Here is a 57,317-nt window from a genome sequence, read left to right as displayed (position 1 = left end):
GTTTCATGACTTAAATGCTCCACTTGAATTCCCCCAGGCTGTTCGATTGGCCTGGTTGAGAACGTCCTGCGCCAATTTCACGATCTCGCCCTTCGCTACGCGAGTGCGAATAGCGGGATCGTCAAAGATGAGGGTCTTGAACACCAGCCGGCTTACGTTGCCAACCTTTTCGAGATCCTGCCAAATGACCGCGGCCAGGCCTTGCGCCAGGATCTCGTATGCGTTGGCCAGCTTTCCTGAACACATGGCGTGCAAGCGCTCAATCGCCTGTTCAACGCTTCCACCGTGCTGCGTCGCCACGATCAAGTTCCCATTGATGCCGGCCTTCACGACTTCGACGGCTGTGTCCTCATCCCGAATCTCACCGATCAGCATGAAGTTGACCCCAGAACGCATTCCTCGCGTCATGTGCTCCTTATAGCCGCCCGATTTTCTGGACGCCGGCACCTGAATGCATCGGCCTCCGCCGTGCACTCCATTCAGCAAGGTCTCCGGTGGATCCTCGATCGCCATCGCCACCCCGCCGTGCACCTCCAACCGCGATACTAGGAGAGACGCTGCCGTTGAAGTCTTGCCCGTTGCCATGTCACCGGCCACCAGGACAAGGCCGCTCAGCTCTTTGCTCAGCAGATGCCGCATCACCGCCGCCGAGAATCCTAGCGACGCAAACGGTCTCAACTGCGCCGAAGAGCGCCGGACAATGAAGACGCTTTCCGCGTTCACGTCGCTGTACTGCGTAATCCGAAAAACCGTCGCACCAATGGTCAATGCAAATTCTGGATCGCCATGACCTTGGTACATCTCAAGACATTTTTCGCGTAGTGCTGTAAATGCTGCCCTCAATTCTTCAGGGGCTGGGACGCGCGCCTCGTGCGTCCCAGCCAGACCTTTGATGTCGGAATAGTCCTTTCCAAGATAGAGATCAACGAATTCAACACCATTGATCTCCTGCAGCGCATCGCTCATGTGACAGCTACCCTTTTCCGTTAACGCAGGGTGGTATAGGTCACCGAGTTGGTCGGCGTGCTGGCGCAGTCCGTAGCGGCCTGGTCGGAGGTGTATTCGCCCGTTACCGGCGTGCCACTGTTCACGCGCACGCTGCCGAACGCGCCCCGGTTCACCTTCACCGCGAGCGTGATGCATGCATCTTGCGGCACGCTTCCATAAGAGATAGCAAAGGTGGGGCCGTTCGAGGTCACGTTCACGGTACCGCCCCACGTGTTGTAGATCTGGCCGCCGGTGACCGTCATGTTCGACGGGATACCTTTGGTTGCTATCAACTGAGACGTCAGATTTGTGTTGGCGGCCCCGTAGCCAGAGATAGTCTTCAGCTGCTTGGTATTCACGTTGAGCAAATTGATGTTGCTCGTCTCTTCCGCTACGTCGTTGCTCCCAAACAGGCGGTCGATGGCGGCGGCTGCAAGTCCCAATACCACAACGCCAACGATGATCACCACGATCGCCTCCAGCGCTGTGATACCACGCTGCTTCTGACGGGAATCGTGGTTAAAGAGAGAGGTCTGCTGCTGGGGCAAATTGATGTTTTCCATTTCTACTCCGTTTGTTGTCAATGATGATGTGAGTCACCGGGATATTTGAATTGCGTTCTGGATATCGCCCATTCCGGACACAATCAGGAGCATCATCAGCCCCACCAGAACCACGCCTGAGCCGAGGGCCAAACGGGAAAACCGCTGCACGTTCTTGATGCTCTTGGTCAACCAACGATCACCGAAGCGACTGATGGCTTCATCGAATCCGTCACGGCTCGCCAAGATCATCAGGAACTCGACAGCACGCTGGTCTGGGAATTGGTATCCAGCTTTGTACAGCGCAACCCCCAGATTTCCACCAATCCGGGTGCCATATAACGCTGTTTCAATTCGCTCTTTTAACCATGGATTTGCATGGGCCGCCAACATCTCAAGCGCCTCCTGCAGCTTGATGCCCGCCCGGATCATGACTGCAACATTGAGCAGGAATGTTGCGCCGTGCAGCATCCGATAGATCGACCACGGGGGCAATCTGTCCAGTTGGATCCTCACCGGGCCACGCAGATAGGGCATAGAAATCGCGATCAGAATAATCAGCGTGACCAGGATCACGGCCGCAGCGGTTCCGTATTTCGTGACGAACAATGAAATCTGGTAGAGCAGCTGCGCCGCCCCCTCCCAAGTTTCTGGCTTCGTCGATTTCGCCAGTTTCGGGATCAACGAGGTGGAGATCAGTTTCAGCAGAAAGAAAAGCAGGCCGATAAGAATCGTCGGGTAGATCGTTGCGCTTAGCGCAGCGCCGAGAATTTGCTGCTTGGCCGTGATGATTTTGATTGCATCCTGAAAGGCCTCGATGAGATTGTCCGACCGCTCGCCGGCCTCGATGAGCGAAACCTCCTGATAAGTCGCCCACTTTCGCAATGCATGCGATAGCGGATAGCCTTCACCCACAGCCAGCATGCATTCGTAGATGACCACAGCACGCGGCACGCGCGGGTTCGCACCCTCCTTACTCGCAATGGTGTACATCTCCTTGAGCGCATCGCTAAGAAGCACGCGATTTTCCAGCAGAATCGACAGCTCCTCATAGAATTCGATACGTGCGCCAGCGCCGAACTGGATCTGGATGAACTTGTCATCCACCCATTCGAGCAAGCCATCAGCCGTCATTTCCATCTCCAAGTGTGATGATGTCTTCATCCAGGGCACATACATCGCGCTCACCGTGCGCCGGATCGACCAGACCCTCGTTGATTCGCTGGATCAGATGGCGGTTCTTTGTGATGCCGTGCATATGCTTTACCCAGTACGACCGGGCCTCGGACTTGCCATGCTGCTTGAAGACAGTCATCAGGCCCATCGTTGGAACGACGACTTCAGCGATAACCGTTCGTCCGCTGATCCCAGTGCCCTTGCACTCCTTGCAGCCATCACCTTTCAAGCGCACTTTGGATGGATCGCAAAAGTGGTCGATTCGATCAGCAAGGTCTTCCGGCACCGTGTGGCGATTCGCCACATAATCCTTCGCGCATTCGGGACAGATCTTGCGGACCAGCCACTGGTTGATCAGGCCCGTAATGAGTGCTGGATCGGTGAGAAGACTGACCTCGACACCGATGTCGCGCAGACGCTCAAGAATCGACATCACATCATTGGCGTGCAGAGTCGTCCACACGCCGTGGCCGGTCATTGCCGCGCGGAAGGCGGCGACTGCAGACGCCAGGTCACGCATTTCACCAACCATCATCACATCGGGATCCAGGCGAAGCGAATTCGAGATTGATCGTGCCCATTCACGAGAGATAGCCTCGTCGTCGTCTTTGTCGCACATCATCGGCGTCTGAATCGCGCCAGCAATTGCGTATTCCGGAGGATCCTCGATCGTCAGCAGGTGGATCTTGTTGTCGAAGGCTGCGAGCAGCTCGGACAAGACACGTTCAAGCGTAGTCGACTTGCCGGATCCGGTAGGTCCGGAAAAGACGTTGATGCCGGTGGTACGCTGACGCATGCGGCGAATCTGCGCTCTCTGCTCTGGCAGATAGCCGGCATTTTCCAGCGTCAACTTATTGCCTCGGCTATTGTCGTAAAGGAGTCGAAGCACCATCAGATTGCCTCTGTCCGTCGGCCGGGTCGCAACACGAGCGCCGAACAGTCCGCATTGCTTCAGGAAGTCGCGCTTGACCCGCGCGTCCTGTGATTTGTACGGGTTATACGTGGAGTCCGCCACATCGCACATAGACTGGTAGATGGTGCCGCACAGGTCCTTGCCGTCCTGAGCCAACAGCTCTTTCTGTGTCTCCAGATCACCATTGATCCGGAATCGCACAAGGCATCGCTTGTCGTCCACGATGAAGTGGATGTCACTCGCGCCCAGCTCCACGGCGTCTTTGAAGAGCCGGACGACTTCTGTCTGGCGGTGGGTCGCCACGTCAGCACCGCGTACCGAGACGTTCTTCGAGAGCGAACCATTGGCGTTTCCGCCTCCCGAATTTGTTGCATACAGCTCCTTAATCGAGCTGAGCGACGTGAGCTCCACCCGAAAAGGAATCGAATTTCTGGTCAGGCGCTCGCGAAAACCGAGCACATGAAGATTGGTCTCGTGCGACTGCGAGAGGTACAACGTGCCTTCATCCGTAAAGCAAAGCATTTCACGCATGTTCGGAGGCACCTCAAATCGCCCTCCGTCGCCGGTCAGAACCTTCAGTGCCCGGGAGGCAGCAGGTACAGTTGCACGATCCATTTCGGTCATCGATCCCATGAGATGATTTACCAGGCGAATTACTGCGGGCGGGCCGTTGGCGGCGGTGCGAACAAGGTTGGCTGAGCTCCTTGTGCGCCTTGAGCGACCGGCGCGCGAGTTGGAGCACTGGCGGAGTAGCCGACCTGCACCTTCATTCCATCCTTGCTTAACTCCACCTTCTCGACTGCGACCGAGACGACCTTGAACCCACCCAGGATGGTGTCACCAGCCTTTGCGTCCATCACCACCCCAGACCCATACAGGAACGTCGCATACAGCTGCTTGCCAGCGCCATACACGGCCTTCACAACTGGGGCCTCGCTATCCGCCCCAGCGTAACTCGGAAGGCCTCCACGCGCCTTTGCGTCCAGGTCCTGTTGCGCGGCCGCGCGGTTGGCCTTCGCACGGAGAATGATCGTGTCTCCCTGAATTTGGGACAGGTCGCCAACGGTTGCCTCTGCCATAGCCACACCGGACACCAGGACGCCCACCAGCATGGTGAAAATCGCCTTATTGCGCATAGAGTTCTCCTACTGTGTCCCAGCTGAGGGACGGGTTCGATTCAGGATCTTTGATCGTGGTCTTGATCTCGGTCAGGCGCACGCCGCGGCCATCGAAGCCGAACCAGGTTTGTCTTGGCGGGAATTCGGTCTGAAATGAGAAGCCGAACTTCCGCCACGGATTGGTCATCGGAGCCTGCGGCGTGTTAGCTTCTTGCCCGGGCAGCGTCGCCGGCTGCGACACGGTGACCTTCGTTTCCTTGATCTCCAGCTTGATGCGCACAGATTGGAGATGCGAAGTCACCCTCGCCAAACGCAGATCCGCCGGCTCCAGTGGTTCGTCGCCGCCGGACTGCAGCTTCACATCGACCGTAACCAGGCCAGCGTCCCCGTTGGAGAAGATGGCCGGCTCAGTGCCGTAGCGCTTACGCACAGCGTCGACAAACTGCGATACGGTCGCGTTCTCACCACGCTTGTAGGTCGAGACTGCGCTCTTGCCATTGCAGGTCGCTGCGTCGAAGGCCCAACCCTCAATCACCAGCGGCATAGCATCTACAGCGCCGGTACAGCCTCGGGAAAATTCTTCCGGCGTAGCCAGCTTGGACCAGGGATGATCCAAAGCCACCTCTGCCTGCGGCTTCTTCGAACTGGCATTCAGGCGCGCCAACTCCTGCTGACGAGCCTGATCACGCCGAATTTTCTCTGCAACGGCAAGCTTGGCGACGTGCTTTCGCCATTGGTAATAGCTGACAGCGCCGCCCAGAAGTAATGCCAGAAAAACGACCGCGATCACCAGCTCACGTGTCGTCATACCTAACGTCAGCTGCTTGAGGCGGTATGCCTTCTGCAAAACGTTGGCGGTAAGAACCTTGTCAATGGCGAGTTCCTCGCCACCGTAGTTGAAGTCTGTCGGACAGTAGACCTTGTCCCATTGTTTCGGGAACAGGCTATAAGTGGCGAGCATCTTGTCGTAAATGGCCTGCTTAGATCCGACAAGGTCACAACCAGGCAGGATGGCTCCATCTTGAACAGCAACCATCGCATATGTGTCGGCGGTCAGCTGAAACACGCCGATCCACGACCGGCCCAGCACGCCGGCCAATGCCGCGGCCATACTGTACATCCCCTTCATGACGCCTTGATTCTTTGCGACGAACCCGGCCTGCATAATCGTCCCGCGACGGATCGCAACGATATCCATCTTTTCACGCTTGCCAATCTCGCGCGCTTCTTTCATGAACGCGCGGGGGCGCGACAGCGGCTGCCAGAACAAACCAGAGACGAATTGCTTCCCATTGACCTGGGTGATCGTGGCCGCCGCTGCAGATCCCGCCCGAAGGATGCTTTCTTCCATCGCCTAGTCCTGGATCACAGGAGTAATCAGCACGACAATCACGTCGCGGCGGTTGTCGGTGCCAACACCTCCACCCAACAGCCAGAAGTCTGCTTTGCCGATACCTTGACGATTGCCGTTATCGATCGACTGCTCGAATCCCGACAGCACAAGGGTTTCACCCGACTTCAGACGCACCTTCTGCGAGAAGATGCGATTGTCGACCTCCGGGATCTCGATGGTGTTGCCACCGCTGCTCACCTGACGCAGTCGCTGCAGAGCGCTGAGATTGATCGAGTATTGAAGCAGTAGATTGCTGTCGGGCATGACCACGGGCAGCAGATTCATGTTGAAGCCAGTCGTCACGGTGCCGGGCGTCAGCGAGGTCGTCGAACCCACTTGGGCAGTGCTCGTCGTCTGCACACTCGCTAGGTAGCTGGTTTGACGCGCCACCTGCACGGGCACTGGCTGCAGGTTCAGCGTCGTAACGGACGGCGACGTAACGGTCGACACGCGGCCTTGCTGCGCCAGCGCCTGAACGATCAGGCTGGATCCGGCGAAGCGGCCGGCACCGCCGGTAGCGTTATCGAGAATGCTGACGGTACCGCTCACGGCGTTGGTGTCTCCGGTAAACTGATTCTTCAGACCCAATCCGTATCCGCTCACCGACTTGTAGACGAGCGTCCAGTCGATGCCCAGGCTGTCCTTGTCGGTCAACGTGACCGACAGGACTTTGACGTTCAACAAAACCTGCTTGGTGATATTTTCGTTCTCACTCTTCAGGTAGATGGCGACGCGGTCCAGAACCTCTGGGGTGTCGGTGATCGTCACCGCACCGGTCGAAAAACCGCCACCTGAATTAGCCGAGCTCTTCGGCGGTTCCGAGATACGGCCCACGTTCGGCGTCAGCATCGATTTGATGTTGGCGATGATGTCGTCCGTGATCGCTGTTTTATTGGTCACCGTCGTCGTTTGAGTGCTACCAGACGAACCGGAGACACCACCGCCTGCGCCGCCAGTCGAACCGGAGATCCCGCCAGACACACCGGCCGCGGTAGTGGTGCCCGACTGCACAACGGATGTGGTGTCCGCACCGCCTGGTACCGCGTAGATGTGGAAAGTGCGAGTATCCAGATAGAAGATGGTCACGACACCATCAACTTTCTTCCAGCTCAGGCCCAGACGCGAGGTCACCACGTCGAACAGACCCTCAACCGGCTTATTGTCCCAGCGGAGATTGTTGATCAGGCCATTGGCATAGTTGGACGACATACCTCCGAAGCCTTGTGCGCCGATGCCCCGCGCCCCAGAGCCCTGCACGTTGCCGGGCAGCGCCGGCAAGTTCGGCAGCGGTTGACCAGGAGCGGGAAACTGACCTTGGGTATTCGATCCTGCAGCGCCTCCCATGCCGGTCGTGTTGATCTGCCCGCTCACGGCGGCAAGCGCATCAGCAGTGACACGCACGGAGAACCCGCAGAGTTTGGTGATCTGCTGGCCGAACTCCAGAATATCGATTGATGTCGCCGGCGCGTAGGTGACCGTCGACATGCCGTTGCAGTTAAGCGAATCGGCGCTGCGCCGCTGCTTGGCGATAGGCATCGGGCGCAGGTCGACCAGCTGCTCGTCACTGAACACGACTGCGGGGCGCGGGGCCGCTGCCTTCTGCTGGCGCATGGCTTCTGCCAGCTGGCGGCCTTGCGACGCAGTGTCGTCACCGCGCTGCATCGTGTCATTGACGTTCTGGATGCTTCCGCAGCCAGCCACCAGCAGCAAGATCGCCGCCGCAAATACGGTACGGATGTTCTCCATGGCTTACTTCTTCCTCTCTCTGATCAGGAGCAGCTTCTGTTTGGGATTGCCGTCGGCATGCATCGGGCGATCCGCATCTTCGTAGGTCCGGAAGATGCTGATGATGGCGTTCTCGAACGTTCCCTCGTAGGTGAGTCGGCCAGGGAGGCGGTAGTCAAGATCGTCTTGCAGCCAGCGCATTTCCCAACCAGCTTTCTGAGCCCATTCAGCAACGGTCTCGCGCAGCGTGGCACCACTGCGACCGATCCATACGGGTGTCGGTGGCGGCGCTGCCCGGGTGACTGACGAAGTTGTCACGCGGCGTTCCTGAACGACGATCTGCTTACGCGCCCAGATCACGTCGACGGAGAGGTTTTGGTCGTTGGACACGATGTCCAGGATCTCGACCCAGCGTCGGCCACCGCGCCAGGTCACCATGCGCTTATCGAGTTTCCCCGCCAGACTGTCGGAAAAGAGGACACTCCATCCGGCCGGCACAATCTGTTTGTACGCGTCGACCAGGCGCACATCGCGCCCGAAGCCGTTGCGCGTTTCAATCTCCTTGTCAGGCGATCCCACGTAGTTGACCGCAACAAGCTCGATCGTCGACAGGAATTTGTCTTGAGACGTGGCGGCAACGTTGGCAGCTGGGCCGGATCCTTTCGCCGCCGCCGGCGGTGTGGCCGACTTCGGCGCTTCTTCGACAACGGCAAAGCCGGCGAAGGTGAGGCCCGGCCACAGGAGCAGTGCCAACAAGTAGATTTTCTTGATCATAATTTTCTGCCCACACTTATCCATGCTTCATCAACCCACCGAGCAACGCCCTTGCTGAAATCGGCTTGGCTGCCCCCTCTTGAGGGGGCAACGGCTCAGGCGTTTCGGTCCGTTTCGCCACCCCTGACCCTGCATCTGCACTGGGAGGTAGCGGCTGCGCCGGCGCACCCTCCAGCTTTTTCGGCGCGCTCTTCCAGGCACGTGCTTCTGGCACCGGAGTAATTAATTGTTCTGCCGGCGTATTATTACTTTCATTATTTGATAACGCAATCTCTTGCGCATCAAATCCTTTATTTGAAAGAATCTTGTGACCTGCAATGACACACGCTTTTAGGTAATCCATGTCCTTGCGGCCCAGCAGCTCGGTACGCCGGTCGTATTCATCGAGCACCGCCTTTTCTTCCGGGCGCTTGAGCGACAGGCGCACGACGAATCGACGCCCAAAGCGTTCCCAGGTCGCGCCTTCTTTCTTGCGTGACTGTGCCTGCCCCATCGCCTCAGTCCCGCATAAATTGCACGTACTTGAGCATGCCCCGTGCGTTGGCGAACTCCGGCTCCGGCGGCACTTGGCAGTGCGGGTATTCGCTCTTCAGCAAGTCATGCATGAGGGCGGCACCACCACCGACCAGCAGCACTGCGCTCATCTCCGCCGCATCGCCGATGCGGCGCTTCACCTCGCGCAGGATCTGCTGGAATACTTCGGCAGTGGCAGCTGCCACGATATCGGTCACATCATGCGGCGTTCCCCGCAGACGGATGGTCTTGTGCCTGGCGACCTGCTCCAACGTGGCGAGCCTGATGCTCGCCACGTTGAAACGGCGCTTGATCTCGTTCTCGATGTGGTCATAGACGTTGCTGATGCCGATGTTGCCGGTGCCCGACTTCACGTGATCGAGCTTGCCGCCGCCATAGATCGTCACGGTATCGGTTGTGCGACCGCCGATATCGACAATAGCGATATCGGCGGCCGGATCGACGCCTTCACGCAGATTGCCGTCGTCAGCAGTCATATAGTCGATGTAGGCCGCGAGGCCTTGAGCCGTGACCTGCTGCAGCTCCAGTTTGATCGGGGTATTACCGTCGAGTGGCGTCACGCCGATCGCAAGATTGCTGATCTTTTTCGAGATCAACTCTTGATTGGCCTCGCTGCCACCTGGCAGAAAGAACGACTGGAACGGAAGCCCCGTCGCCAGGCCAATTGCCTTTCCCCCCAGGCCCGCCCGCTGCAGAACGTGGTTCACCAGCACGCGATTGATATCGCTCAACGCGTAGTCATCGAAGCGGGTGTCTTCTCCCTCGATCTCGCTGGCCACGGTGAACTGGCGGCCCTCCGTTTCGTAGCCGCCTTCGCCGGCGTCTTGTGCGCCGCCGATGGTTGTCAGGCTGAAACCGGCACGGGCCAGGCTCGGCACCGCCAATTTGAAACCCGTCGATGTGACGATTTTGGTTTGGCGGAAGCCGTCGTCAACACCCACGTAGATGATGTTCTCGCCGTTGCCTTCTTTGATATCGCTGCTCATGCTCAGTGGTCCTTTCAGTATTTATCTTTGCTCTTGTGCCGCCACGCGACACCGTAGCGAATCGGGCCGGCGATGAAGCTTCTCAGCAGACGCAGGGCCACGACGACGGTGATGCCAAAGCGTTCCAACGCGACGAAGAGCAGGAAGGTGGCGGTCGCCAAGCCAAACGTCCACCAGGTGATGTGCGCGAGGAAAACCACGAACGGCAAGACCGAGTACGCTTCAAACATGAAGAAGCGGGCCGACAGCGCTGTGTTCCGCCAAACGTTTTTATGCGCCATTGTTTTCTCCAATTGCCGTGGCGGGCCCATCCAGCAGTTCACGTTGTACTTCTTGTGTGCGACGAATCAGCTCGACCTGAGATTGACTGATGCGGCCGGCGTCGGCCAATTCCTGCGCGTGCTTCAGCATCGACTTGCCGTGCTGCTCGACCAGCTTTGCGACGTGCAGAGGCAGCAGCATCAGATTGGTGGATGCCACGCCCAGCAGCTGGCGACGCATTTCGTTGGTGAAGACGAGGTACTCGCGAACCGCGACGCGCTTCCCGTCCAGGGACGGTAAGAGGCGTTGCGAGACGATGACGCGGATCTGGTCAATGACGCTCCCCATGATCGAGTGCATCTCCTCGACAGGCAGAGACTGGACGATTCGCAGGAACGTGGCTGCATTGCTGTTGGCGTGGATGGTGGAATACACGGCACAGCCAGTTTGCGATGCGAGAATGCACGCTTTGATTGTTTCCGCATCTCGCGATTCGCCAACCACGGTTACGTCCGGGTCACGTCGAAGCGAGTTGATGATGCCGGCCGCGAAGGAGCCGAGATGATCGGGCACCGCTGACTGATCAACCTCGCTGGCTGGAGCGTCAATCTTTTCGTACACATATTCGATTGGTGCCGCGAACTCGATGATGTGACGATCGGACTCTGGATCCTCCATCATCTCGCGGATAAGGGACGACAAGAGCGTGCTCTTCCCTGCGCCTGTTTCGCCCGTCACCAGGACCAGGCCATCTTGAGGGAACAGCGCCTCGATCAGTTTGGCGTCGAACTCGCTCCTATCCAGCTTACGGGGCATACCGTCCAGTTTCCGCATGACGATCGCGATTCCGAAATTGCCATCGACAAGCACCCCAGTCGCGCACCAGCGAAACCTGATCTTTTGATCACGCCCCAGCTTCAGCACATAAGCCTGGTCAATCGGCTTTGCAGTGCGCAGCTGGAGGTCCGCGTTCGCGCCGCCGTACATGTCGCACGTGATCGCAACCACCTCGGCGTGCTCCAGGTGGCGAGATGTCAATCGAACCAAGCGGCCGTGCAGACGCGCCACCACCGGACGGCCCGTTTTGAAATAGATGTCGGACGCACCAATGTCGTTGACGTGCTTCAGCATGCGATCGAGTTCGGCATGATTGAAGCGATGCGGCTCGCCGGCAATGCGGTAGCCGTTGGCACGATCGAAGGACTGCACAGTTGCCTCGCTCATTTCGGCACCACGATGGGCTTCCAAGCGGCGGAGTTGACCTCCAACTGCGGCTTGGCCGTGATACGAAGGACGCGGTCATTGATGCTCATGCCGTTGCCGTCCCCCGTGATCCCCAGATTTGCCTCGGCTACATATGGTCGGCCGATCATCCCTCGTGCCAAAAGCGTGCGATAGAGCACCATGCCCTTGTAATCGCGCTCCAGCAACGAGAGCGACTGGCGGAAGATCTGGTCGGCCTGTTGCTCGCCGACTTTCCAACCTTCCTTGATCAGCTTTTCCCACAGTCGCTTTTCGTCCGAGTTTTGCGGATTCAAGACGCTGTCGGGCAGTGCCACGTCGTAGTTAAAATCTTTGATGGTGAGGTAGTCACGCCACGTCGGAGGGACGGTGGCAAAGCGCGCCTGGCGCTCGATCTTGTAGCTGGCGTCCGCCACACGAATCGTGTCGGCGTCCGGCTGGTTGATACTATTTTGTGCTTCAGACAACACTGGCGGTACAACATTCTTGTCGAGCATCATCGCGCCGAAGTTGTAGATGTCGTCGAGCTTGCCCTTTTGCTCAGTGAGCATTTTGACAATCTCGTAATTCCTGCGTGCCATGCCACTTTGCACGGCGTACTTCAAGACCTCGTTGGTGATCGCGCGCAAACGGATCTCCGGGATGGCTTGAGTAGCGGCACTTGCTTTCGCCGCCTCGCTGCTTCCGGACAGCACACTGGTCAGGTCCGGAGGCACGCCTCCCGCTGCCCAGCATGATGCCGGCAGCGACAACGCCGCGGCGAACAGCGCCGCGCCGGCGGTCTTATACGCCGCCATTCAAATACCTCACTTCGACGATCTTCTGGGCCGGATCGATGATCACGTCGGCACGATTGCCCGCCTGGATGCCCAGGTTACGCATATGGTCGCTGACAGTCGCTGGATTCGCGCCGATCTGAATCAGGATCGGAGTAACGGGCGGCTTGCCCATGAATTTGACTTCGAAGCCCGAGTAACTTGCCAGCTTGCTGACGGCCTGCTCCAAGGTCCCATGCCAGGGCATGGTCACCATTTGCTCCATGCCGGCGATCTGTTTGTAGATCCGTGGCTGGTTCGGGTTCTGCTTCATCTTCTCGAATTGCTCTGCCTCCGACAGCAGGGTCAGAGATGACGAGATGTTCTGCGCTGACTTCACCAGCAGCTGAACTGCAGCGTCTTTGTCCTCGCCGTCGGAGCCCTTCGACGAGCTGGTCGCGCAACCGACGAGCACCATGGACAGCAGCAGAGGGGACAAGGCCAGAATCTTCATAGTTCGCCGCCTGTTGTTAATAACATTCAAAAACATAACACAACCAAAGTTAAGCGAATGTAACAATAAAAGGCTTCGCTGTCCACATGCCGCTAGAGGCTCTCTAAATGGGTAGCTCAGGTCGCGATTCTCCGGCAATGCTAGATGCAGCAATGCTTTTAGGCGGTCCGGCCTACTGATTAAACAGAGACAACGTGACTCCAAATCGCAACTTTAGTTGTTGTATATTCGGCCTATGAGTCACCGTGACTCTGCTCTTCTACCCCACTAATCGTGATTTCGAGCTAATAAAAGTCAATGTGACTCCACTTTGAAAGCTTGCGGCGGTCGTGCTCGGCCCACGCGTCAATGTGACTCGGGATAGCTCTGATCCAGGGAGCCACCTTTCCCCAATCTGATGGCAAAAATGACAACTTCGTTTTCCGACTAAAGTCATCAGGTATCGGACGATCACTCTAGCGCGCCAAATAGGCATGTGATACGTTACTTGGAGAGGTTTGCGATTCCAAGTAACGTAGGGAGCCCAATAAAATTTATGATTCCAACTCGACTTCCGAAAACGAATAGACAATACGCCATAAAAGCAAAGACGGTCCGCTCCCAAGCTGCCCATGCTCATGGCCACGCATCCCCGTATACGGTGCCCGCAACTACCGTCGTTGAGCACCTAATCAGCCGTAAGCCCACAATCTCTCGGAATACCTGGAAACAGTACAAATGCGCTCTGAGACAGGACTTAGAGTCGCAGCTGGCCCAGACAAAGGAGAAAGTGATCACGGAGGATCTTCAGGTCGCGCTACGCACCCTTAATGCGGCCACGTCAGAGGGAGCCTTGAAATACGGCACCCAGACCTCGTCACGCAAGCAAAAGGGGATTCGGCGCGCAGACTACGAAAAGCTGATCACATATTTGGAGCTACACGTCGGCACACATAAGTACGCGCGCACCCTACTGACCTGGCTCCAGGCCACACGCATAGCTGGATTAAGGCCGAGCGAATGGGAACACGCGACCATCACTGGTGCTGGCAAGGGAACATTGTTGATTGTTCAGAACGCAAAGGCCACAAACGGCCGCGGGCACGGTGAAGAGCGCACCTTGGACATCGGGGCCGTCGACCCGGGGGATTTGGCGGCTTTGCATGAAATGGTCGCTATGGTGGAGGGATACCGCAGCCAAGTGACGTTTGCTGAACTGCAGCTGCATGTTGGCGACTACATGAAATACGCGGCCCGGCGATGCTTCGGCAAGCGTAAGCAGTACCCAACACTCTATTCTCTCCGTCACCAGTGGTCAGCCAACGCCAAGAGTTCGGGGCATTCTAAAGCCGATGTGGCCGCGATGATGGGGCACGGCAGCGATGCCACGGCAGGCTCCCACTACGGTCGCGCAGTCTCCGGGGACTCGGCCGTCAAGATCAAGCCTCTCGCCGCCGAGGTTGCCCGGGTGAAGCCCCGCGCCAGGACCTTTGTACCAGGCACATCGCGCACACCTTCCCAGAAGTAGCCCCATATCCATTCACCTTTGGGCGACATGCCCCCCCCCATAGGCTTTCACCTTTCCTCATTTCGAGGCCATGCCTACCTGTGGTGCTGGGCTATACGCAGCAAGACTGCCGCGTTGCTCGCTCCGCCGGTTGAGGCGTGTAATTCTGGGCATGTATTAGCCCGATACGCCTGGTAGAGCTCACCTACCATTTCCGCCGGATCCGCATCACCGCTCGGCGCGTCGATCAGCTGGCAGCCAATCGGCGTGAATCGCATGAATCTCACGACAACAGAGTCACATTGACGCAAAGGTGAATGGATATGGGGAAACTTGGTGTCAATGTGACCCTGATTTTTGCTGACGAATACCTTTATCTGCTTACGGATTTCGGTCAATGTGACTCTAAGGTGAAAAGCTATGGGCGCTGATACTAAGGCCGATCACCAGAACTCGAAGACGCCAGCATCAAAATCCGACTTGAGAGTACGATCGGATCGGTAAACGTATTCGGTACAGGGGGAATCCAATCCAATGCTCGCGAGGCAAACATCGATGTGGTGGGCCAAGAACCAGTCGAAGCTACCACCCTCAAAAATGACCCCGTATTTCTCGCCGATTTTCACATCCTCGACCGCAAACACGATACCTCGGCCGCCCTCCTCTGCCATGTCACCAATATCTTGTGTTGCGACCACAATGGCACCCACGGTCAAATATCCCCGGTATCGATAGTCGCCACCAAAGGCCTCGACGGGTGCCACTACCTCTTCTGCCAAATCGTGCTGGACTGTACGGGGACGCGGACCAGGCTTTTTTGGCAAAGGCGTCTTCACGAGTAACGCATCAACCTTGCCCTTGCGAGCCACCAGATCTGCACTCAAGCGACCAAAGCGGGGAAGCCCGGAGACTGCATCGTTCCAATAAATGGGGCGTTCTTCATTCCCGATTAACCGACTAATGTGCACCACTGACATCCCCCAGTATGTCGCCAAGGCCTTGTTGGACCAGCCCTTGGCTCTCAGCACAGCACGAAACTGATCTGGGGAGAAGCTCTTTACCATGGAATTAACATACAGGTTAATTAAGAGAAATCCCTATCCCGCTGCCCTAACCTATCCGAATACATGCCAGCGGAACCAGGATATTTGTAAGTCATTGATTTAATTGGACTTCACAGTATGAAGATTTTTCGGCCTTAGAGCTCGCCAGCGGCGATCTTGCTTTTGACAAATTCCTCAATACGATCTGCCCACTTTGTCGCTTCAGCATCGGTGGCAAACTCTTTATACAGCTTCAGCGCGATGACGCCGTTTCGCGAAGTGATGTTGCCGAAGGTGCGCTGCCCAACCTTGATCGCCTTTGCTGGCTTGCTTACCGGCTTTGCGGCAGGTGCATCCGCCACCATCGCCAAGGCTTGCTTCTCGGTCAGCGATTCGTCATCGTAAAGTGCTTGAACAGCCACAATGACCTTTTCAGATTTACCGCTTTTAATGGCCTTGCGCAAATTAGCAGCGAGGTCAGATCCCATGATCCAGGGCTTCTCATCAAGCAGCTTCTTAGACTCTGCCGGCAAATCATCGAAGGCGAGAATATTGGAAATGTGGGATTCACTCAGGCCCGACTCTTTTGCCATTTCGGCCTGAGTCTTGCCGGTAAATTGCTGAAGCTCGATATAGCCCTTGTATTGCTGGTAATGCGTCAGAGACGGGGACAACAAGTTCGAATAGAACGCTCCAGCGACAGCCTCATCGTCGGCGAGCTCCAGCACGCTTGCCATGATCTCGTCGCGGCCCAGCTCCTTGTAGATGGCAACGCGATTGTGACCAGCGATCAGCTCATACTTACCATTCGGGAGCTTGCGCACTGTCACCGGATTAATCAGGCGGTTGTGCTCCAGATTACTCTTGAGCTCTGCGTATTGCTCTTCGGTCAGCGTCCGTCGGCGCCCCTCCACAAACACGATGTCATCGAGCTTGATGATCCCGCTCTTGCTCTTCCGGAGCTCCTCCAGCGCCAGAAGAGCTGCGTCGCGGTCCTTCTCCGCCTCAGCACGTGCTCGGTCGGCAGCTTCGCGGCTAAATGTATTCGCCATGAACTTCCCGGGCCCTGTGGTTGCCGCCAAGGGCGATGATGGAGTTCCAGCCTCTGCACCAACAACGGGCTTTTCCATGTCCTGCTTGACCTTGTTAGTCAGGCTGGCAAAACGTTCACTTGCCTTACTCATTTCTGATCCCTCCACTTCTTGGTGATTTCGTTATCTATATAATTCGCCAGCTTATCCAGCGGATCCTTGAAACGGTTATATGCTTCCACGCTGCCATCAGGCTTGCTGAGATCATAGATGGTCTTCATCTGCGTCGACGAAGATCGAGCTGCAGTCGACTCGGGGATTTCCATTGGCAAAACGTGCGGCGCATATGCGAGGTTAAACCACTCGCGAACCACCGGTACCAGCGGATCCGACTTCACCTTTGTCAGCAAAATGGAGACGGAGTCATAGCGCTTTGTCTCGGCCACACCAGGAAGGTGAGAAGCGAGGTCCGAGAATATTTTCCAGAATTGCGTGGAAGACGCGAAATCCAGAGCTTCAGGCGGGCAGGGCATAACCAGCCGAGTTGAAGCAATCAGGGCGTTAATCGTGAGGTAGCTCAATGAGGGGCTGGTATCGAGAAAGATGCAGTCATACTTTTCGCGCAAAGGTTCCAGACCGGCCCGGAGGATATCCCAGAACGGATAATCTGCGTTCTCGAATCGGCGCGCCGGCAAAACGAATTCTGCGCCGAACAGAGCAGAAGAGGCAGGGATGAGATCAAGATTGTCCCAGTAGGTCTTCTGAATAGCGTAATCCAAGTTCGGCTGATCGCCATAAATATATGGCATCAACGTTTGCTCTTCATCTACTTTTGTATCGGGATTCACACCCATTAACTGCGTGGTGGTCCCTTGCGGATCAAGATCAACGATCAAACAGCGGCGGGCAAAAAGCGTGGTCGCTTGCGCTAGGGACACAATCGTGCCCGTTTTAGAAACCCCGCCCTTGTAGTTACATGCAGCTAAAATTGCACCAAGGACTCCCTCTGGTCGTTTCTCGCGTCCGCCTAACGTGTCGACCCACTGATACACCTCAGTCAGCGAAAACTCCAAACTGTGACCGTTACCTTTTTTCGTCCCCTTCGGCAGATCGTGCTTGCCGGCGAGATAGTGGAACTTCGATTTTTCAAAGCCGCACAGATTAGAAATCTGGGTAGCAGAGAAAGTCGGAGGCAGCTTGGCGGGATCAGGTTCAAGCATCGCTTCGCGCACGTGGTCCAGCACGCGGCCAGCATTCTTGGCCAAGTTCGACAAGTCATGGATCGACAGGGAGCTATCGATCGGCGTCAGATTCTTCAGCACTTGCATACCAACTCCTGTGGTTGTTGTTCGAGGTTTATACGTAATTTATAGAAAACCTAAAACATATGCAAAGAGTTTTTAATCTCTTTAGAACCTTATTGTCGTAAATCGACAGAAATCTAGGGGCGGGCAAAGAAAAAGGGCGCTAAAAGCGCCCTTCGAAAATACTGCAAGACCATTCAGCTCAGTTATTCAGCCTGCGAAGCCGCGAATTGGATATACGCTTGTTCACTGGCCAAGATCAACTTGCGGGAGACCATATGTTCTTCCACGTACCTGGAGAACTCGGCCGCAACCATCTTGTTCTTCAGACTTTTGCCGCTGTTCACGAACTTGCTGTACACCAGCTTGTTTTTGCTTCCCAGATCTTTGCTGAAGGCTTCAATCAACTCCACGTGCTGACCTTCATCCAGGCCGGCAACAAAGCTATCGATCGCCAGGCGGCGAGCTTCAGCAAACTGGTCCCATAGGTCTTGTTGCTTAGCGACCTCAGCTGCAGCGGCTTCCTTTTCTTCTTTTGCGGCTACAGCTTCGAGATCAAATGCTGATTGACCACTGTGTAAGTCCGCATCTTTGACGACCTTGAGAAAATATGGAGCAATATTTTTAATTCGACCACGTCTGTACTGATGCTCGACATACTGCATCGCTTGGATCACCCGTTCGATCGGGAAGTTAGCGAGCACAGTAGTGGCTTGTCTCTCCGTGAGGAGATAATAAGCTTGCAAGCGACCCGAGATATCATCTGATTGCCCCTCTGTCACTGGCGCTTGATCAGGCTGAACGTCGACGACATTGTGTTCCTCCAGGAGCTGAACATTTTCCGCACCAAGCACTTTCGGCTCGATATGAAATTTGAGTTCCAACACACTACGTAGCTTGCGTTTCGGCTCTGGTGTGACCTTGATATCGGATACCCGATTGATCTCTTGAATAGCTGGTTTGATGACAGCGCGATTGAATATTTTGTAGTCGTCGTAGGAAGCGTTACCACTAACGCCAATCAAGTCTTTAAGAAGTGGGAGTGGGAAAAAAGGAGTCTGGGAAACACCACGAAAACGCACTATGTTTTGATACAGCGCGTGAGCTATACCCGAATCGAATTTGCGGTTAATTGCAAGATCAATCGCGGCGAAAACTTTTGGTATTGCCAATTTTTCGCGGAGCTCAGGACTATAGGAGTAAGTACAGATTCCGTCTTTAATCTTGGCTCCAGCAAGTGCACCACTAACGCCCCATTCGGACCGGCCGTCATCATCGATGATGTTCCATTCGACAGGGCGGGTGACCATCGTCTTCAGACATTGGCGAAGATATTCGATGTTTTTGCTATTGAAACCGACAAGCCGGATTAATTCTTTGACCAGAATTGAATGACTTAAAATGGTCAAATCTTTCAGTTCGTCGAAGGCGTTATAGAGGAGAACATCGTAAACTTTCCGTTGCAGATAGGAACCATCATTCTTGATATGGATGGCCCCTACGTGTTTCAAAACTACTTCCTTAGGAAGTGTCTGCAAGGATGTTACCGACATGCGAACCTCTCTCGTTTGTGGCCGACGTATTCCGCGATAATACAATGAAAGTCAGTTTCAAATAAAAAAACAGACAGACAACAAGGCGCGTAGCGCCGCAAACGGACGTTGGTCTGTGCCTGTGCATAAGCCTAAACTAAAATGTCTTGTTTGTCTGTTTTTTATAAAACAATACAACAACTGTTTACGTTCGCAAAAACCGTGAAATTAAAAGGCTTTCACGAAGGTTAGGTGAAAGCCTATGGGGAAAGGTGAAAGGACATGGGGCCGAAAGTGAATACCTATGGGGCCAAACAGGCCCCATAAACGTTCACCTTTGATCCCATAAACGTTCACCTTCCCTCCCCATAGGCTTTCACTTCTCGCCCCATAAGTTTTCACCTTTGCCCCATATCCATTCACCTTTAGGCATAGGTGAATGGATATGGGCATGGATTCCATCCTCTAGCCCTCGGCCGCAGGGTAGTGGACTACAGGATCGATTGCGCAATAATTGTTTGACTATCATAGAAGTGGAACCCATCAGAATTTGACACTGATTGTATTTTTGCGTATTGTGCCGCGATATAATGCAACGAAAGTCAAGGCGGCGACATGGCATCAGTATCAGAGGAACGGCAACAACAAAGTGTGCTCAACCTGAGCCGCATGGGCTTCTATCGGAAATATTTTGGTTTGGTACTCGTCACGTTGCTGGCCTCGATCGTCGCCAATGCGATCCTCGTAGGTGCGTTTATTTGGGTGAAAAACCAACGCGTTGAGAGGGAGTATTTTTCCGTTGCCAGAGACGGCACCATGACACGGATGTATCCGCTGGGCGAACCCTTCCGTACCGATGAACAGGTTTTGGATTGGGCCCGTCGCTGCGCAAGCAAGGCCAATACCTACAACTTCGCCGAATACCGGGAGCAATTCACGCGCGCGAAGGCTTGCTTCACTGACGCCGGTTGGGAGCAATTTGAATCGGCTCTGGTGCGCGCGGGTTCGCTGGATCGGGTCCGCAACCAGCGGTTGCTTGCTGTCGCCGTACCGAATGGCCCAGGGGTCATTGTCAAGAAGGGGAAACGTGGCGGCGTTTATACCTGGATCATTCAGCAACCAGTGCTTGTGAATTACCAAGGTGGCGGTGCTGGACGCACGGTGCTTGCTCAGAATACTTTGGTTGAGATGACCGTCACTCGCGTGTCTACAGTTGACAGCGAAGATGGTGTCGGCATCGCGCAATGGGTTGGAGATGACAAATGATCATCCGACCGACGCAAATCGCAGGAATGCTGATCGCCACGAGCGCAACGCTCACGAGTGCGATCACGCCAGCCACTGCTCAGACAGCGACTGCAGCTGCTGCTGGCAACAAGACCCAGGTCACGAATCCGGCATCGCAAGAAAAGATTCCGCCGACAGGGACGCAAATCCCTAATTTGCCCAAGTTGCCCCCGCCGTCCGAAGAAGCATTTACAAATGCCGCTTCGGAGGCGTCACCGTTGACACCCGCCCAGATCAAAAGCCTCCGGAAGATCGTCGACGATGCTGAACGAGCTGCTGCTGCGCCGGCAAGATTCACTCCTAAGCCGGTTTACAGCCGCGTAAGCGTCAGCCTGATGCCAGGCGAAACGCCGCCTGTAGTAAGGCTGTTCGCAAACTACACGACAGACATTCTCTTTCTCGACCAGGCCGGCAATCCCCTTAAAGTCCTGGACGTGAATCCTGGTGGAGCGGCTGCCTTCACTGTGACGGCACCGAAAGACGGTTCCAACAAAGTGGGGCTGTCCCCCGTCACGTCGTATGCCTCTGGCAACATCTCAGTGACGGTCGACAAAGTCGCCACTCCGATATCGTTGACAGTTCTCAGCGGTCAGCGTGAGGTCGATTACCGGGTCGACGTTCAAGTTAAGGGCGCTCACTCGGGAGCGCCGCGAGCGGGAGCCGCGGGCACGTTACCTAGTCAGGTCTCGAATGTACTTATCGGACTCCTGGAAGGAGTCGCGCCCGAAGGTGCAAAGCAGCTGCTCACGTCCAGCGCCGATGTCCAAGCCTGGGATTACAAATCCAACTTCTACGTCCGCACTAGCATCACGCTTCTCTCGCCGGCCTGGATGGAAATGCAGCGTAGTGCGGATGGGACGACTGTCTACCAGATCGCTCGCACGCCGGTCATCGTTGGCTTGCGAAATGGCGGGGCGGTCCAGATCAACCTGAGCGGATACTAAAAATGAGCAAGTGGGCAAATATCAAAGATCAGCTGTCCGACGGAAGCGTTCGGATCCGCTATTTTGGCGGGCTGGCGGTGATCGTGGTCGCCGTGATCATTGGCTATCTGACATTTTCGAACCGGGCTTCGAAAGCCGCGGGGAACGCAGCCAGTACCGTAGCTGCCGTCCCCGATGTGGCCGCACAGAACCGCAATGCACCGGCCGGGCAAAACGCAGGGCAAGGTTCAACACCCGTCTACGATAAATTGCTCGCGCAGGAGAACGCAGATAACGCCCAGAAAGCGAGGGCATCGGGTGAGAGTGCCGTACCGGTTATCCGCGAACAAGTAGCTAGCGAGAGCAACGACAAGAAACCCGTTGGGAGCCAGCAACAATCGGCGCAAGACGCGGCAGCTGAGCAGCAACGTAAAGCCGCTGAGGAAGCTGCGGAAGCGCAAGCGCGACAACAAGCTGCTCAACAGCGAAAGGACCAGGTCGCTGCTATTCAGGCCAAACAGCAGAGTCAGATCAGCAAGCTGATTTCAGCGTGGGAGCCCAAGGTGCACACCAACATACCTGTCACGCAGCCAACCGCCATGGGCACCGCTCAGACAACGCTGGCTGCAGCCGGCACATTGCCGGGGCAACCCGGCAATGTGCCCGGGGTAGCGGGTGGCGCTGCGACTGCACAGATCGCAACTGCGGGTCGTGTCGCCATCAAGGCTGGCGATCCACCGGATTACGGTCAGCTGACCACAGGCGTCAATACAGACGAGGGAGGTCCAGTCACAGCAAAAGTTGTATCGGGTGCTTTGGCTGGGGCCACGCTATTAGGGAAAGCGGAGGTCGGCAGCAACAACGCCCAAAAGACAGGTATTCACTTTACGACAGCGAGTATTCCAGGTCAGACCAATAGCATCGCGATCGATGCGTGGGCTATTGACCCTGAGACCGCCCGCACGGCGATCGCCAGCAAGGTGGACAACCACTACTTGCTGCGCTACGGCAGCCTCTTTGCGTCGGCGTTCCTGGGTGGATACGGCGACGCACTGATAAAGGGCGGCCAAAGCCAGCAACTGGTCGCCACCAACTCGGGCGCGATCGTACAGACCGACCCATATTCGAGTAAGCAGCTCCTGCTCGCAGGGGTCGGTAATGTCGGGAAGCAGCTTTCCACCAACATGGGGAATGTCTTCAACAGACCGGCAACGATCGAGGTCGCAAACAACATCGGTATCGGCATTCTCTTTATGGCCGACGTAACCCTGAAATAAAGGAAGGAAAAAAATGACATCGGGCATTAATCATGATGACGTGCTGGGTGAAGAACAGCTCTCGCAGAGCTCTTTCGGGGAGCGGCACGATCCTGAAGACGACGAAATGCCAAAGAAAAAAAAGGGAAGCTGGATCATCTTTGGCGCAGGTGGCATAGCAGTGCTGCTCTTCGTCGGATTTTTCGGCTGGAAGATCCTCAGTCCGTTCTTCAATCGAAGCGGTGGTGTGGACTCAGAAATGATCGTCGACGTGCAGCCGCAAGCAAACGCTCCGGTGGCTACTCCGGCGGGTCGCACCGCTCAGGCGCAATACAGTAGTGCCGCTCCAGGCTCCACGCCGCGGCCGGATGCTTCCGGGCAGTATCAGCCAGTCGGTGCAGGACAGCCCGGGCAGGGGACTACCAATCCGCAAATCCCCGCCGCCGGGGTGGACGCAAACGCAGCGGGCCAGAATGCATCTGCAGCGCCGGGCACAGCGCAAGTGTCCGCTCAAACTCAGGCACCGTTGCCGGGACCGCAGGTTACCCCGTCGGATATGGAGGCGGTCAAGGCGCGTATGGATCGTATGGAACAGGCCATTGCCGCTTTGGGGACAAGGCTCGATAAGTTGCCCGCACAGGCGCAGCAGAATGCAACCCCTCACTCCGAGCCGAAGAAACAAACCACAGCGCCAGCGCAGCCAAAGCCTACGCCGGCGCGCCAACAGAATCCGTCTGCGAAGCGTGCCTCGTCCGATGAGCCGAAGTCTCAAAGCGTTCGCAGTGACGTGCAGCTGAAGGCCGTGCTCGATGATCGCGCATGGTTCCAAACGAAAGCCGGCGAGAGCATCACTGTCGGGAAGGGAGAGGAGGTGAAGGGACTCGGCGTCGTTGACACCATTGATGCCGAGAGCGGCAAGGTGACCTTCACCAATGGCAACGTCGCACGGTGAGCGCAGGATGATTGACGCCAGCACGATGTTGGGTACGTTCTTGAATTCCTTCCCGGGGTTCGAGCTCTTTCTCAACGGATTCGTCAGCCTCACCGGGCTTATTCTCGCCGGCCTTTCACTCTTCAAGTTTGTTGAGCTCGGCAAACATGGCTCGCAGCCAGGCGGAATAACTTGGGCCACACCGGTGATGTATTTGATCACAGGGGTGGCACTTATTAACTTTGCTTCTAGCGTGGACACGGCGCTGGAAACAATTTACGGAGGCGGGACCTCTGTCGGCAGCCTCCTGAGCTATACCGGGAGTTCCAATATGCCTGATCAGACGAAGCTACTTGGGAAGGTTCTGGTCTCGTGTTTGCGCCTATATGGCTACATCACTTACGCGAGAGCATGGATCAGCATGCGCAAGTTGGGATCCGGGCAGAGCGGCTCGGATGAAGTGTTCAAAAAGGCTGCAATTAGGTTGGTCGCCGGTGTATGTCTGATCAACTTTGTGGGATCGGTCAACGTCATTTCGTCGACGCTTGGCTTTGGAAACGTGATTTAACTATTTACTTCAAGGGGTAAGAAAAATGGCAAAGATGAGCGCGATCCGCAAGATCGCTTTTGTGGTCTTGGCGATGGCATCTGTCACCGTCTTCAGCAATGGCGCTTACGCCGCCGATGCCGGCAAGGTTGCAACCAATGCCGCCAATTCGTTTAACGCAATCGGCCTGGCGGTGCAGGGCTTCTTCGCCCTGTGCGGACTGATCTTCATCGGTCTGGCTGGCTTCACCTTCATCAAGTACAACAAGACCGAAGGCCAGGGCGCGAAGATCTCGACGGGCATCATCTACCTGGTCGTTGGCGGTTGCCTGTTTTACATCGCCAGCCTGATCACCACCACGGGCGACACGATGTGGGGTGAGGGCCAAGGAAATCGCACCCGCGTCACTATCACCAACTAAGGACCTGGAATGCCGTCCGAACTCCTGCTGTCTGTCAACCGTGACGTTCGACGTGCGCCGCTTGTTGGACACACGTCTCGCAAAGACAAGTCCGCCGAGCAGACGCGTAAGGCAGTCATGGCGCAAGGCAGATTCGGGCGGCGTTGCTTCTATTGCGATTTCAAGTTTGGATCGTCTGAGGACTATGAGCTGAGTCACCTTGATGGCGATCACACCAATGCCGGCAACGAGAACTTGGTGCCGGCATGCGAACTGTGCCACTGCTCGCTGCACCTGGATCTCCTGTCCAGGAAGTGGCCAGATGCTACCGGGAAGATTATTTTCCTCCCTGAACTCACCCAGGCAGAGCTCAACAACCTATTGCAAGCGATGTTCTACGGCATGGCCATGCAAGTCGCGGATGCCGACGGTATGCCACAGTTGGAAGGTATTCACCCTCACACGATCTACATGCGTCTGCTCGATCGTGCACGCCAGATTGAGCAGAATTCGCTCGGGGAAGTTGTGCGCCCGGATCTGTCGAGTCCGTTTGTTGTCAGCCGCCTTCTCGCAGACATGAGCGACGAAGACTACGCACAACGTGGTGAGCTACTCATCGGCGCGCGCTACCTGCCGGAACCGGATTATTTCATTGAGCGAGCCAAGTCCTGGAACATACACGGCGCTGCGTTCAGCACCCTTGATCTTGCGTCGTGGGCTCGCGTAGCGGGCGCGCTGGACTGAATATGGGTATCAAGCAATTCGGGTGTGTCCGTTTTGATGCGGACGATCCCAATATGGGAGGATGGGCGGCCGTGGCCGGCGGCGAAGCCGTCCGAATCTCATCCGTAGGGGGCCTCGACAATGCCACCTTGTGGTGGTCGAATTTGTCATTCCAGGCAATGTTCGAGTCGAACCTTCATAAGACCTCCTACATCAAGCGCACAACGTACTTGAACTCTTGGCTGCAGGATGGACAGCAGGAGATCTGTCGGGCTTGGGGATTTCTACGAAGCAGCTACACCGAGAAAACTATCACCGAGGCGCTGAGCTCGATCTTTGATCGGGTAATGCGTTTCGCCGGCGATGCCTATGATATCGACTATGCTCGCTCAGTTCCGATGCACGATAACCTGGCAGACGAACTGCGTTGCCGCATGTTGCCAGATAAGGATCCGCACATCAACGGCGAGGTAGATAGCGCCCTGTCTGCCGCGCATCAGTATTACACCTACTGCGTCACGCCTCACTACAACCGTGAGGAAACTGCAGTGGTCAATTTTGCGGCACCAGCAGTTGGCTACGCGCGCGAGATGCTCTCGGCGGTCATTCCGTCACACCAGGTGGATTTCATCGAGGAAGGCAAGCTCCCGCCAGTAGCGCAGCGTATTGAGTGGGTGGTCAACCATGCGCGCCCGGCGCTGGCGCGTGTTGTGGTGTCTGACATCCATCCGGATTATGTCAACGTGATCGCATTCGCCAATGGTGCCAAGGCTGGCAGCAATCGATCCTGGGTAACACAGCCAGAATTGCTATTGCTGTCCAAATATGCACGGGTGGAAATCAGCGCACTCTTTCTGTTCGGTGGATACGAGGATATGCCTGCCGAATGCAAGCTTCCAGCCTTCACTGCGATGCAGTCCATGACACCAACGGCCGAGGTCATTGCGACGAACCATTGGCTGGGTCTCGCCCGCGAGAACTGCTACAAGCTGGAGCCGAAGGCTAACGATGCGCGGGCCGTGTCTCCCCGCGCCGCGTGGCTGACCGCAATTGATAGATTCGTCATGTTCACTTATGGCCTCCAGTTGCACCGCGCGGGCATCGTGATTCGGCGCTATGGAGCCGGGGCGATCACCACCTTGATCCCGAAACACAACTACCGTGATGCATACGAAATCGCGTCCGCGGTGGGTCTGATCGCGCCGCCCTCCTTGGTGAGCGACATCAACGTGCAAGAGGAGCTGCAAGCCCATGATTGATGCAGACTCCGCTCTCCTTATCGAGATAGCATTGCGTGATGCGCGTCATATGAACGTGATCATGGCGATGGACCGGTTGAACATCATGCCTACAACGGAGAGTGCTTTAAAGCAGGCGATGGCCGACTTGGCGACTGTCAAGGAATTTTTCAATACGAACTTGCCGCCGAAACTTCGTGCGCCGGCGTCGGAAATGTTTATCGAGCACGGACGGAAAATTGAACGCCACTTCCGCGCAAAGCAATTTTTATAAGGAACAGTGATGGCCGTAGCCGAATGGTTGGTAGACGGACTGGAGATGCTCGTGAACTCTCTGAGCACCGCCGTCAAGCAAGCTGGGGCAGACTACTGCGATGTCGAGGCACCCGACGACGCACACACGTTTGCCATGAGGGATGGAACCCTCTTATCCGTCATCCGTCTCCATGGTTCGTACCGGATGATTGGCGAAGAGGAGTTCGCTGATTCGGATAGCAAAATCGGCAAGAGCCTGAAGGCCTACTTGAGCTCTGGCGGTCATGTGGTCCATGTGTATTTCTGCGCCGATCCTGATTCGGCCGAGCGTGATATCCGTGCGGCGCTGGATCCATGCATGGCGACCGCGAAGCGCCTCAACCTGGATCTCGACGACCTGTTCGAGGAAGATATTCGCCACCTGTCCAAGTTCTGCGCCAACGAAAAGGTGTTCATTACCTTGTTGACCTTGCCAGTTGCCATCACTTCGGCTGAGCTGAAGCGCGACGCAAAGGCCAAGCTCGAATTGGTGACGGCGAACCCCTTGCCGCGAATGAAGGATGCTCCCAACCTCTTCGCTGCGATTGCATCGCTGCGCACCCGCCATAGTTCGTATGTTTCAGCAATGCTTGGCGATCTCCGTGACGCGCGCTTGGCCGCCGAGCTGCTGGAGGTCCACGAAGCCGGTCGCGAAATGCGGATGTCGGTAGATCCCGATTTCACGGCAGATGACTGGGAGCCGCGGCTACCCGGCGACAAGATCCCCGTTAGAGCGCCGTCGAGGGACAAAAGCGACGTTTCTCACGCGCTGTGGCCACGGCTGGATCGTCAGCTGATTCCGAGATCTGGTCGTGTGAAGAGCCTGAAAACTGTTGAGGTCGGAGACAGGATATATGCGCCGATGTACGTGCACCTGCAACCTGCCGAGATTCGCCCATTCCAGTCCCTCTTTACTCGTGTGGTTGAGACGCGCATGCCGTGGCGGATGACGTTCCTGGTGGAGTCCGGTGGGCTCGGCGTTCTAAGCTTCAAGAAGATGATCACTGCAATCATCGGATTCACCAATTCCGACAATGGACTTATCAAGCATGCAGTAAGCGAAATTAATGAACTCAAGAAGACGCAGGACGAGCTCGATGTGAAGTTCCGCATCGATTTTGCGACGTGGGCTCCGAAGGGCGATGACAAGCTGCTTGCAGGGCGTGCGTCCCGGTTGGCTCGCGCTGTGCAAGGCTGGGGTGGCGCTGAGATCCATGAGATCTCCGGGGACACTTATCAAGGCTTCATCTCCAGTAGCTTGGCTCTTTCCCTGAAGAGTGTCGCAACGAAGTCGTGCGCCATTCTGAGCGACGTAACGCCTATGCTGCCTCTTTACCGTCCGGCGTCACCGTGGTTCAGCGACGGCGGCGCGGTGCTCTATCGCACCCCTGACGGAAAACTCTGGCCGTACCAGCCCAACTCGCCCGTGCAGTCCAGCTGGATCACTATCGAGGTCGCGGAGCCGCGCTCGGGCAAGACCGTCAACGGAAACCAGGTCAATCTCGGCCTGTGCCTGTCGCCAGGTATCGTCCGTCTGCCACTGATTGGTATCGTTGATGTGGGCAAAGGTAGCTCCGGTCTCATCTCGCTGCTTCAGCATGCTCTTCCTGAAAATCAGCGTCATCTCGTCGCAAGCATCCGCATGCGCATGACCGACGAGTTCGCCACCAATCCCGGCGACACGCAGTTGGGCTGCAGGTATTTGCTTCCGTATGAAGAGGCGTTCCTTGTGAATTTCGTGACCTTATTGGTCACGCCGCTTGGCGAGGCCGCGCCGGCGGACGGCATGGTCGGGATTGCAAAGCTGGCGATCCATGAAGCCTACAAATATTATTCCGATGGCAAGAATCCGAAGCCATATAGTCCGCACGCTGATGGCGCAGCCGCGGTAGATGCAGCGATCGCGCGCCTTGGCCTGCCTATTGACCGGAGCACCAGCTGGTGGGAAATCGTCGACATGCTGTTCGACGCCGGCGCGATCCATGAGGCCTCGCTCGCTCAACGATTTGCGGTGCCATTGATTTCGGATCTCGCTGCAATCAGTCGTGAGCCGCACTTCACTGATCTATACGGCGAGAAGCGCACGCCAGACGGTGAGCCGCTGCTGTCGGCCTTCACCCGTATGATTTCGGAAGCGATCCGCAGCTATCCAATTTTGGGTAAGCCGACCCGCTTCGACTTGGGTGAGGTGCGTGTCGTGTCGATCGACCTCGATGAAGTGGCCAAGAGTGGGTCGGCGGCGGCCGACCAGCAGACCAACGTGTGCTACATGCTGGCTCGTTATGTGTGTGCGAAGAATTTCTATTTGCACGAAGACGACTTGCCCCTGTTCCCGGCCAACACGCGTGGCTATCACGAGAAGCGCATCAACGAGATCCGCCAGGACAAGAAGCACCTTCACTTCGATGAGCTGCATCGCACGAAGAACAGCAAGGCCGTCCGCCAGCAGATCGTTGAAGACGAACGCGAGGGCGGTAAGCGCGGCGTGAAAGTGACTTTGATCTCGCAGTCGGTGGAAGATTTCGATGACGCGATGTTGGAGTTCGCCACCGTGAAGATCGTCATGTCGAAGCAGAACGAAAAGAATGCGACGACCATGCGGAAGATGTTCGGCCTGAGCGACACCTCCGAGTACGCTGTGCGACACCTCATCCGGCCGCCTGGGCCCCAAGGTTCGACATTCGTTGCGATGTTCTCGACCAAGCGCGGTGACGCAGTACATGTGCTCAACAACACAATCGGCGGCATCAAGCTCTGGGCATTTTCGACCACGAACGAAGATACCTATGTGCGCGACGCTCTGTATCGCAAGATCGGCCCGGTGGCTGCGCGTCGCCTGCTTGCACGCTTGTACCCGGGGGGCACGATCACTGACGAACTGGAGCGTCGCAAGAAAAAGGCAGAAGACAGTGGCCTAATCGGCGACGGGAACGAGGAAGGGGTAATCATCGGGCTGATCGATGATCTCCTGAAGGAACATGAACTCACATTGAAGAAGGTGGCAGCATGATCAAGACCATTTTTGCGGCCGCGGCATTCCTCCTGTTCATGGGTGGCGCGCAAGCTGCAGGGATATTCAACACCGTTCCTGCTACGCCAGCGCCGGCGGCGGCACCGTCCCCGGCCGTGCCAGCAACTGCAAACCAGATGCAAGTGCCGCGTCCCGCTATGCCCCTCTATCAGCCGGCAACGCCGCCGGAGGCATCGGTGGCCCCCCCGATGAAGGCTGATCCCAAGGTCATGGCGCTGTTCGATCGCTATCCGAATGAAGGCGATGACGCCTATGTGGCGCGGATGAAGATCATTTCGGATCGCGCGATCGCCGATCTTGAGCGCGCTGGCCGTGCCAACGTGGAGAAGATGCGCGCGTTAGCTCCACCCCCGCTGAAATAATAAGGCGAACGAGCTGGCCTAGAGGCCTGCCTCGACGCCGGATCTCGTCAGCTGGATCCGGTGCTTCGAGTGGAGAAGTTGAAGATCCAGAGTCCAGTCAAATTGAGAGCGAATTTTATGCTCTTCGACGCACTGCAGGACGTAGGCGATGGCCTGGTGATCGGACCACTGATTGACGTGGGCGAGCCACTGGATAGCCGACTGAGCGTTCTGGTTGGCGATCGCCAATCCGATGTGCTTGACCTCGTGGCACCGGGGGCAGAGGGTCGCCAGATGAGATAGGCGTTGGATGCAGCGGTTGTCATCGTATGCCCAGATCTCGTGCAACTCTACTGGGTGGTGGGGCCCGCGGCCGCCGCAGATCTCGCAACGGTGGCGCGCGGCCGAGAAATATTCACGCTGCAGCTGATCCCAGGTTTGCGGCCGGACATTTGACCGGACGTTGCTGTACCAGCAGGTTGAGGGGACGAGTTCGATAGTAAGCCTTGGCTGCACGATTGCTCCGCTTTGCGCTGTGGGGAATATGCGCAAAATGTGCGCTGAGTGTTAAAAATTCTTCGATAATGGGATATTATAGTCAAATGAAAGTCAACGCGATCAACCCCGACACGCATGCCCAGTTGGCTTCGTGGATGGGGTATTTGAGGCAGGCGAAGAAGGTCACCTTGCAGCACCTCGCGCAGGAGCATGGCACACAGCGAAGCAATCTGTCCGCGTTTGTGACTTCCGGAGGCCAGGTGCGCAATGTCTCGATGGACAAGATCCTTGGCGTCCTGTTTGACCTCGGCGTCCTGCCGAATGGATTGATGACGCCAGGGCTGCACAAGTGGCAGGTCGACACTGATCTGGTGCCGGGCATGTGTCGTCTGCTGGCGGTGAACGGTTTTGATCGCGCCATCATTTTCGAGCTGGGTAGTGGCTACGGCTCGTATGTGGTGACGCAGGTGGCGGCGAACATCCTGATTTTCGCGAGTTTGCCAGCAGGGAAGAGCGATGAGGTGCGCAGCTTGCTGGGACATCTCGGCGACCAGGTACAGGTGGTGACCTTGGATCGTGCCGGGGACGCGCAAATCCAGTCGTTGTGGATGACCCATGACGAGAAAATGGTGCAGAGCAGCTTAGTCACCCTGATGGGGTGATCCGGATCTGCCTATAAGGCAGTGTTGAATTTGAATTTGGCTGAAAAAGCAGAAAGACCAACCATGAACGCGACCAAACGCCTGAAGGCCAACGAGCTGGTGATGCTGCTCTCGGGCCTGCTGAACTTCGATGTCGACCTGATGGCTCGGGTGTGCAACGTGCCAGCGCAGAATTTGCGCTCCTGGCTGGCCGGCAAGAAAGATAACCTGCGCGCCCAGTCGGTGATCAGTCTGATGCGCCAGCTGGGGCTGGTGGTGGACAATGGCATTCGTCTGGACAGCAGCCGCGTGCACTTCTGGTCCATCCATGATGGTGCATTCGGCAGCAGCAAGGCGGCATATGGCGCGCTCACCGCGTTGTCGAAGCTGCTGGCGAACTGCAGCATTACGGCGGTCCAGCCGCCGAATGCTTCGTGGATGGACAAGCGAACGAACGCCTACTATCTGATCTCGGGACAAGGCGTGCGCGTGGTGGTCAACGTGACCAAGGGCGTGTTCAAGAAGCTGCGCATCTCACCGGAGATCGTCAAGGGCGCGTCGTGGCGCGATGACAGTGAGACCCACACTATCATGACCAGCGCTCAACGCTGGGCGAACCTGGTCGACAAGGATCTGACCTCCTACGAGTTCGATGCGATCTACAACCAGGTCGAAGAAACGGTCAGCTGGGGTGACGTGTCCCTGATGGCCCGCGAGTTCGGCGTCACGCCGGCGGATGCCGCTCAGTGGATCGCTGACACCCACGGCGGCAGCGCGCAGCGCAGTGCTCCTGAAGATGACAGCAACGGCATGGATCTGGAAGGTGGCGGCCGTTTGCTGTTCTTCGTGGCCAACAACGACGGCCAAGGTCGCCGGGCTGCTTGAACAACCAAAATTAAAAATTCCCCTCCCCAATTTCGCCGGCACTGCCGGCATTTTTTTTGCGGAAACATTTGACAGCGTTTAATTAAACGCTATACTGATGTTTAATTAAACGCTATAGGTGATCGCATGCAAGGAATCCAGTGCCTGTCAACGGAGGTTGAACGATGAACGTATTCGATCCCCAGCGTTTTGGGAGTGATCCGATCACGGCGAAGTCGCCGGACGCGGCATCGACGCGCCCCAAGTGCCTTGCATGCAGTTGCGTACTGAAGGCAGAGGAGGGAGACGATATCGCCGCCGGTGTCTGTTCGTTCTGTGTGAATCGTCGTGAGGCGCGGCATTTACTTGCGGTTCAGGAAAATGTACGCGCTCCTGTTGAGCCTGGCTTGGGCGCGCCGCGCAGCTTTACGGACGCGGAAAAAGCCATGATCAAAAAGATGCACGGCTATCTACCGGCTGTGCAGTTGCTGGCCCTGCTCAACGACCGCTTGACCGGAGACTTAGGATCGAGCGCGGCGCTATACACCATGGAGCAGTTGCGCGAGCAAATCGGCCAGCTGGCGGAACCGCAAACTGACGCGACCGATTGGGCGAGCTTGCGCAAGCTTCTCGCGCGTGCCTCTCGCGATGGCATCCTGGCGATGATTGATGAGCAGTTGATCAACGATTTCGCAGTCGTCTTTTCGTTGAACGCTCGTCAGGCGCTTCAATTGAAAGACATCGTTCTGAACGCAAGAAAGGGAACGCGATGACACAGTCTAGCTATCCAAAAAAGGGATACGAAGTCGTCACCCGCGCCGAAATGCGCACGGCAATGCTTCTGTTGGGTGGCGAGCCGATTGATCTGGCCGAATACGAGACTACTGGGCTGCTTGCCGTTGGCATGGGCCCGCGTGGCCAGGGTAAGACCAACGCCGGGTTGACGATGGCCGAGCAGCTGTCTGAGCAGGGATGGATCGCTGTGTTGATCGACCCTGAAGGCGAACTTGAGTCGCTTTACGGTGCAGCCGTTGCTGGGCCAGGCGATTTGTTTGCGCGCTTAGAAGCCCGCGATAAACCGATCGTCGTGGTATCCGCGCCAACGGCCGAGGAATTCATCCCATACGGCTTGGAGCTTTTGAAAGCGGCTGACGCATTCCGTAAGCCGATCTTTGTCGTGGTCGACGAGGGGCAGTTATTTTCGAGTGGCAAAAAGAAGGCCGGTGCAATCGGTGAGGCATCGGCCATCATCAACGAGTTTGCTGAGCGCGGCCGTAAGCGCGCCCTGGATATGTACATTACCGTACACAAATTCAACGGCTCGATCCACAGGTCTCTCTTTGTTAACAAGAATCTTACCCTGGTCGGCAGATTGGAAGATCCCATTGCTTGGTCATCCGTGGCCCAGCAGTTTCGTGCATCCCAGATCCGCTACGGCGATATCAACGCTCTGTTGCCTCACGAATTCTTTTGCTTCTCACGAAAGGGCGTTGAGAAAGTGGTCATGCCGATGGCCAAAGCGCTGGCGAAGGTTGCGCCCAGGAGCAAGCCGACGCGCCCCTTGCTTCCCGGGACATTCAGCCAATGGGATGCTGCGATGCGCGAGATCCCAACCGAACGCCTCGATAGGCTAACGGACCCGGTAATCAATTTTCTCGCGGCAGTTGTCGGGTTGCCTGCACAGAAGGTCCTGTCGGGTAAGCAGGCGCTCGATGACGAGCTGGAGCTGCGCCCGTGATGTCCAATCCGCTGCATCCTTGGGAGGAGTTTGTGTTGGCCTACGGCTTCCGGGCGAGCGCGTATGACCTGGCATCATTGCTTGGCAAGTCTGAAGACGAAATCGCGCGTGTCCGAGCTTTGGGATGTAGGCCGCGGGAGAAGGCAATGGGATTCCCAGAACTTTTTTCGCTCTGGCACGGCCGCGCACCAGGTGATGACGATTGGCCGGCTCCGCGAAAGTTCAAGACAGGGTACCTTTGGCAGGAAAATGAATTGGCACTGTTGGCGAGCTTAGTTGGCACGATGCCAAAAAGAAGTCTAGCGGCAGTGCTCACATCGCGGCTAATCAAGGTAACGAACGACCCTAATGCCTGCCGGAATGAGAATGCCGTGCAGGGCGCGATTAGCCGCACTGGACTGCAGATGGGCGATTTGCTTGGCGGGGTGACAATCGCCCAGGCGAAGAAGGAATTTGGCACTGCACCGGTGCGGGAAGCAATCCGGAAGGGCGAGTTGTCGACGCGTCGCGTTGGCCACCGGCATTTGATTCCGTATAAAGACTGGGAGCTATGGAAGTCAAAGCGTAAGCCATTCTTGCCGCCGCCGGGCTACGTGCAACTGTCATCGATTCGAGAGCAGCTAGGCATCCGGTCGGATAAGTTGAGCGAGTATGCAAGGCAAGGATACGTCCCGACTGCAGTGCGTTGCTTTCCCTTTGGTGGCAGGAAATCTGCCAGCACTCAGTTCGGCACCTGGTATGTGCAACAAGAGGTGGCGGAGCGCCTGGTTGCGGATCGCCACGCAGGTAAGTCTATGCCGTGGCACGCAAAGCCGAACCCCGATAACCTGAAGGTAACGTATCGGCTCTGGCAAACTCGCCGCCATCCAAAGGAGTGCCAAACTTGCTCCAAGATCTGGGGGGCAGCTGGCGTGCCTGAGACATTTGAGGCGTACAGTTTGCAATACCCGCCTCTGGCGCATGGCGAGAAGCGGCACCTTACCATGCATTGGTCACCTGGCTTGTTGATCGATGAGGTCGCTGCACATGTGGGATGTGAAGCGGATCTCGTTGCCCTGGCGATCCGCAATGGGACTTTGATTGCTGCAGAAGATGGAGAGGGACAACTTCGCGTCACGAAGACTGACGCCACACGTTGGAAAGCTCGTCGTCTTCCGACTGGTGACCATGTCCGTTCTTGGATCTCTCTACCGGCCGCGCAGGAGCAATATGGGCTATCACAAGAACAGCTGCTAAACCTGATCGCGGATGGAAAGTTCGAGTCCAAACCAGGTGCAAATAGTTCAATGCCTGGCTATGTCTTGCGTGAGCAATGCGCTAACTTCCGTAGGGAGAATGGCTTCTCGGAGGCAGAAGCAGCGCAGCGCGTTGGTGTGACGATCACTCAGCTGCACAGCTTACTTTCTGGACTTGATTGGCGAAAGGAGGAGGGAATCCCTCTGGTAACCGTCCAGGCGGCGATTAAGCGAAAGCAATCCGCGCAAGGCTTTACGATCGAGGAAGCTGCAGCTGCTGTAGGCATGCCAGTTCGTTGGGTAAAGGACCGTATAGAGGACGGCACCGTTCGAGTGATTGCCACGTCCTGGAATAAGGAGCGGGTGTATTTGACAGATCCTATGATGGCGAGGCTAAGGGTTGCGAAAGATGTCCCCGCAGATGTGGTCGATGCCGCCCGGATCTATCGAGAGCGAGCACATAGTCCGAATTGGTTGATGCTAGGTGAGGCGGCGGATGAGGCCGGTGTAAGTACGACGACGCTTGGGAAGTGGGAAAAGCAACATCGTTTGGAAGGGTACAAATCGCCGAAAGGAACGCTGTACCCGCGTGACCAGGTTCGGGTGTGCGCGCGTCAGTATTGGTCTACCCAGCGTCGATCGCGCATCGAGCCTCCCGGTTGGTTGGCTAATGAACTGGCATCGAGCTGATCGTCACAATTAGATATAAAAAAAACAAGAACACTCCGAGGAGTGTTCTTTTTTTTGCGACGGTGAGTTGCATAACATTGCTTTTGTTTGGTAATCTTGGCCAAAGATAATACAACGAAAGTCAATTTTATGAGCTCGCCCAAGTTTAACGCCGAACAGGCTGCGGTAATCGAAAGCGATGGTCAGGTTGTCAAAGTGACCGCCGGTGCCGGTTGCGGAAAGACATCGACGCTGGTCGGCGTCTCTCAGCACCGTGTGAAAGAACGGATCATTTACGTCTGCTTCAACAAGGCGATCCAGATCGAGGCTGCGGCGAAATTTCCCGAGAACGTCACCTGCAAGACGGCCCACTCGCTGGCCTTCGGCGCATTCGGTCGCCACTACAGCAATACCCCTAACAAGCTCGCTCCAGATCTGAAGCCGTTCCACGTGCAAAAGTACCTGGAGCGCTCCATGGCGTCCATTCCCATGGCCGCCGGCAACCTGTACGGCGGTCGGGTGATCGAGACGGTGAAGAATTTTATCGTGTCCAAGGATCCTGCTTTCGCGATGAAACACGTATCCATCGGGAAAGCACCGGTCGAAGTGAAGCATTTCGACGAAAAGGCGATTCTGGCCGACGCAGAGCAGATCTGGAAGCACATGCAGGACCTGAAGTCCCCCGTGCCCATGCTGCACGACGGCTACCTGAAGCTGTATCAATTGTCGAACCGTCGTCTGCCGTTTGACCGCATCCTGTTCGACGAAGCACAGGATACCAATCCAGTCACCCAGGGCATCGTGGAAATTCAGGATGCCAAGAAGGTCTATGTGGGCGATCGCAACCAGGCGATCTACGGCTTCCGCGGAGCCACGAACGCCATGGAATTGATCCAGGCAGACCACAGTCTCGAACTCACAGGCTCATACCGCTTCGGGCCAGAGGTCGCCGAGCTCGCGAACTACATCCTTCAGGCTAAGAATGAAACCATGCGCCTGCGCGGTCTGGGCGCGCCCGGCAAGATCCGCCCGCTGGCAGCGAAGGAAGGCTATGCCTACATCAGCCGTGGGAACGTCGCGCTCTTCAACCGGGCCGTGACCTGCCTGATGAACAACGAGCCGTTCTCGTTCGTCGGCGATATCAAGGGCTACCGCTTCGACCAGATCCTCGATGTCTACAACCTGTCCATCGGCGGCCAGGTCAAGGACGCTTTCATCCGCTCGTTCGCTGGCATCGACGAGCTGACCGAGTACGCAGAGCTGATCAACGACCGCGAGGTGAAGTCGCGGCTGAAAGTTGTGACCAAGTACGCCGGCGAGATCCCCAGTCTGCTGGAGCGCATCGAAAAAAGCGCCCTGCCGCCGGTGGTCTCGAACAATCCTGCCGCATACGAGAAGCGAATCATCCTCACCACCGGCCATCGCGCCAAGGGCCTGGAGATGCCGCGTGTGCGCATGGCCGACGACTTCATGGAGTTGCTGGACGACGAAGGAAAGCTCTTCGATCCCGAACGCGCATCGCGCGAAGAGATCGAGGAGGTCAATTTGCAGTATGTAACAGCGACGCGCGCGCAGCTGGTGCTCCACCCGTGCGAGTCGATCGAGAATTACCTGGAGCACATCAAGCAGTTCGACGCCGAGCCCGCGCGCCGGATGGCGCTGTAAGCAAATCCCCGTTTATAAATCCATCATCAACAAGGAGCAGAGATGGCCATCTTGAAAAAAATGCAGGAAAACAGCAAGGCCAATGGCGGCCAACAGACCTACAACGCGTTCGGCGTAGTTCTCAGCGTGATGAGCGCAAAGAAGGTCGGTGAAGCGAACGACAACCTGGAACTGACCGGCTTGGTCGTGAGCAAGAACGCTGTGATCAAAAAAGATGAACTGGTTACCGTGCGCTTCCGCGGCGATAGTGCCGGGCGGGCGCTCACCAATTTTGTGAAGGGTAACGGCAAGTCGGCGCTGGCGACGGCCGACGCCGCAGAGGGTACTCAGTTGACCCTGGAGGGTTGCTACCTGGTGCAAGACGAAATGGATGGTAACAATCGCATTCTGAGCGCCCGCTGGCTGAACACCCTCGCATCGGCCCAAGACGGGAAACTCGTCAGAGAGCACGAGGACCGCTCGTGGCTGGAAGATGTCATGGCAACGGCCCCCCGCGTGTCGTTCAAGAACGTCAATCAGGCGGCTGGCGAACCCGAGCGTATCACTCTCTCGGTGAACGCTAAGAAGGTGATTGCCAAGGTGAAGAACGAGCACGGGACCTTCGATAAAGAATTCCCGGCTGCTTGGGCCGTGGCGAAATTGGCGTCCTTGCCGGCAAGCGAGAAACCGCGCGTGACGATCGATACGATCGAGCCATCGGTTGCTGTCGCGGTGACGGACAAAGATTCGCTGAAGTCGGTACTGGGGTCGCAACTGTCACGCGGCACCATGGCACTCGCTCTGTTACGTATCAGCGATGGCGAAGATGTACTGACGCGTGCTGTGTACGTGCAATTCAAAAAAGACGATGACGAGTATGTGCCTGATGTCGAAAAGGCTCTCGAAGATCTGTTCAAGAACAATATCTTCAAGGGCGTTGCCAACGAAGATCTCTTCGCAGGGCTGGCGGACGGCAGTTTGACGTTCGAATCCATTCCTGGTTACCGGATGACATTCGCGGGCGATCCGAACAAGGACGACAACGCCGCGTTCAAGCTGATCAGCGATGTGAAAAAAGGACTCACCCAGCGCTACGAGATGATCTTCGGCACGGATCCGGCCGGCTACGCCGAGGTATTCCTGCCCGGTATCGCGCGCGACGAAAGCATCAGCGGCTTTTCGCCATTCAACATTTTGGCGGAGAAGGCAGGCACGTTCCTGGCAACTCAGCTCAATAGCAATCTCATTACGCCAAATGCGCAACCGAAACCGGTGGCCACGACAGCCGATGACGCTGGACCAGCACCGGATTTCAGTGCGTTGGAAGGCCAGTTTGAACAAGCAATGCATGAAGCAGAAGAGCCCGAAGAAGCCGCAGGGCATCGCCCGTAATTCGCCGGCGACGTAGGACAACACCAACAGCCGCCCACACGGGCGGCTGTTTTTTTGTGAATCAGAAGAGTGAGACCAATGATGAGTGAAGTAGTGCAGGGCGTGAAGCGCAAGCAAAGCCAGGTCAGCTGGATTGATCTGAAGTCAGCCGACCCAGAGACGAAGTTGGTTGCGGTCAAGTTCCCGTCCTCGGTGGTGCGCCTGGTCTTGGTGACAAATGAGACCTTGTCCGCAGAGCAGGACCGTGCGTTGTCTGCAATGGGCTTCTACCGTACCCCTTCCGATTTGCTCGTGCGCGACGACCTGAAATTCACGCTGCCAGTGATCCAAAGTGCATTCCCCGGCGCGGTCCCTGTTCAAGTCCCGATGAACAAGGTGACCCGAATCATGCGTGATGGGCCGGCCGCCGGCGGGGCAGATGCACCTGGTGAGCGCGCCAGCACCGTCAGCATTAAAAACGCCGTGATGACTGCCAAGCCGCTTGGCATAAACCATCATGGGCAAACGGTGTACCAGGGCGAAGACGGCCGATTTGTGAAGGACGGCGATGGCCATGTCGTTCGTGAAGGTGTAGGTGTCGCAGCTGCCCTCTTCTTATATGCCCGCAGTGCCGAAGATCTTGCCTTGTGTGCAGAGGGCTTCGTCGGAGAAATTGCAGGCGGCAAGGTGATGAGGGCCGAAGATTTGAAGCGTTTCACGTCGGTGGTGATGGAGTTGCCGGAAGCAGATGTGACTACGTCGCCGCGCTTCCGCGAAGCGCAGGAAGCGATCGAGGCGGCCCTGGTGCGCTACATGCAAAAGCACGCCGGTCAGGAGCTCGATAGAGGTGCATTTCTGCTTGCGCAGAAGCTTGAGGAAGGACAGCCGGCCTTCACCGCGCGCACGTCCGACTCGGTCACGCTACAGCAGTATTCGACGCCCATCACCATGAGCGTCGCGGTGCAGCGGATTGTCGGCGACGCCGGCGGGCTCGATGTGCTGGATCCGACCATCGGCAACGGTTCTCTCGTCTTCTCGATGGTCAATTCGAACATCGTTGGCTGTGATCTGGACAAGGCGCGGTTGGGCAACGTTGCGCGCGCACGGCCGGACGCGACCTTGGCAGCAGGAGACGCCACAACGATGGATCTACGCGAGCTCAACGACAACAAGCCATACGACGTGATTCTGGCTAATCCTCCGTTCGGAGGTCTGAATGTCGGACGGACCCTGCAGGGCCTGAAGATCACGCGGATCGACCATCTCATCTTGATGAGATCATTGCTGGCCCGCTCCGAAGACGGCCTGGGCGTTTTCATCATTGGTGCCGATAGCTACCTCCCCGGCAAGGCCGGGCAGGTGTCCGGTGGCTCCAGATATCTTTTCAACTGGATTGCCGACCATTACCAGGTGGACGCCGTGGAGGTCGATGGCAGGCTATTCAGCAAGCAAGGTGCGGGCTATCCGGTTCGTATCCTGGTGGTGGGCAAGAAAGGGGGTAGCACGACCCAGATCCCTGACCAGTTGGAGGTCCTGCGCGACCACGAGCAGCTGTTTGACTGGTCGACCAGCATGCGCATGAAGTATGGGGCGGCACCGGAGGTGACCGTGGTGCCCGCGGCTACCTCCCCTGACGTTGCGGAGGCAGTGCCGGCAGGTCAGGCGAACACAGCGGATCAGGACGAAAATTCCTACCAGTCGCCGTATGCGGCATTTAGCCGTGCGAGCGAAGCGACGGCGATGATTCCGCGCAACCTGGCGACGCCGACACGAATGGCGCTGACGGCAGTGGTGGAAGAGTCAGGCGACATCGATGGATTTGTTGCCGGCGAACTGGGATGGTCCGTGTCCGAGTTGAGTCAATATCTGTCCCCGGAACAGGTCGATGCGGTGGCCCTCGCGATCAACTCGGTACGGAGGGAGCGGGGCTTTCTTGAAGCCGATCAGACTGGCCTCGGCAAAGGGCGTGTGATGGCATCTCTCGCTCGGTACGCGGCGCTGAATCAGCTGAAGACCGTGTTCTTGACCGAGACACCGACGCTCTTTACGGATCTTTGGCGAGACATCTGCGATATCGGATCGGAAGATCTCTTCCATCCGTTGATCGTCAACGAGGGCGTCTCCGTGTATGACCCGATATCTGGCCGCAAGTTGATTCCTGCCACGCCGAAGCCGGTGGTCGACCGCGCTCTGGCCGCCGGCGGGATTCCCGAAGGATACAACCTAGTGCTGGGTACCTATTCGCAGTTCAATCGTGATCGGGCCACCTCCGCTAAAGCGCGCTGGATCAGCGACATCGCCCAGGGGAGCGCGCTCCTCCTTGATGAAGCACACAACGCTGCAGGCGAGTCCAACACGGGCAGCAACATCGGCCTCGCAATTGAGCAGGCGTCCTATGTCGTCTACTCCTCCGCCACGTCGATGAAGGCCGGGCGAAACGTCATGCTGTATTCCAAGTTATTCCCCAACACCGTTGATATGGGGGCGCTGCCTGAGACGTTGGCTACCGGGGGCGAGGTCCTGCAGGAGGTGCTGTCCGGGATGCTGGCCGGCGACGGCGTCTTCGTGCGCCGTGAGCACGACCTCAGCAATCTCACATTCCGCACCGTGGTCGATGCCGAGCGTGAGCAGCGGAACCGAGAGCTGTCGGACCGGCTCGCCGAGATCCTGGAGCTCATGAACTTTCTGGCCGGCGACATCAGCCAGCTGGTCAACGAACGCAACAGGGAAATCAAGAAGTTGCTGGGCTCTATCCCTGAAGCAGAGCGCAAGGGAAATCGCATGGGGGCGATCAATCCCAATTTCGGCTCGCGGCTGTTCGCGATCTATCGGCAGTTCATGATGGCAATTAAGGTGGATCTTGCGGCGGAACGCGCAATCATGCATTTGGAGCAGGGGCGCAAGCCTGTCATCGTGTTGGAGAACACGATGGAATCGCTCTTGAATGACTTGGCGCTGGGCGAGCGTCCCGATGTTCTGGATCCGGATGACAGCGTTGACGGCAATAGCATCGGCGGCTTGCTGCGTGGTGAGGTCGAGTTGGGTAACAGCATGACATTCCGAGATGTCCTGCATCGCATGTTGAATCGGTTGACCTACTTCTGTGAAACCGGTCGGTATGGCACGGTCACCAAGGTTCCAATCACCTCGTCCGAAGCCATGGACACGGTTGCAGCGATCGCGGATTTGATCAATGCGTTCCCCGATTTGCCGGTATCTCCGCTGGACGACATTCGGCAGAGGATCCTAGATGCGGGGTTCACCTGCGACGAGCTGTCCGGCCGCAAGCTGCAGGTGCATGAACGAGATGGAACGGTCGTGGCGGTACCGGTCATGGAGCGCCCCAAAGCACAGATCGTGAAAGACTTTGTGACGGGAAATTCTGACGCGCTGTTGCTGACGGGGGCTGGCAGCACCGGTATCAGCCTGCATGCCAGTGAGAAATTCCCCGACCAGCGACAACGCGTGATGATCGAACTGCAGACGGCGGCCGATGTGAACCGACGCGTTCAGTTCGCAGGCCGGGTAAATCGTAAAGGGCAGACATCATCCCCCGAGATCGAGACGTTGGCGTCTGGGCTGATCGGCGAAGCGCGGCCGATCGCCATGCAAAACGCGAAACTGCGCAAGCTGTCCGCCAATACCACCGCCAATCAAGACAACGCCGCTCTCGATAAGACGGTACCAGACTTCATCAACTCGATTGGTGATGAGGTCGCATATCGCTTCCTGGAGGCGAACCCGGCAATCGCGCGAAGGCTGGATATCGACATGGACAACGAAGATGATCGGCAGGAGTCGTACTTCATCAATAAGCTCACAAGTAGGTTGGTGATGCTTCGTGTGGTGGAGCAGGAGCAGATCTACGAGGCGCTGACCAATGAGTATCACAGGGTCATCAAGGAGCTCGATGCCAAGGGCGTGAACCCGCTTCGCTCCCGCGAGCTCGATGTGCGTGCGAAAGAGATCAGCCGTGTTGTTTATGAGAGCGGAGATCCCAATTCCGAATCCTCATTCAACCGGCCTGTCTTCGCGCGGACCATCGAGTACGAGACCAAAGTCGACCCGATGCGTTCGGCAGAAGTAATGCAACGAGTGAACATCGGAGCTGAGCAGGTCCAGGGTTTCAAGATCAACGAAGAGGGTCGGGAGAACAAGGACTTTTTCCTCGCGCTGAAGGGCTACCTTGCGTCGAATCGTGGTCGTTTCCTTGCGTCGGTCAAGGGAAAGGAGTTTGCATCGGTGGACGACGCACTGGCAGCGAAGAAACCGAACGCGGTGCAGAAGATGCTCCAGCGTCTGCATTCTCTCGATGAAGCATTGAACGGGCTCTATGTTGGCGCGGTCGCGCGCTTTTCTGACAATGAGGATGCGACCGTATTTGGCGTGGTCGTCTCTGTGACGGTTCCGGAGAACCCCAAACACATTCACCTTTTGGGAGCCTATGAGCTTGGCTTCGCGGTGCCTGGCCGCCAGGGTGTCGTCGAACGCACGCTCTACAGCCTGCAGTCGGACGCGCAGTTCAGGTTGATGCCACAAGGAACAATGTATCGCGAGCTCATGGTCAAGTTCGATTCAGCGCCGTCGGGTGTCGTTGTCAGCCGGCGGATGATTCTGGACGGGAATCTCTTCAAGGCGGCACAGATCGCGGCGACGAATAGCTTGGGCAGCAGCGTGATCTACACCGATGAGACCGGCTTCCGTCACCGCGGCGTTCTGCTCGCGCGCGGCGTCGACATGGACGATCTGAAAAGTCTGCCCGTTCGCGTGGAAACAGCGCGTATGTGCGATTTGGCGCTTTCGAAATTCACGGATCTTGAGCTGACGACTTCCACCAACGTGACCTATGACGAAGGGCGTGACCTGAAGCTGTACGTGCAAGACGGCCGTGCAGTCCTTGAGGTGCCCGGCAGCAAATCCCGGGGTGGGCAGTATTTCAGCGACGAGGAACTGGTGAAGTGGACCGGTCCGTTCGCTGGCACGCGGAGCGGGATGACAGCCAAGTTCCCTCGTGAGAATGTTGAGAAAGTGGCATCTAATCTCTATCGGCGTGGTGTCTCGTTCTACATTGAAGCGTCTTATCGTGACGCGATTAACGAATTAAAAGAGAAAATATACACTAACGAAAGTTGCGCCGAAAAACCTAACAATAGTAGAATCGGCGTTGGTCGATAGGGAGGCAACATGAGTGCATTTCAACAGTTCAAAGACGCGGTGCATCTGCCCGCGCGCTTGGGCGCGGAGCTTCCCTATGTCCGTTTATTCGTGATTAACGAAGGGCGGGACGCCGGCGTCGATGGCGATGTGGAGTTTCAGGCGGATAGTCGCGGCGCGGAAACCGTGTCCGTAACGATCATCGCCTGGTCTCTCGATGCTCGTGGCCAGGTGATTCGTGAGCAAGCCGAGCGATTCGTGTTTGGCTTGCCGGCGGGTGACCTGCAGTTGGCGGAGGATGTGGATGTGACGAGCGCTATGGCCGCGCTTCTGGTATCGGCATCGGGGATGCGGCCCGTGCCTGACGCTGCGGATCCGGCATGAGCAGAACCAGGTCAATTCGCGCTGCGATCGTCATCGCCCCGGCCAGTTCTGGTCGGGGGGTAGTTGAACGTTTCCCGGAAATACTGTTTCAGGGTGGTGATGCCGATTTTCAATCCCGTGTTGGCGCGAATGAATTCCTGGATGTCGGTGAGGCTGAGGCGTTCGTTGACCAAAATGGTCAGCGCCGGCTTCATTTCGTCCATACGGCCGCGAATTCGGCTCGAAAGACCCTTGTTCTTTCCGCGCGCGAATTCCTTTGCAGCCTTGACCAGTTCCTTCAGTTCTACGTCCATGCATTCCACCTGTCGACCCGAGACAGGGCCGATCATAACAGACAGAACATTCGCTCTTCTGCATGCATAAGACAACAAACGTCAATCATTCCGACTATCGTCGGAAAGATGGCGTTTATTTTTACCGCGCGAGTGGCATAAAGGCGATCATCTAATGAAAGTCATGAAAGTCTATGTGGCCGAAAAGCCCAAGCTCGGCAAAGCGATCGCCGGCGAACTGGCGAAGCGTTCGCCGAAGGTCGACTCCGGGGTGGACTTTGTCCAAGGTGCTGACTGGGCAGTATGTTGGGCCGCCGGCCATATCTTCGAGCAAGTCAGCCCCGATTACTACATCGGTGCCAAGTTTCCAGGTGCCAAGAAGGGCGCGAATGGCAAGTTCAGCTGGGTTGACGAGCATCTGCCGCTGAACCCGGGCACCGAAGGATGGCCGGCCTGGAAGCTTGAGCTGGTATCGGATAAGGCTGGTCTCTTCAAGACCATCAAGCGGCTGGTCAAAGAGGCCAGCGTCGTGGTGAACGCGGGGGATCCGGATGCCGAGGGCCAGCTGCTGATCGATGAGATTTTGCTTGAGCTGGGTAACGCAAAGCCCGTGAGGCGAGTGCTGATCAGTGGCTTTGATACCGTCACCGTCAGCAACGGGCTGCGCGACGAGCGCGATAACGCGGACTTCCAAGGACTGATGCGCCGGGCGCTCGGGCGCAGCAGATCCGATTGGCTTTGTGGGATGAATTTCACGCGTGCGGTGACATTGCAAGCGAAACGTAGCGGCTACGGTGGGACTCACATTCCGATCGGCCGAGTGCAGACGCCTCTTCTGGGGCTGATCGTCGCACGAGACGAGGAGATCGCGAACTTCAAGCCGGTCGACTACTTCCAGCTGGTAGCAAGGCTGAAGGTGGCCGGTGGCGAATTCCTGGGCAAGTGGAAGCCTCACGATGGACAGGCAGGTCTCGACGCAGAAGGTCGGCTTCTGGACCGGCGTATCGCCGACCAGCTCAACGCGGCGGTGAAAGGCAAGACCGGCCACGTGGCCGAGTACGACGACGACGAGAAACAGGAAGGTGCGCCGCTACCGTTCTCGGTCGACAAGCTGCAGATCCTGGCGTCGAAGCGATTCGGGTATAGGTCGGACGATGTTCTGAAGGCCCTCCAAGCGTTGTACGAGACGCACAGCCTGACGACCTATCCGCGATCGGACTGCCAATTCCTGCCTGAAGGCCAGTTCGGCGACGCGGGGCAGGTTATTGCTGCGGTGACGCACAACATGAAATTTGAGCCCAGCGTGACGAATCTTGTGGATCAGAAGCGGAAGTCCCGGGCTTGGAACGACGAAAAGGTCACTGCCCACCACGCCATCATCCCGACTACAACCACCAAGGCAGACCTCAGCGGTCTTTCGAAGATCGAGCGCGATCTCTACGACGAAATCTGTCGCCGGTACCTCGCGCAGTTCATGCCGCCGCGGCGTTACCGCGCAGTGAAAGCAACGATCGACATTTCCGGCCAGTTGTTCACTGCTACCGGCTCGACAACGCTGTCGCCAGGCTGGAAAGTGATCTATGGCGCAGCTGCGTCCGAAGACGACGCGAAGCAAGGTGATGACACCATTGCGCTCCCGGCCATGACGAAGGGCGAGGCCGTTCTCTGCAACGGCTTGTCCATCGAACCCAAGAAGACCACACCGCCGGACCACTTCACCGACGCAACGCTGCTGGACGCGATGATCAACATCCACAAGTACGTCAAGGATGAGCGCATCAAGGGCATCTTCATGAAGATGCTGGCAGACAAAAAGGCCGGGGACGAGGAGGGGGCATGCGGCCTGGGTACACCAGCGACCCGCCATACGTTTGTCCCGAAGCTCGAAGAGACTGGCCTGGTCGAATGCAGGCTTCCCGAAAAGCGCGGTGGGAAAGCGTCGAAGGAGACGCAGATCATCTCGACGGCTGCTGGCCGCGGCTTGATCGCCGCCTTGCCGCCAGAGCTGGGGAGGCCGGACATGACGGCGCTGTGGGAGACGGCACTGGGTGGTGTTGAAGAAGGGAAGATGACGCTGGATCAGTTCATGGCCATGCAATCGCAGATGATCCTGAAGACTATCGGCACCATCAACTCCAAGGATCTCTTGATTCCCGATCCGCCTGGCGCGAAGAAGAAAACGTCGTCAGGGGAGCCTCGTGCGCCGGCGACACCCGCGGGCAAGAACTGCCCGAAATGCGGCTCGCAGATGTTGCAGCGCAAGTCCGCTAAGGGCGCATTCCTTGGCTGCTCCGGTTATCCCGGATGCAAACACACCGAACAAGTTGCCGAATAAACTGCATAAAAAGGGGTAGTAAATGAGTTCCAAATTCGCAAACTCGCTGCTGATTGATGACCTGCGCCAGATGGCGGCAGTCCCCAACAGCCTGGACCGTGTGGTGCTGCGCCAGATCGAGAATGGCATTGCTGGCGATGTCTTCAAGATATGCGCTCCCGTCCTGAGCGGCAGTGACCAGTACGGCAAGCGCGATCAGCTGGCAGCTGAAATGAACCGTGAGTACCGCGCGCGCGCCGGCGGGGCAACAGGCTTCAGCGTGCCGCTCTACCTGGAGGCGGCAGCTAACTTCTATCGCCTGGAGATCAAGCGCATCCTCCAGAAGGTACGTGACGCTGTCGGCCACGGCATGGCGATTGCGCAAATTCACTCTGCCAACTCCATCAGCGAGATGACGGCGCTGGACCCCGGTATGGCCGAGATGGCCGACGGCGTTGCTCGCAGTTTCAATGAGCTGAGCAGTGCGTTTGAACGCCTGGCTCGAGTGGAAACGCAAGCGGCAAAGAATCCTGCGATGCAGCTGCAGGAGGAACTCCGCCAAGGTCTGGCCGGCGTGGCCGACAGCACCTTCGCCAAGTCCATGCTCAAGGAAGCCCAGGCGCGTGCCATCGTACAGCGTGCAGCTGAGGCCGACGCTTCCGTCAGCGTGCCGCGCCGTCCCTAATCGGCGGTTTAACAACTAGATTCAGGAGCACCCATGAGTACCGTGATCGAGAACAAATTCAACTTCCCGCCGGCGTTGGTTGAGAAGGCAGTCGCATTTCCGCAAGGCGCGTTCGTGGAGGTCGATGATCTGGCCTTCAACATGAACAATCTCGGCCGCAAGATCATACAGACGCACCGAATAGATCTGGGCGGCCGACAGGTGTCCGTCGCCAATCTGACAGAGGGCGGCGCTGCTTACGAGCTGGTGCTGCGTGAAGAGAGCCCGCGATTGTTGGGTACCTTCGACACTTTCGTTACGCAACATAGCGTCCTGTTCCTGGCGCTCCAGGAACAATTCGGCGGCTCGATCGCGAGCTACACGCCGATGGAGATGGTGGTTGCGCTGAACAAGGCGCTGGCTGACGGTGTCGCCTTCGGCGATGCGGACCAGGTGCGCAAGGCAGCGGCCTGGGCGCGCATCCACGTGCGCCGCGTCGCGTGGGTTCTCAAGAACAGGACTGACGCGTTCCTCAAGGCCCCCATTGACTGGAGCCAAGTACCGATCTGAGGTCGGCTTCGGGTCACGGCGCATTCGTGCGCGCGCCAACAAGGGAGACCAATATGCAGAAAGTCGTCAGTCCGGTATTCATGCCGATCGTGGAGGTGTCTACCGGCATCGTGTCCCATTACGAGGCCCTTGCGAGAACGAAAGGGGCCAGTGGTGGCCATGTTCGCCTGATCGAGATGGGCGAGGAATACGGCTTTGTGTTCCTGATCGATCTGGCGATCTTGGAACACTGCTTCAAGCTTTTGACGCAGCATTCCGGCTTGGTGATCGCGGTGAACGTGTCGGTCCGCACAATTGAAGAGTCGTGCAGCGAAGCACTGGGATTGATCTTCCAGAACATGCACCTGGTGGACAGGATCATCTTTGAGGTAACAGAGACGACGGAGATCCAGAATGCTCGCCAGGTGATGCTGTTTGCGGAGGCCGTGCGGCTGCTTGGTGGCCGAATCGCTATCGACGATTTCGGAGCTGGGCATTTCACCGTGGCCCTCATCGAGAAGTTGCGGCCGGAATTCCTTAAGCTCGACGGCAAGATGATCGCAGACTTGGAAGGGAATGGCGACGTGATCGTGCAGCTGTGTGAGCTGGTAGCCGGGCATGGAGGCCGTGTGATCGCTGAGCACGTTGACAGCAAGGAAAAGATGGCGAATCTCCGATCTTTGGGTGTGCACTATGCGCAGGGGTACTTTGTGGGCGAACCGCGCCCTTTCGAGTTCACGCGAGGGGAGGATGCCGGGCGTGTGCTTCTGGTATTGAACGCTGGGTAGCTTGGGAGCGGACGGAATGGAATCGGGGACACAGAACCGCTACATCGCGTGGCCAAGAACGTTGTTCCGGAAAGCCATGCTGACGATGCTCTTCCTGGTGCCTGCAGGAGCCTACGTGGTGGCGTCGGAATTTAGCGCTCGTTTGGTACCGGAAACAGGATATGTGGGTGGTTGGATGCGGGCAGCCTGGACTGCGCTCATCTTGGCCGCCGTTGGTGGTGTCTGGGGCATCATTGAGACGTGGTGGGGGGCGCATGATCGATGTGCCGAACGATCAAAGGTGGATGGCTGATGGGAATTTTGCCGAAAGTAAAGCGTTGGTTCTTCACGAGTCGGATCTGGCTTCGGTACTGCGCTGTCCGACTCTTTTATGTGGCTGGCAAGGCAGAGGGTGTCGGGCGCGGGTATCTCATTCTGTTTTCGATCTTTGAATTTTGTAGGTCATATCCCAGGATTCGGATTTCAATAAAAAAGGGTATTCAACGCCCGGGCAGGTGATCTGTTCCTCATCTACCAGTTTTGTCCGACAGAGCAGGGTGGTGTGTGGTCGATAAGGGGGATTTGGGCGGCGTGTTCATCTTTATTTGGGCGTGTGTTGTTGTTGAATGTTGGACGGAAAGCCTGAACCCCAATTTGGGTGTCGTAAGGTTCATTTTGTCGGTAGAACGCGGGTCTGTCGGGAGTAGGCCAATTTGGATGTCAAAGAAGGATTGTTCGGACCACAGGGGCCAATTTGGGTGCCGTAAAGTAAAGGTGATGGCGTGATGCGCAATTTTGTTCTCGTGGTGGTGATGGCGGTATCGGGGATGGGCCAAGTTTGGGCGGCGCAGGCCCTCGGACCGGGTGCATCGTTCGACGCCGGATTTTCTCCAGCGCGGGGCGCTTTGGATGTCGTGCTCAAGGGCATTGGGGCGGCTAAGAAGCAGATCTTGGTGGCGGGGTATGTGTTCACCAGCAAGTCTATTTCGGCCGCCCTCATCGACGCGCGCAAGCGGGGCGTCGATGTCTATGTTGTCGTTGATGCTGAGGAGAACCAGCAGCGCTACTCGGCCGCCACGTACCTGGCGAATGCGGGCGTGCCAGTTCGCCTGAATGCCAACTATCCGATTTTTCATCACAAGTTCATGGTGCTGGATGGCGAAGGCCTGCAGCTTGGCAGCTTCAACTACACCGGGCGCGCGGAAAAGAACGCTGAGAATGCGTTGCTGCTCCACGGTGTGCCGGCGCTGGCAGGCAAGTACGCCGCCGAGTGGCGTCGATTGTGGGACGAGGCACGCGCGCTGCCGCGCGCGTATTGACGGTCAATGCTGTCCTTTGGCGGCGAGGTGAGGTGATTTTATGGGAACGGGAATGCAGGAATTGGTCGAGAGGCATGGCGCAGTCGATTACCTGGCGCTGGTGAAAGGCGATTTGGTGACCGAATTCGCTGTGAGCGGCCTGAGCAAGCGCTTTCAGCGCATCGGAGTCCGATCGGTGATTTCGCTGGCTGTCGCGAATGGTTGCATCAGCTTGGAGGCTTGTCGGAGAGCGGTGGCCGCCGGGGTGTACGCCAGAACGGCCGTTTTCGGCTCACCAAGCCGTTCGAACTGGATGCCGACAGCATCCGATACTTTGATGCCAGTTGCGGCCTGTACTTCACTTTCCGGCGTGAGCGATTGAAGGAAACACTTGAAAACGTGGTGCCGCTGGAGTTGAAGCTGCGGTCCATGCTCTTCTATGGAGTCACAGTTGACCGCGTTTGAGTGTCTATCGCCAGCTGGAAAGGCGCTCTTTATTGGGATCGCGGTCATCCTGGTGGTGACGCTGGTGGCTATGCTGGTGAGTGTTTTGTTTCCAATCTTGGGGTGATAAGGTCGCGTATGCGCTGTGAAATGAGAGTTGCTCGCTATGGCGAGCAAGGTGACACCCAGGTCGCGAACTTGAGGCAACTCATGAATGCGGCTCCGATGTCGAAAGAAGATCATGCGGCAGTGCAACGTCGCCGCGTCGAAGTGCGCCGCCGGATGGAAGATGTGCGGGCACTACAAACCGAAGCAGCCTGCAACGTGCTATTAATCGAATAAAGGAGCATAGCTATTACTTTCGTTATACTATATGAGCATCTTATTGTGTAAATTTGGTGTTCGATGAAGACTAAATGTTCGCGTAAACCCAAGCTACATCAGGAAGAGGCGCTCGCTGATGTACTCAAAGGATTCCAGACTGCCGATCGTGGGCAGTTGATAATGGCGTGTGGAACCGGTAAGACTCTTGTCGCACTTTGGGTATCAGAGCGTCTGCCTGCCAAGCTGAGTTTGGTATTGGTGCCGTCACTAAGTCTGCTGGACCAATTTGCATCCGAGTGGCGATCGTCAAGTTCCGAAGGTGAGGGCTTTGAGTCGTTGTTCGTTTGTTCTGACGTTACAGTCGGTCAACCGGAAAGCGATGACGGGGTGGATTACTTGCGCGCGGATTTGGTCCAATCGGGCCATGAAGTGACTTCGAGTGCCGTCCGTATTGCTGAGTTCATGAGGGAAGAAGGCCGTCGAGTGGTCTTTTGTACCTATCATTCATCTCAGCTGATTGCAGAAGCACAGCGATTTGCGAAAGTGCCGTCCTTTGATCTAGCGGTTGCTGATGAAGCGCATCGATGCGTGACAGAGGTCGGGAGCTTCTTTGGAATAATTTTAGATCGTTGCTCAATCCGCGCCAATAAGCGCCTGTTTTTAACTGCCACACCTAAGATTTATGGTCATATGGCGAACGGGCGAGATATGAACGATATCGCCGCTTTTGGAGATAGGTTCCATTGCTTGCATTTCGGCAGAGCGATCAAAAGAAAACTGCTCGCGGATTATCAAGTCGCTATATATCTTATTAGTGACTCCCTAGATGAGATTTCAGAGCCTGCCATTTCAGAGGATGATAGGCAGATGCGGGCGAAGCAGGTTGCCTTGCTGAAGACTATGAAAATGTTTGGTTTGCGGAAGGTACTTAGCTTTCACAGCTATGTAAGTCGCGCGAACCGTTTTGCTTCCGACCTAGCATCGGTATCCGTGCAGTTAGGGTGGCCTACGGGCGAGCTCGTGGCAGACATCGTATCTGGCGCAATGGAGGCGGGTGTTCGTAAGCAGAAGCTGACAAAGCTGGCCACCACAGATTCAGGGAAAATGCATGTCCTTACAAATGCCAGATGCTTGGCTGAAGGCGTTGATGTTCCCAGCGTCGATGGCATTGTTTTTAATGATCCTCGACGGAGCCCAATCGATATCATCCAGGCTGTAGGCAGGGTGCTGCGTAGTTCTCAGGGCAAAGATCTCGGCACAATTGTTGTGCCAGTTTTTGTCGCGGACGGAGAGAGCCCGGAAGAGACGTTAGAAAGCAGTGAATTCCAGAAGGTTTGGGAGATTATCTCCTCGCTGCGTAGCCACGATGATGAGCTGGATCTCTACTTAAATGAATACGGCTGCAACAAATCAGCGGCAGTTTCTAGCCGCGACAATTCAAGGCAAAAAATTTACATTGGCGGTTCGGTCAGCAGAGAATATTTGGCAAAACTTCACAAAGCTCTTCGACCCAGAATCCTGCGGGAGCTATCCCCAGCGGTGGATCCATGGAGCCTGGGCTTTGAGGCGCTAGGCGAATTTGCGACGAAATATGGGCATATGAATGTGCCCTCCGACGTTTCGTGGCCTGAAGGACAGGATAAGGGAATTCTGCTGGGGAAATGGGTCAGCGATCAACGAAAGCGAGCGAAGAGGGGAACTCTTTCGAAAGAGAGGCGACGCCTTCTTGATGATGCCGGATTCGTATGGTCGGTCGCAGATTATATGTGGGGCATAGGCTTGAAGTGTCTTCGGGAATATCGTGAGAAATATGGCCATTCCCGAGTCCCACAGGCCAATACGTGGCCGGAAGACGACCCAACTGGATATCGACTTGGAGCGTGGCTCACTGAGCAGCGGAGACTTGGTCGCCTCGGTAAATTAGCTGAGGGCAGACGCGAGTTGCTGTTCTCTACCGGGATGGAACTATCTGTCCAGGACGAGGCCTGGGAAAAGGCTTTTCAGTACGCAAAGGAATTTAGGGAGAAATACGGTCATTGTCGGATTCCAGATGCATATCGCTGGCCAGAAGGAGCGATAGATGCGTTTATTCTGGGTCGCTGGGCAAAATTTCAACGGCAGATGTTCGAAGCTGGAAAACTGAGGTCTGATAGGCTGCAACGCCTGGAGTCTCTGGGCCTTTCCTTGTCAATATGAAGCTGGCCGCCTACAAGAAGGGATCGACGGAACTCATTAAGGCTGTGCGCTCGGATGGCTTTCGTGTTGGCTTTTCCACGCTCTTTTCTCCGTGGGCAAATGCCTTCTTTAAGGAGAAGGAGGGCCAGTGGTCGCAAGCCGGCCGGATGTGGGTGTTCGATCGCGAGCGAATCAACGGCGCGTTCGCCGCCGGCCTGGCCGCCAGTCTCCCGAAGGAATCGACGCTCGACGTGACGGCCATGGCGCAGAAGCTGCGCACGGCGCTTTCCGCGCCGGATCCAGATCTGTTCGTGGCCGGCCTCGATGTGCAGCTGTTCCCCGTCAAGAACGGCGGATTCGCCTGCTTGTTCAAGCTGGACCGCGTTCTGCTCGCCGCCATGCAAGCTCTGGAAGGTATTTTTCTTCGGGGGAAAAACGCCTGGCGTCTGAATAAGGGGCTCGACGACATCCTTGAGGCGTTTGAGAGCCGAGCCGGGGTCAAGCGGGAGCATGTCTATGTGCATGAGACCGAGATTGTCCTGGAGCAGCTGGCGACATCGGCCGATGGAGATCGGCCCGCCTTGAGTGTGGGCGGCATGATTCCAGAGCCCGTGGCCAGGGATACGGCTGGCGAGAACTCCATCTTGACGGTGGTGGCCACGCCATTGAAGAAGCTCTGGGTCAATGAGGCGCAGCTGCAGCGCGCCGCGGCAGATTATGGGCTCTACGACTATCAATCAGCAGGCGTAAGGCATCTTCTTGGTAGCACCAGCGCACTTTTGGCTGACGACATGGGGCTCGGGAAGTCGCGGCAGGCTGTTGTGGCAGCGCACCTAATATCTGGGCCTGGTGCTGTTCTTGTGGTATGTCCGGCCAACCTGCGCATCAACTGGCAGCGAGAGATCCACGCAGTGCAGCCAGGGGCACGGGTTGCGATCGCCGGAGACGGGCAGGTCTGGGCAGATGCGGAATGGCTCGTCGTCAACTATGAACGTCTGGGCGCGGTAGTGCAGGCGATCAACGATAAGCTGGCCCGCTTCCGGGTAATGCTCTGCGACGAAGCTCATTATCTGAAGGAGCCGGACTCCACCAGAACGCGCAACGCGTTCTTGCTGGCCAAGCACATTGATCGCCGCTTCCTGCTGACCGCCACACCCATCCTGAACCGCGAGAGTGAGCTGCATTCGCTGCTGCGACTATCTGGTCACCCGATTGGAGAGGTGCCGCTGGCCGACTTCTTGGGCGAATTCGCCGGCAAACCGGAGCTGCGCAAGGTTCTGGCGCAGCGTGTTTCGGAATGGATGCTGCGCCGGCGCAAGGACGTGCTGAAGACGCTTAAGGGCAAGGTGCATGAGATCCAATACGTGCAGCTGGGCGTCGACGAGATGGCGCGGTACCGGAAGGTGCTTAACGACGATAGCGAGGTGGCGCTGGTCAAGATCGGCCGCCTGCGGCGCTTGCTGGAGACATGCAAGGCCTCGTGGCTGATCGACTCGGTTCGATCCTTGACGGATGGCGACAAGGCCATCATCTTCTGCGAATACGTGGATTCGGTCGACTTCCTGGTCGACGAATTCGCGAAGGCAGGTATTCAGGCCGTCGGCTACACCGGCGAAGGCTCGCCAACGAAAAAGCAGAAGGCCGTCGACGCGTTCATGGATGATCCCGCTGTCGGCGTTTTCATCGGCACCACAAAGGCCGCCGGCGTCGGCCTGAATCTGACGACGGCCAACTATGTCTATTTCGCTTCGTTGCCGTGGACCGATGCTGCCAAGCGCCAAGCCGAGGACCGCGCCTATCGCAATGGGCAGCGCCGGCAGGTCACCGTCTCCATTCCGGTAGTTCCTGGTACCGTGGACGAACAGGTCCTGACGTTGCTCAAGCACAAAGAGAAGATCGAAAAGGACCTGCTGGCCGACGAAGGCGTGCCAGATCCAGACTCGCAAGAGAAGCATGTCTTTGCGATGTTGGTTCAAGGAATGACGGATGCGCGTGTCGCGCTCGCCACTTAATTGGCCATCTGGCCGGACTTTTCCGAGAACCTGGCCAGCGGCCTTGCGCTTCGGACGCTTTGTCGCTATTCTCGATGTCGTAACCTCTGAATAAATCCAAATACGGAATTAATAGAGAATGGCTAAAGCCCCATTTATTGAAGACTCGCGCCTCAAACATCTGCTGAAAGTGACCGCCGTTTCGGGAGAAAGTCCGGAGCGAAACGTCGCGCTGCTTCATGTGATCTACGGCACGGGCATGATGCTCACCGAGGTGGCCACGATGAGGATCGAGCACTATCTGACGCCAGACGGAACCATTCGTGAGAAGTCATGCGTTCCGCCAGATGTCGCCTACAACGGCAAGGAGCGCCCCCTTTGGTGGTCGAATTCCAAAGTCACCGATTCCATCGACAAATACCTGGCGCTGCGGGTTCGGCTTGGGCAAGGTGTGACAACTCGCAAGGGGGCATATAGGGGCCTTGATCCGTCGAGTCCAATATTCCTCACCGGTGACGGAGCTCCGTACAAGCGCGTCGAACGCAAGACCGCCACTGGAGCAATCAGCTACTCCTGCGATTCCTTGAGTCAACTTTTCCGTAAGCTGCATCAACAGTCGGGCATTGAGGGGGCGAGCGCCATGTCCGGCCGCCGCACCTTCGCGGTACGGCTTCACCAAAAAGGGTATGACCTGAAACACATTAACGAGCTGCTTGGCCACGGATCTCTGAAGGCCACGAAAAACCTAATCGACCAAGATCCAGTGCGTTTGGGTGCGATTGTTGCGGGGGTGATTTGATGACGCCAGAACAGTTTGACCTGGTGGCCAAATTGCTGCGTTCCCAGGAACGTGTTGCTAGTGCTGTCCGAGCGGTCATCCTGGACGGACAAACGCCCGGAGACGCTGCAAAACGGGAGGGGTTGTCGCCTCAATCGGTCAGCAATGCATTAGCGCGGTACCGCTCGACACACGCGGAATTGTTGGCGGCATACAGCCCTAAAAAAAAAGTCAAAATAGCTCTTGCATTACACGTCTAGACGTTTATAATGATGTTCATGGGCGCAGCACTTCGCGTCGCCAAATATGAGGTGAATGAGCATGCCGAATTGGATTTCAATGCCGAAGCAAGATGCGGAGACAGGTCGCGTGATTGATGCAGGATCGGTACGTTGCCGTTGCGGGAATCGCCATGAGCTTGTGCTATTCAACGATAGCGACTGCCATCGTTGCGGTACAGAGTTCAACTCGGTCGGCCAAGAACTTGCGCCGCGTCACCAATGGGAAGAGTGCGAATTCGACTGATAGGGAAATCATCATGCAAAAAATCATGCTGGCAGCTTCGGCCTTCGGCTTCAAGCGCACCAAGTGGGCAATTTGCGAGTGCTGCGGCGGCAACGGCGCCGTCGATCACCCGGCATTCTCGAACGGCTTCACGTCCCAGGAGTGGGCCGATATGCAGGAAGACTACGATGACCGCGACGGCACCACCGCTGCTGATCGCTACATTCGCGGCGACTACGACGTGGCCTGCACCGAATGCGACGGCTCTGGCAAGGTGCGCGTGGCTGATGTCAAGAACATGAGCTTCGGCGAGAAGCGTGGTTTCGTGCGCTATATGCGCGAGCTTGCGGAAACCTCACATGTCGAACGCTATCTCAGTGCCGAAATCGCAGCAGAGCGCCGTATGGGTGCCTGATTTAACCGGAGAAAACGAAAATGTTCTACGCAATTCGTACAACAGCTATAGCCGCCGACACCACTGAACGGCAACTACTGAGCTTCTACAGTAAAGCTGATCGTGCCAGTTTCATTTCGAAAAATGGTGTGGCAAAGGCTGTAATGGCTTCTGAGGCGCGCACGTACAAGGCAGCTGGTGCGAGCCACACCGTCAGCGATAAGTCGCTGAACATCACCTTTTTTGCGCAGATTGTCTTGTGATCGGAAAATAGATGATTACCGCACGACGCAAGGATGATGGCAGTTTCGAGGTGGTGAGCGGCCGTATGCGCTTGCAGGTTCAGTTGGAGCTGCAA

At 56.8% G+C, this 57,317-nt stretch carries 55 protein-coding genes (1 of these 55 running past the window's edge); 33 read left to right on the top strand and 22 right to left on the bottom strand.

The window, feature by feature from the left end:
* The 15 genes in view from pilV to AC07N6_RS21290 are tightly spaced (at most 33 nt apart) and all read right to left on the bottom strand, a layout consistent with a single transcriptional unit that may run on beyond the window.
* Positions 1 to 7, bottom strand: the beginning of a protein-coding gene (gene pilV / locus AC07N6_RS21360) for a shufflon system plasmid conjugative transfer pilus tip adhesin PilV (RefSeq protein ID WP_494786279.1). The gene continues 1,361 nt to the left of window position 1, outside the view; 7 of the gene's 1,368 nt are visible here — the first part of the coding sequence; its start codon is at positions 5 to 7; the stop codon falls past the left edge of the window.
* Positions 4 to 966, bottom strand: a complete 963-nt coding sequence (locus AC07N6_RS21355) for an ATPase, T2SS/T4P/T4SS family (protein ID WP_494783592.1) — start codon at positions 964 to 966, stop codon at positions 4 to 6. The genes pilV and AC07N6_RS21355 overlap by 4 nt, the downstream gene beginning before the upstream one ends.
* A 20-nt stretch (positions 967 to 986) precedes the next feature.
* Entirely contained in the window at positions 987 to 1,550 is a 564-nt protein-coding gene (locus tag AC07N6_RS21350; protein WP_494783593.1) for a type 4 pilus major pilin, read from the bottom strand.
* A 33-nt stretch (positions 1,551 to 1,583) separates the two neighbouring features.
* Complete coding sequence (locus tag AC07N6_RS21345; RefSeq protein WP_494783594.1) at positions 1,584 to 2,663, bottom strand: type II secretion system F family protein; 1,080 nt, start codon at positions 2,661 to 2,663, stop codon at positions 1,584 to 1,586.
* Positions 2,653 to 4,251 (bottom strand): GspE/PulE family protein, encoded by a 1,599-nt coding sequence (locus tag AC07N6_RS21340; protein WP_494783595.1) that lies wholly within the window; start codon positions 4,249 to 4,251, stop codon positions 2,653 to 2,655. The genes AC07N6_RS21345 and AC07N6_RS21340 overlap by 11 nt, the downstream gene beginning before the upstream one ends.
* A gap of 20 nt (positions 4,252 to 4,271) precedes the next feature.
* A complete protein-coding gene (gene pilP / locus AC07N6_RS21335; RefSeq protein WP_494783596.1) occupies positions 4,272 to 4,754 on the bottom strand; it encodes a type IV pilus biogenesis protein PilP in 483 nt (160 codons plus the stop codon).
* Entirely contained in the window at positions 4,744 to 6,087 is a 1,344-nt protein-coding gene (gene pilO2, locus AC07N6_RS21330; RefSeq protein WP_494783597.1) for a type 4b pilus protein PilO2, read from the bottom strand. Before pilO2 ends, pilP begins: the two co-directional genes overlap by 11 nt.
* A gap of 3 nt (positions 6,088 to 6,090) precedes the next feature.
* Positions 6,091 to 7,875, bottom strand: a complete 1,785-nt coding sequence (gene pilN / locus AC07N6_RS21325; RefSeq protein WP_494783598.1) for a PilN family type IVB pilus formation outer membrane protein — start codon at positions 7,873 to 7,875, stop codon at positions 6,091 to 6,093.
* A 3-nt stretch (positions 7,876 to 7,878) separates the two neighbouring features.
* Positions 7,879 to 8,628, bottom strand: a complete 750-nt coding sequence (locus AC07N6_RS21320; RefSeq protein WP_494783599.1) for a TcpQ domain-containing protein — start codon at positions 8,626 to 8,628, stop codon at positions 7,879 to 7,881.
* Positions 8,629 to 8,644: 16 nt separating this feature from the next.
* Complete coding sequence (locus tag AC07N6_RS21315; RefSeq protein WP_494783600.1) at positions 8,645 to 9,121, bottom strand: hypothetical protein; 477 nt, start codon at positions 9,119 to 9,121, stop codon at positions 8,645 to 8,647.
* Positions 9,122 to 9,125: 4 nt separating this feature from the next.
* Positions 9,126 to 10,148, bottom strand: coding sequence for a plasmid segregation protein ParM domain-containing protein (parM, locus tag AC07N6_RS21310; protein WP_494783601.1), 1,023 nt, complete (start codon positions 10,146 to 10,148; stop codon positions 9,126 to 9,128).
* Between the two features lie 14 nt (positions 10,149 to 10,162).
* Positions 10,163 to 10,429, bottom strand: coding sequence for an IcmT/TraK family protein (gene icmT, locus AC07N6_RS21305; protein ID WP_494783602.1), 267 nt, complete (start codon positions 10,427 to 10,429; stop codon positions 10,163 to 10,165).
* On the bottom strand, positions 10,419 to 11,633 hold the full coding sequence (locus AC07N6_RS21300) for a type IV pilus twitching motility protein PilT (RefSeq protein ID WP_494783603.1): 1,215 nt from the start codon (positions 11,631 to 11,633) through the stop codon (positions 10,419 to 10,421). Before AC07N6_RS21300 ends, icmT begins: the two co-directional genes overlap by 11 nt.
* Entirely contained in the window at positions 11,630 to 12,448 is an 819-nt protein-coding gene (locus AC07N6_RS21295) for a type IV secretory system conjugative DNA transfer family protein (RefSeq protein WP_494783604.1), read from the bottom strand. The genes AC07N6_RS21300 and AC07N6_RS21295 overlap by 4 nt, the downstream gene beginning before the upstream one ends.
* Positions 12,435 to 12,920 carry a DotD/TraH family lipoprotein gene (locus AC07N6_RS21290; protein WP_494783605.1) on the bottom strand — a complete coding sequence of 162 codons (486 nt, stop codon included), beginning with the start codon at positions 12,918 to 12,920 and terminating at the stop codon, positions 12,435 to 12,437. The genes AC07N6_RS21295 and AC07N6_RS21290 overlap by 14 nt, the downstream gene beginning before the upstream one ends.
* Before the next feature lie 769 nt (positions 12,921 to 13,689).
* Between AC07N6_RS21290 and AC07N6_RS21285 the strand changes: the two genes are divergently transcribed.
* Positions 13,690 to 14,427, top strand: a complete 738-nt coding sequence (locus AC07N6_RS21285) for a site-specific integrase (RefSeq protein ID WP_494786278.1) — start codon at positions 13,690 to 13,692, stop codon at positions 14,425 to 14,427.
* 422 nt (positions 14,428 to 14,849) lie between these two features.
* Here AC07N6_RS21285 and AC07N6_RS21280 read toward each other — a convergent pair whose 3' ends face one another.
* The 4 genes from AC07N6_RS21280 to AC07N6_RS21265 all read right to left on the bottom strand — a co-directional run bounded on the left by AC07N6_RS21280 (position 14,850) and on the right by AC07N6_RS21265 (position 19,337).
* On the bottom strand, positions 14,850 to 15,470 hold the full coding sequence (locus AC07N6_RS21280) for a hypothetical protein (protein WP_494783607.1): 621 nt from the start codon (positions 15,468 to 15,470) through the stop codon (positions 14,850 to 14,852).
* A 134-nt stretch (positions 15,471 to 15,604) separates the two neighbouring features.
* Positions 15,605 to 16,633 (bottom strand): ParB/RepB/Spo0J family partition protein, encoded by a 1,029-nt coding sequence (locus AC07N6_RS21275; RefSeq protein ID WP_494783608.1) that lies wholly within the window; start codon positions 16,631 to 16,633, stop codon positions 15,605 to 15,607.
* Complete coding sequence (locus AC07N6_RS21270) at positions 16,630 to 17,808, bottom strand: ParA family protein (protein WP_494783609.1); 1,179 nt, start codon at positions 17,806 to 17,808, stop codon at positions 16,630 to 16,632. Before AC07N6_RS21270 ends, AC07N6_RS21275 begins: the two co-directional genes overlap by 4 nt.
* A 182-nt stretch (positions 17,809 to 17,990) precedes the next feature.
* Positions 17,991 to 19,337, bottom strand: a complete 1,347-nt coding sequence (locus AC07N6_RS21265) for a replication initiation protein (RefSeq protein WP_494786277.1) — start codon at positions 19,335 to 19,337, stop codon at positions 17,991 to 17,993.
* A gap of 594 nt (positions 19,338 to 19,931) precedes the next feature.
* Here AC07N6_RS21265 and AC07N6_RS21260 point away from each other — a divergent pair.
* From AC07N6_RS21260 to AC07N6_RS21210, 11 genes are read left to right on the top strand one after another with little or no spacing between them, the layout of a single operon-like run.
* On the top strand, positions 19,932 to 20,582 hold the full coding sequence (locus tag AC07N6_RS21260) for a DotI/IcmL/TraM family protein (RefSeq protein WP_494783611.1): 651 nt from the start codon (positions 19,932 to 19,934) through the stop codon (positions 20,580 to 20,582).
* The gene (locus tag AC07N6_RS21255) at positions 20,579 to 21,547 is read left to right on the top strand and encodes a DotH/IcmK family type IV secretion protein (protein ID WP_494783612.1); all 969 of its coding nucleotides are present in this window, start codon (positions 20,579 to 20,581) and stop codon (positions 21,545 to 21,547) included. The genes AC07N6_RS21260 and AC07N6_RS21255 overlap by 4 nt, the downstream gene beginning before the upstream one ends.
* Before the next feature lie 2 nt (positions 21,548 to 21,549).
* On the top strand, positions 21,550 to 22,803 hold the full coding sequence (locus AC07N6_RS21250; protein WP_494783613.1) for a TrbI/VirB10 family protein: 1,254 nt from the start codon (positions 21,550 to 21,552) through the stop codon (positions 22,801 to 22,803).
* Positions 22,804 to 22,816: 13 nt separating this feature from the next.
* A complete protein-coding gene (locus AC07N6_RS21245; RefSeq protein WP_494783614.1) occupies positions 22,817 to 23,734 on the top strand; it encodes a hypothetical protein in 918 nt (305 codons plus the stop codon).
* 7 nt (positions 23,735 to 23,741) lie between these two features.
* Positions 23,742 to 24,281, top strand: coding sequence for a hypothetical protein (locus AC07N6_RS21240; protein ID WP_494783615.1), 540 nt, complete (start codon positions 23,742 to 23,744; stop codon positions 24,279 to 24,281).
* A 34-nt stretch (positions 24,282 to 24,315) separates the two neighbouring features.
* Positions 24,316 to 24,681 (top strand): hypothetical protein, encoded by a 366-nt coding sequence (locus AC07N6_RS21235; RefSeq protein WP_494783616.1) that lies wholly within the window; start codon positions 24,316 to 24,318, stop codon positions 24,679 to 24,681.
* A 9-nt stretch (positions 24,682 to 24,690) separates the two neighbouring features.
* On the top strand, positions 24,691 to 25,404 hold the full coding sequence (locus tag AC07N6_RS21230) for a hypothetical protein (RefSeq protein ID WP_494783617.1): 714 nt from the start codon (positions 24,691 to 24,693) through the stop codon (positions 25,402 to 25,404).
* A gap of 2 nt (positions 25,405 to 25,406) precedes the next feature.
* Positions 25,407 to 26,642: a hypothetical protein gene (locus AC07N6_RS21225; protein WP_494783618.1), complete on the top strand. Its 1,236-nt coding sequence runs from the start codon at positions 25,407 to 25,409 to the stop codon at positions 26,640 to 26,642.
* A complete protein-coding gene (locus AC07N6_RS21220; RefSeq protein ID WP_494783619.1) occupies positions 26,635 to 26,895 on the top strand; it encodes a hypothetical protein in 261 nt (86 codons plus the stop codon). The genes AC07N6_RS21225 and AC07N6_RS21220 overlap by 8 nt, the downstream gene beginning before the upstream one ends.
* Before the next feature lie 9 nt (positions 26,896 to 26,904).
* A complete protein-coding gene (locus AC07N6_RS21215) occupies positions 26,905 to 29,925 on the top strand; it encodes a putative type IV secretion/conjugal transfer ATPase (protein ID WP_494783620.1) in 3,021 nt (1,006 codons plus the stop codon).
* Complete coding sequence (locus tag AC07N6_RS21210; RefSeq protein ID WP_494783621.1) at positions 29,922 to 30,308, top strand: hypothetical protein; 387 nt, start codon at positions 29,922 to 29,924, stop codon at positions 30,306 to 30,308. The genes AC07N6_RS21215 and AC07N6_RS21210 overlap by 4 nt, the downstream gene beginning before the upstream one ends.
* A gap of 18 nt (positions 30,309 to 30,326) precedes the next feature.
* Here the strand turns inward: AC07N6_RS21210 and AC07N6_RS21205 are convergent, their stop codons facing one another.
* A complete protein-coding gene (locus AC07N6_RS21205; protein ID WP_494783622.1) occupies positions 30,327 to 30,536 on the bottom strand; it encodes a hypothetical protein in 210 nt (69 codons plus the stop codon).
* Positions 30,537 to 30,889: 353 nt separating this feature from the next.
* On the opposite strand from AC07N6_RS21205, the gene AC07N6_RS21200 reads away from it, so the two are divergent.
* The 9 genes from AC07N6_RS21200 to AC07N6_RS21160 all read left to right on the top strand — a co-directional run bounded on the left by AC07N6_RS21200 (position 30,890) and on the right by AC07N6_RS21160 (position 44,485).
* Positions 30,890 to 31,447, top strand: a complete 558-nt coding sequence (locus AC07N6_RS21200) for a hypothetical protein (protein ID WP_494783623.1) — start codon at positions 30,890 to 30,892, stop codon at positions 31,445 to 31,447.
* Between the two features lie 63 nt (positions 31,448 to 31,510).
* Complete coding sequence (locus tag AC07N6_RS21195) at positions 31,511 to 32,311, top strand: hypothetical protein (RefSeq protein WP_494783624.1); 801 nt, start codon at positions 31,511 to 31,513, stop codon at positions 32,309 to 32,311.
* 164 nt (positions 32,312 to 32,475) lie between these two features.
* The gene (locus AC07N6_RS21190; RefSeq protein ID WP_494783625.1) at positions 32,476 to 33,063 is read left to right on the top strand and encodes a hypothetical protein; all 588 of its coding nucleotides are present in this window, start codon (positions 32,476 to 32,478) and stop codon (positions 33,061 to 33,063) included.
* The gene (locus AC07N6_RS21185; RefSeq protein ID WP_494783626.1) at positions 33,060 to 34,028 is read left to right on the top strand and encodes a hypothetical protein; all 969 of its coding nucleotides are present in this window, start codon (positions 33,060 to 33,062) and stop codon (positions 34,026 to 34,028) included. Before AC07N6_RS21190 ends, AC07N6_RS21185 begins: the two co-directional genes overlap by 4 nt.
* Entirely contained in the window at positions 34,028 to 35,953 is a 1,926-nt protein-coding gene (locus AC07N6_RS21180) for a hypothetical protein (RefSeq protein WP_494783627.1), read from the top strand. The genes AC07N6_RS21185 and AC07N6_RS21180 overlap by 1 nt, the downstream gene beginning before the upstream one ends.
* A 129-nt stretch (positions 35,954 to 36,082) precedes the next feature.
* Entirely contained in the window at positions 36,083 to 37,597 is a 1,515-nt protein-coding gene (locus AC07N6_RS21175) for a UvrD-helicase domain-containing protein (protein WP_494783628.1), read from the top strand.
* 42 nt (positions 37,598 to 37,639) lie between these two features.
* Positions 37,640 to 38,968: a hypothetical protein gene (locus AC07N6_RS21170; protein WP_494783629.1), complete on the top strand. Its 1,329-nt coding sequence runs from the start codon at positions 37,640 to 37,642 to the stop codon at positions 38,966 to 38,968.
* A gap of 78 nt (positions 38,969 to 39,046) precedes the next feature.
* Positions 39,047 to 44,122: a strawberry notch C-terminal domain-containing protein gene (locus AC07N6_RS21165; RefSeq protein ID WP_494783630.1), complete on the top strand. Its 5,076-nt coding sequence runs from the start codon at positions 39,047 to 39,049 to the stop codon at positions 44,120 to 44,122.
* 9 nt (positions 44,123 to 44,131) lie between these two features.
* Positions 44,132 to 44,485, top strand: a complete 354-nt coding sequence (locus AC07N6_RS21160; protein WP_494783631.1) for a hypothetical protein — start codon at positions 44,132 to 44,134, stop codon at positions 44,483 to 44,485.
* A gap of 11 nt (positions 44,486 to 44,496) precedes the next feature.
* Here AC07N6_RS21160 and AC07N6_RS21155 read toward each other — a convergent pair whose 3' ends face one another.
* A complete protein-coding gene (locus AC07N6_RS21155; RefSeq protein WP_494783632.1) occupies positions 44,497 to 44,778 on the bottom strand; it encodes a hypothetical protein in 282 nt (93 codons plus the stop codon).
* Positions 44,779 to 44,932: 154 nt separating this feature from the next.
* Between AC07N6_RS21155 and AC07N6_RS21150 the strand changes: the two genes are divergently transcribed.
* The 12 genes from AC07N6_RS21150 to AC07N6_RS21095 all read left to right on the top strand — a co-directional run bounded on the left by AC07N6_RS21150 (position 44,933) and on the right by AC07N6_RS21095 (position 56,980).
* Complete coding sequence (locus AC07N6_RS21150; protein WP_494783633.1) at positions 44,933 to 47,092, top strand: DNA topoisomerase 3; 2,160 nt, start codon at positions 44,933 to 44,935, stop codon at positions 47,090 to 47,092.
* Positions 47,093 to 47,114: 22 nt separating this feature from the next.
* Positions 47,115 to 47,756 (top strand): hypothetical protein, encoded by a 642-nt coding sequence (locus AC07N6_RS21145; protein WP_494783634.1) that lies wholly within the window; start codon positions 47,115 to 47,117, stop codon positions 47,754 to 47,756.
* Positions 47,757 to 47,789: 33 nt separating this feature from the next.
* Entirely contained in the window at positions 47,790 to 48,305 is a 516-nt protein-coding gene (locus AC07N6_RS21140; RefSeq protein WP_494783635.1) for a hypothetical protein, read from the top strand.
* Positions 48,306 to 48,358: 53 nt separating this feature from the next.
* Positions 48,359 to 49,072 (top strand): EAL domain-containing protein, encoded by a 714-nt coding sequence (locus AC07N6_RS21135; protein WP_494783636.1) that lies wholly within the window; start codon positions 48,359 to 48,361, stop codon positions 49,070 to 49,072.
* 76 nt (positions 49,073 to 49,148) lie between these two features.
* Entirely contained in the window at positions 49,149 to 49,364 is a 216-nt protein-coding gene (locus AC07N6_RS21130; RefSeq protein WP_494783637.1) for a hypothetical protein, read from the top strand.
* A 472-nt stretch (positions 49,365 to 49,836) separates the two neighbouring features.
* On the top strand, positions 49,837 to 50,370 hold the full coding sequence (locus AC07N6_RS21125; RefSeq protein ID WP_494783638.1) for a phospholipase D family nuclease: 534 nt from the start codon (positions 49,837 to 49,839) through the stop codon (positions 50,368 to 50,370).
* A 52-nt stretch (positions 50,371 to 50,422) separates the two neighbouring features.
* Complete coding sequence (locus tag AC07N6_RS21120) at positions 50,423 to 50,731, top strand: hypothetical protein (protein WP_494783639.1); 309 nt, start codon at positions 50,423 to 50,425, stop codon at positions 50,729 to 50,731.
* An 83-nt stretch (positions 50,732 to 50,814) separates the two neighbouring features.
* Positions 50,815 to 51,135, top strand: a complete 321-nt coding sequence (locus AC07N6_RS21115) for a hypothetical protein (RefSeq protein ID WP_494783640.1) — start codon at positions 50,815 to 50,817, stop codon at positions 51,133 to 51,135.
* A gap of 63 nt (positions 51,136 to 51,198) precedes the next feature.
* Positions 51,199 to 53,313, top strand: a complete 2,115-nt coding sequence (locus AC07N6_RS21110; RefSeq protein ID WP_494783641.1) for a helicase associated domain-containing protein — start codon at positions 51,199 to 51,201, stop codon at positions 53,311 to 53,313.
* Entirely contained in the window at positions 53,310 to 55,304 is a 1,995-nt protein-coding gene (locus tag AC07N6_RS21105; RefSeq protein WP_494783642.1) for a DEAD/DEAH box helicase, read from the top strand. The genes AC07N6_RS21110 and AC07N6_RS21105 overlap by 4 nt, the downstream gene beginning before the upstream one ends.
* A gap of 118 nt (positions 55,305 to 55,422) precedes the next feature.
* Positions 55,423 to 56,082, top strand: a complete 660-nt coding sequence (locus tag AC07N6_RS21100; RefSeq protein ID WP_494783643.1) for a tyrosine-type recombinase/integrase — start codon at positions 55,423 to 55,425, stop codon at positions 56,080 to 56,082.
* Between the two features lie 517 nt (positions 56,083 to 56,599).
* Positions 56,600 to 56,980, top strand: coding sequence for a hypothetical protein (locus AC07N6_RS21095; protein WP_494783644.1), 381 nt, complete (start codon positions 56,600 to 56,602; stop codon positions 56,978 to 56,980).
* Positions 56,981 to 57,065: 85 nt separating this feature from the next.
* Here AC07N6_RS21095 and AC07N6_RS21090 read toward each other — a convergent pair.
* On the bottom strand, positions 57,066 to 57,317 hold a 252-nt coding region (locus tag AC07N6_RS21090), incomplete at its 5' end, for a hypothetical protein (RefSeq protein ID WP_494786276.1).

The sequence above is a fragment of the Herbaspirillum sp. GW821-FHT09A12 genome, from assembly GCF_059418325.1.
The sequence above is the reverse complement of the archived record's forward strand: the minus strand, read 5'-3'. Positions and strand labels throughout refer to the sequence as shown.

Excerpts from the sequence above, each read along its gene's own strand:
- AC07N6_RS21185 (WP_494783626.1), top strand. The coding sequence starts at position 33,060 with ATGACACAGTCTAGCTATCCAAAAAAGGGATACGAAGTCGTCACCCGC.
- AC07N6_RS21230 (WP_494783617.1), top strand. The coding sequence starts at position 24,691 with ATGCCGTCCGAACTCCTGCTGTCTGTCAACCGTGACGTTCGACGTGCG.
- AC07N6_RS21190 (WP_494783625.1), top strand. The coding sequence starts at position 32,476 with ATGAACGTATTCGATCCCCAGCGTTTTGGGAGTGATCCGATCACGGCG.
- AC07N6_RS21225 (WP_494783618.1), top strand. The coding sequence starts at position 25,407 with ATGGGTATCAAGCAATTCGGGTGTGTCCGTTTTGATGCGGACGATCCC.
- AC07N6_RS21210 (WP_494783621.1), top strand. The coding sequence starts at position 29,922 with ATGATCAAGACCATTTTTGCGGCCGCGGCATTCCTCCTGTTCATGGGT.
- AC07N6_RS21255 (WP_494783612.1), top strand. The coding sequence starts at position 20,579 with ATGATCATCCGACCGACGCAAATCGCAGGAATGCTGATCGCCACGAGC.
- AC07N6_RS21130 (WP_494783637.1), top strand. The coding sequence starts at position 49,149 with ATGCTGACGATGCTCTTCCTGGTGCCTGCAGGAGCCTACGTGGTGGCG.
- AC07N6_RS21295 (WP_494783604.1), bottom strand. The coding sequence starts at position 12,448 with ATGGCGGCGTATAAGACCGCCGGCGCGGCGCTGTTCGCCGCGGCGTTG.
- AC07N6_RS21350 (WP_494783593.1), bottom strand. The coding sequence starts at position 1,550 with ATGGAAAACATCAATTTGCCCCAGCAGCAGACCTCTCTCTTTAACCAC.
- parM (WP_494783601.1), bottom strand. The coding sequence starts at position 10,148 with ATGAGCAGCGATATCAAAGAAGGCAACGGCGAGAACATCATCTACGTG.
- AC07N6_RS21245 (WP_494783614.1), top strand. The coding sequence starts at position 22,817 with ATGACATCGGGCATTAATCATGATGACGTGCTGGGTGAAGAACAGCTC.
- AC07N6_RS21270 (WP_494783609.1), bottom strand. The coding sequence starts at position 17,808 with ATGCAAGTGCTGAAGAATCTGACGCCGATCGATAGCTCCCTGTCGATC.
- AC07N6_RS21280 (WP_494783607.1), bottom strand. The coding sequence starts at position 15,470 with ATGGTAAAGAGCTTCTCCCCAGATCAGTTTCGTGCTGTGCTGAGAGCC.
- AC07N6_RS21320 (WP_494783599.1), bottom strand. The coding sequence starts at position 8,628 with ATGATCAAGAAAATCTACTTGTTGGCACTGCTCCTGTGGCCGGGCCTC.
- AC07N6_RS21110 (WP_494783641.1), top strand. The coding sequence starts at position 51,199 with ATGAAGACTAAATGTTCGCGTAAACCCAAGCTACATCAGGAAGAGGCG.
- AC07N6_RS21265 (WP_494786277.1), bottom strand. The coding sequence starts at position 19,337 with ATGTCGGTAACATCCTTGCAGACACTTCCTAAGGAAGTAGTTTTGAAA.
- pilO2 (WP_494783597.1), bottom strand. The coding sequence starts at position 6,087 with ATGGAAGAAAGCATCCTTCGGGCGGGATCTGCAGCGGCGGCCACGATC.
- AC07N6_RS21215 (WP_494783620.1), top strand. The coding sequence starts at position 26,905 with ATGGCCGTAGCCGAATGGTTGGTAGACGGACTGGAGATGCTCGTGAAC.
- AC07N6_RS21100 (WP_494783643.1), top strand. The coding sequence starts at position 55,423 with ATGGCTAAAGCCCCATTTATTGAAGACTCGCGCCTCAAACATCTGCTG.
- icmT (WP_494783602.1), bottom strand. The coding sequence starts at position 10,429 with ATGGCGCATAAAAACGTTTGGCGGAACACAGCGCTGTCGGCCCGCTTC.
- AC07N6_RS21260 (WP_494783611.1), top strand. The coding sequence starts at position 19,932 with ATGGCATCAGTATCAGAGGAACGGCAACAACAAAGTGTGCTCAACCTG.
- AC07N6_RS21300 (WP_494783603.1), bottom strand. The coding sequence starts at position 11,633 with ATGAGCGAGGCAACTGTGCAGTCCTTCGATCGTGCCAACGGCTACCGC.
- AC07N6_RS21195 (WP_494783624.1), top strand. The coding sequence starts at position 31,511 with ATGAACGCGACCAAACGCCTGAAGGCCAACGAGCTGGTGATGCTGCTC.
- pilN (WP_494783598.1), bottom strand. The coding sequence starts at position 7,875 with ATGGAGAACATCCGTACCGTATTTGCGGCGGCGATCTTGCTGCTGGTG.
- AC07N6_RS21200 (WP_494783623.1), top strand. The coding sequence starts at position 30,890 with ATGAAAGTCAACGCGATCAACCCCGACACGCATGCCCAGTTGGCTTCG.
- AC07N6_RS21140 (WP_494783635.1), top strand. The coding sequence starts at position 47,790 with ATGAGTACCGTGATCGAGAACAAATTCAACTTCCCGCCGGCGTTGGTT.
- pilP (WP_494783596.1), bottom strand. The coding sequence starts at position 4,754 with ATGCGCAATAAGGCGATTTTCACCATGCTGGTGGGCGTCCTGGTGTCC.
- AC07N6_RS21290 (WP_494783605.1), bottom strand. The coding sequence starts at position 12,920 with ATGAAGATTCTGGCCTTGTCCCCTCTGCTGCTGTCCATGGTGCTCGTC.
- AC07N6_RS21160 (WP_494783631.1), top strand. The coding sequence starts at position 44,132 with ATGAGTGCATTTCAACAGTTCAAAGACGCGGTGCATCTGCCCGCGCGC.
- AC07N6_RS21250 (WP_494783613.1), top strand. The coding sequence starts at position 21,550 with ATGAGCAAGTGGGCAAATATCAAAGATCAGCTGTCCGACGGAAGCGTT.
- AC07N6_RS21235 (WP_494783616.1), top strand. The coding sequence starts at position 24,316 with ATGAGCGCGATCCGCAAGATCGCTTTTGTGGTCTTGGCGATGGCATCT.
- AC07N6_RS21315 (WP_494783600.1), bottom strand. The coding sequence starts at position 9,121 with ATGGGGCAGGCACAGTCACGCAAGAAAGAAGGCGCGACCTGGGAACGC.
- AC07N6_RS21355 (WP_494783592.1), bottom strand. The coding sequence starts at position 966 with ATGAGCGATGCGCTGCAGGAGATCAATGGTGTTGAATTCGTTGATCTC.
- AC07N6_RS21155 (WP_494783632.1), bottom strand. The coding sequence starts at position 44,778 with ATGGACGTAGAACTGAAGGAACTGGTCAAGGCTGCAAAGGAATTCGCG.
- AC07N6_RS21125 (WP_494783638.1), top strand. The coding sequence starts at position 49,837 with ATGCGCAATTTTGTTCTCGTGGTGGTGATGGCGGTATCGGGGATGGGC.
- AC07N6_RS21165 (WP_494783630.1), top strand. The coding sequence starts at position 39,047 with ATGATGAGTGAAGTAGTGCAGGGCGTGAAGCGCAAGCAAAGCCAGGTC.
- AC07N6_RS21150 (WP_494783633.1), top strand. The coding sequence starts at position 44,933 with ATGAAAGTCATGAAAGTCTATGTGGCCGAAAAGCCCAAGCTCGGCAAA.
- AC07N6_RS21095 (WP_494783644.1), top strand. The coding sequence starts at position 56,600 with ATGCAAAAAATCATGCTGGCAGCTTCGGCCTTCGGCTTCAAGCGCACC.
- AC07N6_RS21175 (WP_494783628.1), top strand. The coding sequence starts at position 36,083 with ATGAGCTCGCCCAAGTTTAACGCCGAACAGGCTGCGGTAATCGAAAGC.
- AC07N6_RS21240 (WP_494783615.1), top strand. The coding sequence starts at position 23,742 with ATGATTGACGCCAGCACGATGTTGGGTACGTTCTTGAATTCCTTCCCG.
- AC07N6_RS21120 (WP_494783639.1), top strand. The coding sequence starts at position 50,423 with ATGCAGGAATTGGTCGAGAGGCATGGCGCAGTCGATTACCTGGCGCTG.
- AC07N6_RS21340 (WP_494783595.1), bottom strand. The coding sequence starts at position 4,251 with ATGGGATCGATGACCGAAATGGATCGTGCAACTGTACCTGCTGCCTCC.
- AC07N6_RS21135 (WP_494783636.1), top strand. The coding sequence starts at position 48,359 with ATGCAGAAAGTCGTCAGTCCGGTATTCATGCCGATCGTGGAGGTGTCT.
- AC07N6_RS21145 (WP_494783634.1), top strand. The coding sequence starts at position 47,115 with ATGAGTTCCAAATTCGCAAACTCGCTGCTGATTGATGACCTGCGCCAG.
- AC07N6_RS21170 (WP_494783629.1), top strand. The coding sequence starts at position 37,640 with ATGGCCATCTTGAAAAAAATGCAGGAAAACAGCAAGGCCAATGGCGGC.
- AC07N6_RS21105 (WP_494783642.1), top strand. The coding sequence starts at position 53,310 with ATGAAGCTGGCCGCCTACAAGAAGGGATCGACGGAACTCATTAAGGCT.
- AC07N6_RS21180 (WP_494783627.1), top strand. The coding sequence starts at position 34,028 with ATGTCCAATCCGCTGCATCCTTGGGAGGAGTTTGTGTTGGCCTACGGC.
- AC07N6_RS21275 (WP_494783608.1), bottom strand. The coding sequence starts at position 16,633 with ATGAGTAAGGCAAGTGAACGTTTTGCCAGCCTGACTAACAAGGTCAAG.
- AC07N6_RS21220 (WP_494783619.1), top strand. The coding sequence starts at position 26,635 with ATGATTGATGCAGACTCCGCTCTCCTTATCGAGATAGCATTGCGTGAT.
- AC07N6_RS21345 (WP_494783594.1), bottom strand. The coding sequence starts at position 2,663 with ATGACGGCTGATGGCTTGCTCGAATGGGTGGATGACAAGTTCATCCAG.